Raw genomic sequence first — 57,671 nt, forward strand, 5'->3', positions numbered from 1 at the left:
AGGGTCTACGAACTTCAGCGGGTTATTCTCCACCATCGGTCGAAGCAGAATGCCCCAATCCGCTTCGACATACGTATACGGATTCAAGCTGCTTGGCCGATTCACATAGCCTTCAAACGTATCCTCCTGAATAAACCGTCCGATGCTTGGATCATACCAACGGCTTCTCAGATATTGCAGGCCCGTATCTTCGTCCCAGAACTCGCCGGAATACCCGAACGGATTCTCGACTTGGACGTCCGCGGTCAGCGGATTGCCCCAGATATCATACGTGTAGCTGTTCAGCGCGGTACCGTCGGCTTTGACTAATCCCGTCACGTCACCGTGGCCGTTGTGCTGGTAGTACGCTTTCTGGTTGTCGAAGCGGATTAAAGCGTTCCGCTTCGACCGACGGCTCGCGTCTTCGCGGTAGATCAGCTGCGCGCCGCGCACCTAGCGGGCTTTGAACGTCACGCTGCCGTCTGCGGCTACGGTACCTTCGGCAATGATATTTGCGCCGTCGTAGTAGTAGCGCGTCGTATCGATCTTCCCGTCCTTAGTCAGGCTGCGCTCGGTCATCAGGCCGTCTGTACGTCGTCGTCAAACCGAACGGATCGGTCATGCTGCTCGTCAGTCCGTTTTTATAATATATGTACGAAATCTGTTTGCCGTCCGGATACACCATGCGTTCCAGATTGTTGTCCAGCGTGTAGAAGTACTGCGTCATGCCCGTCTCGTCGGTCAAGGCTTTGCACTTCATTTTACAATTCGTTACAAGAAAAACCTTGAAAGGCATAAAACCCTTCAAGGCAAGAGAACTATATTTTTTTTGAATAGATTCTTTAAGATCTTTAATTTGTAAGTCTGAGTATAGATTTTTAGAAGTTTTTTAGATATTCTTCTTGTTGTTTAGCTATCTTAAAAAAGAAGCAAAACAAATGTGCAATCTTTTGTTGAATATCTACGCTTAAATTCCCTTGAGAATTTTCTTCGATCAGGTCTTTTATAACATAAAAAGGTTCACTACCTATATCCAATCCTTCTTCTGCTTCTTCAGCAGAATTCAAAAGCAATTCTATCACGTTTAATTTATTATCGAGATACATAATATAGTAGTGTCCAATTACTGCTTCACTAAAATTAATTTTTTTGCATTTATGTTTCTCTTCGATCAACATATCGCTTAAACATTCATTGAGATCATTGAATGTTCTAGCCAAAGATACTTCAATAATCCAATTATGAAATTCATCTTTTTCCAAAATTTTTTCATCTGCCCATTCTTGCCACTTTTCTTTATCGTAGTACCCACTGCTTGAAGCAGCTAGAAGAAAATGTGCAACTGCAACGATAACAAATCACCTCGGAGTTTTAGGATGTAATCCTGGAGTTCCTGGTCCGTGTTGGTTAGGATTCTTATAAGGATTAGCATGATAATGTGGATTAGTATGTGAAGGCACATCTGGTCTTCCATGATCCGTATAATCATTATTTCCAATTTTTCTTCCAAATTCATCGTAAATAGTTTCTCTTTTATATAACTCTCCCGTTTTTGTATTGATTTTTTGATCTAGTATACTCCGATTTCCTGGCGTGGTATAAAGTCTTTGTCTTGTATTCGGTTCTCCTTTGTAGGGATCATTATAAGTTTGTTCCCAATATCTTTGATATCGAGCTGCTTCTGAGCATTCATCATTATGAACCCAAATCCCCAACCCGCTCACAAAATACGTATGGAATCCTTCCACCGTCATATTGTAAACCGTCGTCTGACGCTGCTGGACTTCGATGGTTCCGACTTCTAAAGTCTTGCCGTCGCTTTGTTCCACCAGATCGCCGGGCTTCAGGTCTATGACAAACACCCAGCCTTTGCCTACGACCCAGAACGGATGGTTGTACGTCGATTCGATTACCTGATCGCCGACATGGATGCTGTAGATCTCGTCCGTTTCATGGTTGAAGGTCGCCGTAACCTGCTTGTAGGTGACTTCGTCGGTGTTTTCGTCTTTGGACAAGACTTTGTCGCAAAGACAATGAAGGCGAGTTCCTTCGTTGTCTTCTCTTCATTTATTCCACCTCAAAAGGAGTAATAAATAAGAAGCTCCCCTCTAAATCTTCGCATTTCTTAGCCAATTCTTTGATTTTTTTTAAATGCTCTAAAGATTGAATATCTTGTACTTGATTAAGCAGCAACTCCAATTCTCGCATTAAATCAGGTATCCTCGCACTTATGACCAGCAAGTACTCACAATTAGACAACTCACTGAGAAAAGGGAAATTTTCGTCGTCCATATCCTGAATTAAATACTTTTCGTCTCCATCGACCGAAGGTATTTCTTCAATTACTTCGTAGTCCTTGGTTTGCAAAAGAGTCGTAAACATTCTATTCTCCTCCTCTATAATTCAACCCACCCGGAAATGTATTCATCTTAATGACTTAAACATGCTCGCTGTCTTGTCGTAACGAATAGCCCAACTGTCGGTAACTTTTCATAGATGTTTGTTTGTATTTGATTCTGCTATTAGTGTCTCACATCGTTCTAAAAGTTCTTCTAATCCTGAACGTACTGACCTTTTCTCTTCTTCCTTCAGCCAATCTATTGCAAACGCCTTGATTTCTTCAACATTTTCCTGATCCGCTATCTCAAACAATTTACCACTCACCGAACATCTCGAAGTATAGGTCTTCTCATAACGTCCTTTGAATAATTTATTCAAGTATTCTTTTTCCCCTAACTCATACATCACCCGATAATATTGATAACGAACATAATTCGATCTTTCGTTTTCTAAGCCTTTTTCTAAAATAGATAGTATTTCAGTTTTTCTCATTTGTAAGGCGGCGGCTACATCATAAAAAGAAAGAACAGCATAGGCACGTACAACCATCGAACGATCTTTTTGAGTCATTCTTTTAATTTTCTTCAATACTTGCAGCGAAAAACTTTTTTGCCCTAATACATCAACCGCTTCAGCACGTACAAGCCAGTACTTATCATGAGCGAGTTTTAAAAGTATTTTTTCAGCTTGTTCATTGAAGCAGTCTCCTAAAGCAGTAGCTGTCTCCGCACGAACCAGACCAAAAGGATCACTTGCGTATAATTCTAATCTTTCAAAATCAGGAACCTTCCCTGCTTCGACCTCAAATAAATAGTCTAGTTTTTTATTCAATTCCAATTCGAATTCAGTTTCTTCCATAATTATTCCCCCTATTGAATACAGTAGATTCAAAAAACCCTCTTTTCCAAAAAATCGAAAAGAGGGTTTCTCAAGAAAAGATTTTCAATTTAAGTGTCCCGCTCCTAATCATAAAACCTTCCACATCGCTATAAAAGCCTCTTTCTCTATTATAGCCGAGCTGCTTTTGTTCAACAAATGCGCTGTTTTATTACTTTACTCTTCTCTTTTTTTAAGATTCATTTACCGTGATTCCAAGCCCATTTTCTCTCCATCTCTTGCGATTCTACAAGCTCTTTCATCAACAGCGCAACCGGAAAAGAATCTTCAAGATTCTCCAGGTTTTCATCAAGCGTTTCTATCCAATATCTGATTCCTTCTTTATGAATAAAGAAATCTTCAATCAACAACTTGCGTAGCGGTTCCAAATCTCCAGGGTCTACTTCGTACTTCCACAGTAGATCGTTGTAAGACTCCGCAATGATTATCATTAGAGTGAATTTTTCTTCGATATTCAAATTCGATTCCGTGTAAGCTTTCAAAAACTCGTCCAATCGGGATGCATCAGCGACGATAAATTCCCAGTCTTGTCCCAGATCAGCAAACTCTTCAGGGAACCCGATTTTTTCTTCCAACCCTGTCTCCGCTTCTGCGGTTACCCACTTCGGGCTTTTGCTGTTCTGCTCTTCTGAAGCATAGATCTTTGCAATTCGTGCATAGAAATTCAGATATGATTCTTGAACTGGATCTCTATCTGAGTCCCTCTCTTCCTCTTGTATCGAAACAGGCACTTTGTCTAAGCATGCTCTAATAAGTTTGAATAAATGAAAAGCTAAAGCTTTTGGGAGGAACTCTGATTTTTCATGTGCAAGATGGATACTGTCCAAAAGGTTCCGCCATTCGTCAATATGAGCTTGATTCTTCTGTACATCCTCTGTCCAACCTTCAATCTGCTCTATCCATTGTCTGGTTTGATCATCTGGAGCTTCTTTGGTTTCCAAAGTGCTCAGCACCGTACATTGAAAAGTAGCTGACAGCTCTCGAATTCTCACTACTTTTTCAAAAGAAGAAAAACTCAAATCCGCTTCGTAAAAATAGGGAAAACCATAATATAGCGTATTGAGTATTTCTTTCGAGGCATAAGTTGACAGTATGAAAAGTTCTTGAAGCAAGTTTTCTGCCAGCTTTAAATCGGAGGTTCTTACAGGTTCTGAAAAACGCAGCGCTACATCAATTTTAAATAAAGTGATTTCCAACTGCCTCTTCATACGTTCCATTCGGTAATCAATATCCATTATTCAACTCTCCTTTAAGTAATTAAAAGATATGAAAAAATAGGATTGTAAAATAAAGTGTAACATTTCGAACTGAATACAAAGAGACTCTTATACAGAAAAGAACCGGCTCCCGCCGGCTCTCTCCTAATTCTCTTGATTTTAGCAGGTAGTTCTAAGTGGATACAGTAACTATAGAAAGTCAAAATTCTCTTCAATACTTAAGCCTGGTTTGCAATAAAATTGTTAAATAATTATAAAAAAATTAAAAATTTAATCTACTCTTAAAAACCGTTATTCAGGCATTAATGGCAGACTATAATCGTACTTGTTAGTACGATAATCACTATGGTATGGATAAGCTGTTCGCACACTACCATCTGCTCTCACAGCAATTTTCGCACGATCTGCTTTTAGATTTGTATTATTCCCAAAAAAAGTTCTAGAAGGATTATTTGCAGGCAGCGCAACATCATAAACTCCATAACCCCGTTGTGCAATTGGAGCAATAAAAGCTGCAGCTGCTTTATTGTTCCACCATCGTCCTTGCTGAGTTAATTTTGATCTTGCTCTATTATAAAGAGCACTTTCCGTTCGCGCTTGACCATGATCCGACCAAGTATGCCCCCAAGTCGGTCTACTTGCAGGATTATCCCACTTTAAGAAGGGTGGTGGTGTCGGTGGTGTCGGAGGCGTTGGACCTTTGCCTACTCCTATGCTTGGCTCGAACTCATGACCGCTCGGATCCACATATTTCAGCGGATTATTCTCCACATACGTATACGGATTCAAACTGCTCGGCCGGTTCACGTACCCTTCAAACGTATCCTCCTGAATAAACCGCCCGATGCTCGGGTCATACCAACGGCTTCTCAGGTATTGCAGGCCCGTATCTTCGTCCCAGAACTCGCCCGAATACCCGAACGGATTCTCGACTTGGACGTCCGCGGTAAGCGGGTTGCCCCAGATGTCGTAGGTGTAGCTGTTCAGCGCGGTCCCGTCAGCTTTGACCAGTCCGGTTACGTCGCCATGACCATTGTGCTGGTAGTACGCTTTCTGGTTATTCGCGTCTTCGCGATAGATCAGCTGCGCGCCGCGCACGTAGCGGGCTTTGAATGTGACGCTGCCGTCTGCGGCTACGGTGCCTTCGGCAATGATATTCGCGCCGTCGTAGTAGTAGCGGGTCGTGGTGGCCTGGCCGTTTTTCGTGATGCTGCGCTCGGTCATCAGACCGTCGCCGTTGTACTTGTAGCTCATCGAAGTCTGATTGCGCTGCAGTTGGCTCAGTTGCCTTCGGACACCGCATTGCCGTCGAAGTGCTTGAGTACGCGGCCGGTCGCTTAACGCAGGAACAGCAAATCGCTATGTCACATGCTGCTTAACGAGAGAACCCCCATTCGCTGTTCCCAGAGGGATTCGCAATTGGGGGCTCCTTAGTCCATAGGTACATGTAAGAGATTGTCGTATGCCTAACTTTTCTTATTCTCTTTTTTCTTTTTCTCGCAAAACTTTTCCCAATTTTCATACAGCTGTTTTACATTCTCTGGTTTAGAAGAATGGAGAGGATATTGTGGAGGCATATATCTTACAAATCCAGATATTTCTTCCGGGTAATCAAAATCGGCATAAATGATTTCAACCATTTCAAGTGGATCTCCGTACTTCTCACGATTTTCGAAAATCCAATTTAGCAATAAAAATAAAAATTTTTCTTTTAAGTTCTCTTCATCTTTGGGTGAACTTAAATTTGCAAGCTTTATCAAGTATTCATATACAGAATTTTCATCCTTTTCCCAAGCTAAATCTAGAAGTAGTTGTGAAGGATTTGCTTCTGTCTCGATTTGGCTCTCGGCATATCGCAATACAGACTCCTTTTCAACAAATCCATTTTCAACTGCGAATAAAAGGACGTGCCAATCCAAATCGATGTAATCAATAATATAGGAATAAGGGAGTTTAATGTTTAAAGTATTCAAATTCGGTTCACCCCATTATTTTTTAACTTGTTGGTTTATTTTTCCGGTTATCTCTCCCCCGTTGATAAATAATTGGTGAGAAACAGTGCCTCCTGGCTGTAGTAGATACTCATATATACCGCTTTTTCCATTCATTTCACCATTAACTTGAAGTAGCGTTCGTTTAACCCCATCTCCTCCTGTAGAATTAAAAGTTTTACCCTTAGACAACTGTGCTTCTGTTAAAAAGCTAGCTGCACGATGGTTTTTATCAGATTTGTTCAGAGCAGACCCTACACGATCAGCAGAAGCTATTGCATTCGCTGCTGCTACAGGAGTTATACATTCATCATTATGAACCCAAATCCCCAACCCGCTCACAAAATACGTATGGAATCCTTCCACCGTCATATTGTAAACCGTCGTCTGACGCTGCTGGACTTCGATGGTTCCGACTTCTAAAGTCTGCCCATCGCTTTGCTCCAACAGATCGCCGGGCTTCAGGTCTTTGACAAACACCCAGCCTTTACCTACGACCCAGAACGGATGGTTATACGTCGATTCGATTACCTGATCGCCGACATGGATGCTGTAGATCTCGTCCGTTTTGTGGTTAAAGGTCGCCGTGACCTGCTTGTAGGTGACTTCGTCGGTGTTTTCGTCTTTGGACAACACCTTGTCGCCGATCTGGACGTCTTCGATATTTTTCTCGCCTTGATCGGTCTTGACTTTGGTCTCTGCCGTGAAGCAGTTGCAGGCTTTATTGACCGCTTTAACTGCCTTCGCTGCGCCAGCGGCTTTATCTCCTGCCTGGGCCACTTCAACGAACAATTTGCCGCCCTTGATGACTTTACCTACCGGAAGCAGACTGGCTCCGGCAATGACTTTGTCGATCGTCGAAGACTGCGAGCTCGTCAGCGTCTTGATATCGTCAATGACGAGGAAATCAGCGGTTTCTTTCACGCCGGTCTTGACGGCGCTCCACGTGTTTTCTAACCATTGAGGCGCATAACCGTTAGGGTCTACATATTTCAGCGGATTATTCTCCACATACGTATACGGATTCAAACTGCTCGGCCGGTTCACATACCCTTCAAACGTATCTTCCTGAATAAACCGCCCGATGCTCGGGTCGTACCAACGGCTTCTCAGGTATTGCAGGCCCGTATCTTCATCCCAGAACTCGCCCGAATAGCCGAACGGATTCTCGACTTGGACGTCCGCAGTCAGTGGATTGCCCCAGATATCGTACGTATAGCTGTTCAGCGTGGTGCCGTCAGCTTTGACCAGTCCGGTCACGTCGCCGTGGCCGTTGTGCTGGTAGTAGGCTTTCTGGTTGCTCGCATCTTCGCGGTAGATCAGCTGCGCGCCGCGCACGTAGCGGGCTTTGAACGTGACGCTGCCGTCTGCGGCTACGGTGCCTTCGGCGATGATGTTCGCGCCGTCGTAGTAGTAGCGGGTCGTGGTCGCCTGGCCGTTTTTCGTGATGCTGCGCTCGGTCATCAGGCCGTCGCCGTTGTACTTGTAGCTTACCGAAGTCTGGTTGCGCGTAATTCCGCTCAGCTGTTCGGCCTGGTTGTACGTGTAATCGATGTTATCCCGGTGCGGCATCTGGATACTGGATTGCAGCGTCAGGCGGTTGCCTTTGCCGTCGTACGTGTACGTCTCCGTGCCTTCGGAGCTGGTGATGATGCGATCCAGTTCGTCGTACGTGAACGTACCGCTTGTCGTGCCGTCGCTGCGGCTGGTGATGTTATCGCCATTATCGTAGCCGTACGTGAACGCTTTGGTCAAGCCGCCAGCCGACTGCAGCAGCTTCGTCAGGCGTCCGAATCCGTCGTTCGTGTACGTCGTCGTGATCTGTCCGTTGCCCAGCTTGGTCTGGTACAGCTGGGACGACTTGAGATAGTTCTCGTCGGATTGGGTCAGGCCGTCGCGGTACGTGTATTCGGCCTGCTTCGTGTTGTCCGTAAGAACTTGCGACAACTGGTTGTCGGCATTGTAGATGTACGTTGTCGTCATGCCGAACGGGTCGGTCATGGTGTTCGGCAGACCGTTTTTGTAATACGTGTACGAGATCTGCTTGCCGTCCGGGTAGGTCATCCGTTCCAGACGGTTATCCAGCGTATAGAAATACTGGGTCGTGCCGGTCTCGTCGGTCATCGACTTGCGCAGACCGTTCTTGTAGTACGTGAACGAGCCGTTCTTGTCGCCGCTGCTCCACGAAGTCAGGCGATTCTGCTCGTCGTACTGATTGACGACGCTGATGCCGCCGCGCGTCGTGCCGCCGGTGATGTTGCTGTTGTTGTCGTACGTGTAGCTTTCTTTGCCGAGCACGGAGTCCGTTTTGGACAACCGGCGGCCCAGTTCGTCATAGCCGTATGCGATCTTGGTGAGATCCGGGAACACTTTTTCGGTCATTGCACCGAGCTTGTTGTACGAATATTTCGTGTTCATCGACGTGCCGCCGGCACTCTGCGTCACGTTCTGCAGGCGGTGCAGCCCGTCGTTCGTGAAGCCGGTCGTGGCACCTTTGCCGTCGGTGGAACTCATGGCGAACGGATCGCCGCCGACTTCGTACTGGTTGGTCGACTTGATGATGTTGCCTTTATCATCCGTACGCGTCGTGCCGGTCGAGCGGCCTGCCGCGTCGGTCTCTTCGGTCACTTTCGCGCCGTAGTCGGTCGTGGTCGTCGCCTGGTTCAGGACGTTGTTATAGCCATAGCCCGTGACGCGTCCTGCTGCCGAGATCGTTTCTTTGACCTCGCCGTTGGCGTCGTACGTGTAGCTCGTCTTATGGCCTTCGCCGTCGGTCGTGTAATCCAGCTCGCCCAGATCGTTGTAGTGGTTGGACTGAAGCGTGTAGAATGCGACGTTGTTATTGTTGTCTTTGCGCTTCAGTTCAACCGCGGAAGGGCGGCCGAGACCGTCGTAGATCTCTTTGCTTTCTTTGCCTTCTTCGTCCACCGTGTAGAATTGGCCGATCTGGCCGATGGTGCTGTACGAGAACGCAGTGGTCGACGTCGCGCGAGTGCCGTCTGCCGCGGCGGGACGGGTTACTTTTTTGATTCGGCCCACGTTGTCGTATTCGTACGCTTCGTCGGAACCGGCCGGAGCGCCTTTGGCTACCGCGTTACCGTCGAAGTGCTTGACTACGCGGCCCGTAGCCAGATCGTATTCGTAACGTTCTTCGATGGTTTTCGGCGTGCCGTTTTCCGTTACTTTTTGCTTGATGGCAGTCGGATACGCGTTTTTGACGGCTGCGCCGTATTCGATATCTGTCTGCTGGGTTTTGTCATTTTCCAACTGCTGCACCGTCTGCGTCAGGTTGCCGTAGGCATCGTGCTGATACGTCATCTGCAGCAGGCTGGCCTGGCCGCTCTCGTCGGCGTAGTTCTGCACGGTCTGCGTAATATGCGGCAGCGCCGGATCGGCGGTGTGCGAGATATCGTCGGTGATGACGCCGGATACGGTATTGCGCTCGCTCAGCGCAAGTCCCGGGTACGTCGCCGAATACGAATAGCTGCCGATATGGCCCAGCGGATTGGTGTAGGTCAGTACGTTGCCGTATTGATCGTACGTGTACGCATGGACTTTATTGCCGGTCTTCTCCGGCTTCTGCGTGTAGTCCGTATCGGTCTCGGTGATCCGCACGGCCAACTGCTGATCCGGATCGTAGACGGTGTCGATCTGCTTCTTGTATTCGCCCGTTTTCTCGCGCGTTTCCTTAACCGCGAGATGATCGGCGTTCAGGACGGTCGTCTCGGTAATCTTCTCGGTGGACGGCACGTTCGAAGGAGCGTTCGGATTGCTGATCGTCGTGCNGTTCTTTTTCTTCGTGCCGCTCTCGTTCAAGGCATCATATCGCTTGTTCACCCGGTAGTAATCGAGCGTACCGGCTTCGCCGAAGCGCTTGGTCGTTTTGTCGTATTCGTACATCGTGCTGGCGCCGGTCGGGTAAGTGACGGCGTTCAGCCCGGAGTAGATCGTCGAAGCGGCGTTCGCTCCGCCCGGTCCGTCGGCGTCGAAGCCGGCATTCTGCTTGGCGTAGCCGTACGAAGTCGTCTCGCCGTTCTCGTTGACCGCGGAAGTGAGGTTGCGCTTTTTGTTCGTGTCGCTGATCAGTCTTTTGTTAAAAACGAGCGATTTGCCTGCATACCCGACCGTCACGGAATCGGATTTGTAGGAGAACTTGATCTCGCGGTTCAGCGTGTCGATAACCCGGCTGATCATCGGGTAGGCGTTCTGGTCGTTAACGGCTATCTTGGCGTATTCGACCAGAATCACGTTGCCGTAAGCGTCCTTCGTGCCGATCCAGCGGCCTTCCGCATTGAACAGCGACTGCGTGCCGAGCGTGTCGGTCAGCGAGTACGCGGCCGTGGCGGTTACCGTTTTGCCGGCGGCGTCCTGCGTGGAGATCACGGTCGTCGCAGGCGCGAACTTCACGTCCTGCAGCGGATAATCGACCAGTCCCTGACCGTCCGCGGCGATCTGATACACCGTTCCGTCGGCAAAGTGCAGATAGCGCTGGTCGCCCCGCAGTTCGACGGACGGGAAAGCCCAGGTCCAGCCGACGCCGAGATTCGACGTGCGTTCGTTGTATGTATAGTATTCGTTGTCGTTCGTGTACACCGTCTGGCCGGAAGCGTTCGTCGTCTGCGCGATCTTCGGCTCCCAGATGTAGGCGGTATTGCTCTCGTACAGCCGTCCCAGCGTAAAGTCCAGCCCGCCGCGGCCCGGCAGGCTAAAGTCGGTCTCCATGCGGGTCAGCGAGCCGCTGGCATCGGAGATGTTTTCGCCTTCGGCAGCGCCGCTGTAAGGCGTGTTCGCCGCGATCTCGTACATGGACTGCGGGGCGAACCCGTTATTGAAAGCGACGTTCGACAGCGCCGATACGGCGGCACGGGACGCGGCAGGAGCGGCCGGAGCCGCCTGCGCGCGATTGGGAGCGGCGATCGGCGGCAGCAGCAGGGCTGCGACGAGCGCGGCGTTAAGGACTTTGAAAAATGGTTTTTTCACGAACGATTTCCCCTCGATTCTCTAGTTTGGTGTACTCAGAAGCCCTGAACGTATTCTCTTTTGATCAGGTTGCCGTTGGTGTCGTACGTGAAGTTGATCCGTTCGCCGGACGAGAACAGGATGTATTGGAGTCGGCTCTGGTCGTCGTAGAAATACTGGAACTGCATCGGCGTGCCGGCCGCGCTGAGCGTGCTGACCGCGTCGCCTCCGTGGCGGATATGCAGCTGCGGCGCTTCCGCAAACGATGTCGGCTCGCCGGCGCTGTCGATCTGCACGCCGTAGTTCGGCTGCTCGTCGGTCAACCAACGCGTAATCAGGTCGGGATCGAGGTCGATGCGCGGCTGTCCGGATTCGTCGGTGCGAAGCTTGCCGTAGCTGGCTCCGTCGGCGCGCAGCGCCGTTCTCGGCTGCTCGTCGGAAGTCAGCGTCGCTTCGTTCCACGGTTCCACGGCGCGCAGCACGCGCAGCGTGTCGGGATTGCCGGCTTCGCCGCCTGTGGCGCTCGTCAGGTACGCTTCGCGAACGGCCGCGTCTTCCGGCAGGCCGGACAGGTCGAACTGGAGATACGTGCGGCGATCCAACGGCTTAGGCGCGGAGCGGGCGAACGTTCTCATCTCGGCGGAAGCTTCGGCAGACTCCGACGGTTCGGCAGTGACGGTCGCCGTCTGCGCGGTCGTCTGCAGCATGATGCCGGTATGCAGTTCTACCGGGTACGCGAGATCGCGGTGATCCGCTTCCACGTCGAGATAGCGGACTCCGCTGTCTTCGTGCAGCGTCTGCCGCGCTTCGCGGCGCTGTCCGTTCGCGTCGGTCAACCAGGCCGGCGATACGGCCAGGCTGCCGCTCGTCAGATCGGCGCCGAGCGGGCCCTGCACTTCGAAACGGAACGTCGCAGGCGCGTCGGCGGAAGCCAGGTTCAGCGTCTGTTCAACGCCGGAAGCGGCAAGCGCCAGGTTCGCGTCGGTAGAGTTCCAGACGTTGGCGTAGCTCAGTTGGCCGGAAGCGGATTGGGATACGTCCGCCTGCGCATCCTGCGCGCCGACCGGAACAAGGCCGACGGTGCTGCCGTTTGCGCCGAGCGAAAAGCCTTGTGCGTAAGCGTTATGTAGGCTCGGCGTGTAAGGCACGGTCGCCGAGGTGTAACCGGCTTCGGCAGACGGAGCGGCGGGAGCGGACGACGGTTCGGCTGCCGGAGCCTGCGGTTCTTCGGCGGCGGGAGCCGGCTTGTCTTCGGCAGGCTGCGGAGCGGCTGGCGTCTCGGCGGCCGGTTCGTCAGCGGACGGCGCGGGCTGCGCAGGCGTTTCCTTCGCCGGCTCGGCGGACGGTGCTTCGGCAGCCGGTTCCGCGAGCGAAGCGGAAGACAGCGAGCGGAGTGCAGACGCTTCCGGCTTGGCTGCATCGGATTCAGCTTCAGGCGCAGTTTCCGGCGCTGCGGCTGGGCTGTCGGCCTGCGGCGTCGTTTCGGTCGGCGTCGATTCGATTTCCGTCGATTCGGCCGGCTGCGAGTCGGCGGCGGCCGGAACGTCGGCGGTCGGCGCGCTTTCTTTTTCCGGCAAAACCTCTTCCAACGTCAGCGACAGGCGGATGTCCTGATAATCGCCGTTGTCGTCCCGGTAATGCAGCGGAGCGGCGGACAATACCGTCTCCCGGCTGTTGTCGCTCATGAGATACTCTTTGCTGTACAGCGTACGGTCGGCCGTTTCTTCGCTGACCACTTCGGCCGGCGTTTCGATAAAAGCGGCTGCCGCTTTGTCGTTCTTGATCTGCGTCTCGTCCGGCGCCTTGGCCGGTTCGGGATCGGCCAGAGCGGAATGAGGCACGACCTGCGCTCCAAGCGAGGAGACGAGCAGGGTGGACAGAAGCCATTTTTGTTTTGCGCGCATGTGCGATGTTCCTCCAATTCCGATAAACGGTTGATTGCCCGGGATACCCGAGCGACGTACTGACCTTTACGACTAGTGACCCAAGACTAAACTACTTCAAATTTGAAACTAAAGACCCGGCTTTAAACTGTTTATTGTGCCAAGCAAGAGATAAATAAACAATTTGTTACAGGACTAAACAGAATAATATCCTTTTATTTTTATATAAAACTTATTATTTCCATTTCATTTTGGTAAGGGAGTGACCAAAAGTCCCGATATTATTGAACGTAAAAGACCGAGTTAGCATAATTTTTGCAAAAGATTACGCCAAATTTTTACAGTGGAAAAAGAGTGGGAAGTGCGTGGCATTTTGCGGTTTGCGCAGCGGACTCGGTTTGTAGGGGCATAGGGCTGGCTCGGTATTTGTACGAGAGGATGGAGGGATCGAGGCCGGCGGCGGGTGGGAAATTGAAGATTGGAAATGGAAAATTGGAGATTAACGGCGTGAGTACACTTATTTCGGCTAAAAAAGGGGACAGGATGGCAAATAGCTGCGCAGATGCAGTTATTTTGCGGAGAACAGCGGGTTTTGGTGAAGGTATGGGAAAATAACTGCTCTCTCGCAGTTATTGCGTATTAGACGGGCGAATATGGGGAAATAACGGTCGTCACGCAGTTATTTCGTCTTAGACGGACAAATACAGGGAAATAAAAGTCGTTACGCAGCTGTTCGGGAAGATACGGGCGAAACAGCGAAGTTTGCGTGCCGATTTTTTCCGAATTCCGACTTCTTAGGCAAAGGGAACGCATCGGATTTCCATGCAAAAAAAGCCCTCTACGCAAGCAGCGAAACGCTGCTGACGTAGAGGGCTTGATCGGTATTATTGCGCCGCGGCATCCGTGCGGATATCATAGCTTTGCCCGTCGACGGTCACTCCGTCGACCGGAGAACCGAGCGGACTCGCGATCCGGTACACGGCCGTGTACGGATAGTCCGCCGGGTCCGCCGCTTCGTAGGCGGACCCGCTTCCCGCTTCGGCCTCTTCGCCGGCCGAAGCGTCCGTGCCCGAACCGGCGGCATCCGCGCCGGTTCCCGGTTCGGCGCCGGAGTCCGGGTCTCCGGCAGAATCGGTTCCGGACTCCGTACCGGAACCTTCACCGGCGGCGCCCGCCGCTTCGTCCGTGCCCGCCGTCGTACCGGCGTCTCCGGCCGTGCCGGAACTTCCGGCGTTTGCACCGCCGGCCGCATCACCGGCGGTCCCGGCGCTCTCGTCGCCGCCGCCGCTTGTCCCGGCGGCAGCCCCATCGGCGCCGTCTGCACCGGCCGTACCGTCCGTGCCGTCTGCACCGCCCGCCCCATCCGTCCCGTCCGCCGGTTCACCCGCCGCTGGGTCTTCCGTCCCGGTCGCTCCTTCGATCGGATCGGGATCGGGACCCTGCTCCAGCTTCGGAGCCGCGACCGGAACGCTCTCGTTGTTCCGCAGTTTCAGCGTAAATCCGGGCGGAGCCGCCGCAAAAGCATCCCGTTCTTCCGCCGTCCGGAAGCGGAATTCGACCGACTGCCCGTCGGACGGCGCAAAGACCAGCATCGCCGGTCCGCCGTTATCGCCCGCGTCCGGCGTGTCCGTGCCGGTCTCGACCGGCGGCACCGCCGCCGTTTGTTCCGGCGTCTGGGCGGCTTGTTCCGATCCGCCCAATACGCCGGTCGCGTACAGCACGCCGACGGTTCCGCCGCCGACGATCAGCAGGGCGAGCACGCCCATGAGCATGAGCGCGAGGCCGCGGTTTTTGCGCATCCAGCGCACGAGCGGCGAAGCCTGCTGTGCCTGGATTTTGCGGTAGACGGCCGCGAGCGGCGTCGGCGCATTGTCGAAATAATCGCGCCGGTTGTTCTTGTCCTTGAACGCTTCGCGGTCATGCGCGGTAAAATAATGCACGATCGCGGCTTCATACGCAGGATTCAGCTTGCGCCCTTCGGCGTACGGCTCCTGCGAAGCCGACCACTTGAAGAAGCGGTACACCGCTTCGCGGCCGCCGGACGCGGACGAATTGATCCGCACCGCATCGACCAGGCGGCGGTAATCGACGTCTTCCCCGCCTCCGCTCAGGCTGCGCGAGAACGCCGGCATGAGGCGGCCGTAGCGGCCGGCCGCGATCTCGGCGGGCAGCAGGCGCCGGCCGAGCTTCTGCACTTCGTCGGTCTCCCGCATGCTGAGCCCGTCCAGCAGGCCGGCATCCGGGCGCTCCAGCGTGAACCACAGGTAAGCGGCGCGCAGCGCGGCATACCGGTCGGTTCCGCGCGGACCGCGCACTTTCCGGGTGCGTTCTTCTTCGCTTTCCCCTTCGAACAGGAAGCCGAGTCCGGTCACCTGCTGCAGCGTGACTTTTTCCCATTCCCATTCGTCGAGCAGATGTTGGATCGCTTCTTCGGCCAGCGCGATACAGAGCGGATGCTTCATCAGCTCTTCGCCCGTGCCGTCCATCAGGTTGGCGGTAGGATTGCCGTCGCCGCGCAGCGTCTCGATCACGCCGCCGACGGCGGAGACCGGCTCGCCCGAGCGCCGCAGCTTGCTGCCGAGCACCCGCAGCGACGAATCGCAGAAATGCTCGTTGTTCAGCAGGCCCGGATGGTCGTCGGACCATTTCTGCACGATCCGCACGACCATCGCCGCATCGGCCGCCGCTTCCAGCTTGCGGTCCAGATACGGCTCGAACAGCATCGCCGCCAGCTGGCGGTTGCCGATCAGCGTCGAGAAAAACGTGTCCGCAAGTTCCGGATCGCTCTCGATCACGCCGTAATACGCCATGCCGCCGTCTTTGCGCTTCTGGCGCGTCACCATCGGCATCAGCGTCAGCAGATACCGCAGCACGAGCGCGCCCGCGCCTTTGCCGCCGACCCGGAAATACGCCACGATATCGCGCACCAGTTCCGGTTCGGGGATGCGCCCGGCCATCAGGTCGTCCAGCTCGCGGTCGAGCCGGCTGCCCAGCAGGTCGAACATCCGCGCGTGCAGGCGCGATTCGCCGGGGCGGCGAACCCAGCCGAGCAGCAGGTTCAGAATGCCCCGCCGATCCTGCTCGTACGGCGTCTCATCGCCTTCCTCGATCCGGAACAGCCGGGACAATTCCAGATACCGTTCGGGATTCAGCGCATCCGGCGTGCTGCCGAGCGCTTCGTCCGCGAACGAGTAGAACCTCTCCAGCCGCTGCGGATCGCGCAGGCCGTCATGCAGAAATTCCGCCAGTTCCTGCAAGCTTCCGCCTTCGGCCGCGTTGACGATACGCCCGCGCGAAAAGTCGAACAGGAAGTCTTTCTCGATATTCCGGTCGCCCGGACGCATCGAGCCTTGTTCCACGAACGTCAGATGGACGCCTTTGCGGCTGTGCGGCTCGCGCGAATACGTCACGAAGCCGAGCGCCCGGCGGAATTCCGGCGGCAGCGCGGCGTACAGCACTTCGAGCAGCCGCAGCGCGCGGGCGCTCAGTTCGGAGACCGGCGCGTTCAGCGTCACGTACGTTTTGCGCCGTCCGCCGACCGATTCCATCACGGCGAGCAGCAGGCGCTTGAACGACGACGGATCGAGGCCGATCTCGCCCAGCTTGTCCGGTCCGGTCTTCGGCTGCGGCCGGTCGGCCCGCATCGGCAGGGCGTCAAGTTCCGCCAGCTCCGCGCCGCGCTGTCCTTCTTCGGCCGGTTCTTCGGCGGCGGACACGTAATCGGCGTACAGAAAATTCATGTAGTCCGACGCCAGCGCGTCCGCCCGTTCCGACGGAATGACATAGTTATGGGTGAAAAAAGTGCTGCGCAGTCCTGTAAAATCCGCGGATTTGTACAGGCTGCGTCCCAGCACGACATCGCCGTTCTCAAGCTGCACCAGATGCACGGAATCCGGGTAGGCGGACTCTTCCTTGACGCCGGAAGCGTTCAGTTCGGCCGGCGCGTCGTAGGCGCAGAGCGGGTGCAGCGTTTTTTTGACGAACGAATCATCCAGGCCTTCCGTCCGCGCGATCGTGTCGTAGCCTTCCGTATCCCGGAAAATGCCGCTCCGCGCGCGCGTATAGAGCTGCTGGCCGATTTTTTTGGAGGAGAATGGGCTCAACGTTTATTCTCTCCCCTCGATATAATTCAGCTTGTGCAGCAGCCAGATAAACGGTTCGTCGACCCGGATCGGGCTGACGACGCCCTGAATCTTCTGGTCCACCGGATTGCTGCCGAGCGCCGATACCGCGAAATACCCGGTCTCGTTGAAGTAGACGTCCATCGTGCCTTTGAACGGACGGTCCACTTTTTCGATAAAGCGCCGCACTTCGCCGTCGATATTGCCGAATTCGGTCAGATCGAAATAGTCATGGTGCTCCATGTTGTTGAACACATTGCTGTTGGGACGTATGTAGTCGCCGTCTTCGTCCGCCAGCGCGCGCAGCATATCGCTTTTGGTGAGCACGACCGCTGTCGGAATGTCCGTTTTGCCTTTTTCCTGATGCGAGATGAAGTCGCTGAACATCGTCAAGACCACGTCGCGCGGCTCGTCGTAGCGGTTCGTCCACTCGCCCGGCTTGTCGCCCAGCATGATCCGGATCCGCTCGCGGATCGAACGGATCTGCAGCGGATCGACCATGAACAGGATGCCGGCGGAGTTGCGGATATGCCGCCCGTGCAGGTTCATGTATTCTTCGTCCACCATACCCTCGCCCGCCACGTCGAAAAAGACGAGCGTCAGCGGAGGTTTTTTCTCGTCCTTGAACACGAATTGGAAAATGAACGGTTCCTGCATCCGCTCTTTTTGCGTGGACGCCAGCAGGTCGCCGCGTTCGAACAGCGGTTCTTCGTAGTTCATGCGGAACTTGCGGCTGATCTCCGCGTTCAGCGGCATGCAGGCGGCGTCGAACCGGTCGGCCGTCGTCTGCTGGAGCGTATGGATCAGCGACGTCATATAGACGGATTTGCCGACCTGCGACGCGCCGACGATCGAGATGATGTTGCTCGGCACTTTGCCCGCCGTTACCGGCAGTTCGTTGTGGCAGTGCGGACAGAGCCGTCTGCGCGTCGTCTCGCCGTAGCGGTCCGTCAGCGAAGTGAGGACGTTGTCCGTGTACGTGCGATGTTCCGGCAAAATATCTTGCGGATTCAGGATCGCTTCCATATCGTACACCGTATCGAGGCCGAAGCGCTCCCGGTACCGGTTCAGCGGCGCGTCTTCGCGCAGCGCGAAATCTTCGTCGTCTTCGCGATGGTGCGAAGCGCGGAAGACGACTTCCTCCGGCGAAAATTTGCTGAAGCAGTACGGACAGACGATGTCGTAAAAGAGCGGTCTCGGCTGCTCCTGCGGCTTTCTTTTGAATCGGCTAAAAAAGCTCATCCCGTTTCCCCTTTGCTTATGAAATGAATGTCCAATTTCCGGCTGGCGCAGCCCACTTACTCCGGCACCAACTCGTACAGCTGGCCGTACCTTTTTCCATCGGTAAAAAATACGCGGACAAAATCGTTTTTGCCCACTTCGATCTCCGGCAGGCCGGTGCGCCCGGCCGGAAACGGCGCGCTGAACGGATAGACCGTGCCGTCCTGCGGACCGACCGGATAGCCGCCGCTTTTCTTGACGTAGCAGAGCACGTTCTCATCCAGCGGCACTTCGCAGGAGATCTCGATCCGGACCGTTTTGTAAGCGCGGAACAGCGCCTTTCTCTCCCGGACGGAGTATCGAATCTTCGCGCGCCCGGCCGGTGTCTCGACGAGGTTCGAGCCGTCCGGTTGACGGACCAGCACCGGCTCGCCGGAGCCCGGAAGCGCGGCATACACCATATACACAAAACGCCCGATGCCGTCCAGACGATCCCGGTACCCGGCCGCGGCTTTGTATTCTTCGCGCGTGTACAGCTTCAGTCCCGACGCGTCGAAGCCTCCGCCCGGCCCGAAGTCCGCCGGCGAGCCGCCGCCCGCCTGTTCTGCATCGAGCGCCCGGCGCCCGATATAGACCGAATCCGTACCGGACGGCCACTGCCATTGCAGCGTGCAGACGTCGCCGCTGACGCGGCGCGTCAATTCGCGGATGACCGGCGAGTCCGGACCCGCTTCGATAAAGCGCATCCCGGATTCCCCCTTTCTTGACCGAATAAGCCGTTTGAGGCGACCGGAATCCCGGCGCCGTCCCGACTTTTTTCTCATTCTTCACAGCTTCTCCCAGTATAACACAGCCGCCTGCCCGCGGCCCCCGTCCACAGCCGGGGAATACGCGTCATCGGGCGGCGCGATCGAAGCAAACAGGCGGCCCGCACCCCTTTCGGATGACTCGGCCGCCTGCTTGATGACTCTTGGATTGCTGTCTGTCTTGAATCCTTTTCTGCTTGGACCTTGCTTGAATCTTCCTTGAATCTTCCTTGAACCTTCGTCCGTTACTTCGCCTGTCCCTGACGCAGCAGTCCCGGAATCGTCGATTCGAACGAAGGGAACGCGTAGACCAACTGGTCGGCCTGCTCGGCGGACAGCTTCAGCGCGATGACCGGGGTCAGCGCATTGACGATGTCCAGCGCTTCGCGGCTGTAAGCGGCCGCTCCGGCAAGCTTTCCGTCCCGGTCGAACACCAGCGTCAGGTGCGCGTCGGTATCGCCGCGTCCCTGGAAGTCCCACTGCTTGCCGAGTTCGACCGGCTTCACGGTGTACTGCCCGGACTGCTCCGCTTCTTCCGGCGAGACGCCGATCTGCGAAATTCTTGGCAATGTAAAAGCGATCGTGGCGATCGGCGGATACTCGATCGGCGCGTCGATCGTGCCCGACAGCAGAGCGCCCAGATACTTCGCTTCGAATACGGAAGTCGGCGTCAGGCGCGGCTGCTTTTTGTCGAGCACGTCGCCGCTTGCGTAAATGTTCGGCTGCGACGTGCGCAGGTAGCGGTCGACGACGATGCCTTTTTGCGTATAATTGACGCCTGCCGCTTCCAGTCCCAACAGATCCGTGTTCGGAATGCGGCCTGTCGCGTTAATGACGAGATCGGCAGGCAGCGCAAGTCCTTTTTCCGTGGTGAGCACGTACTCTTCGCCCTGACGCGCAAGGCCCGACGCCCGGTCTTCGAAATGGAACACGACGCCGTCGCCCTGCATTTTCTCGATCAGGCGGCTTGCATACGGCTGATGGAATCCGTCAAGCGCGCGGTTCGACGTCTGCACGACTTCGACGTGCGCGCCCGCTTTGGACGCGATCGACGCCAGCTCCATCGCCACGTAGCCCGCCCCGATCAGCACGATGCGCTTCGGCAGCTCCGGCAGGTACAGGAAATCGTCGCTCGTCTTCAGCAGTTCGCTGCCCGGAATGTCCAACTCCGCGGGGCGCTGGCCGGCCGCGATCACGATCGTCTCCGCCGAGTAAGGCACGCCGTCGACTTCGACCGTACGCGAATCGGCAAACTTCGCTTCGCCGTGCAAGATCGTCACGCCCGCACCCGTCAGCATCTCTTCCACCTTGTCCGGCAGCGGATCGAGAATCGAATTTTTGTGCGCCATCAGCTTGGACCAGTCGAGGGTAAACGAACTTTCCAGACCGTTTCCGCCGTACAGCTGCGCATCTTCCATCACTTTGATCGGGCTGTCCAGAATGATCTTCGGGTTGCAGCCGTAGCTCGTGCAGACGCCCGCGATTTTGTGGCGCTCGACCACGGCGATTTTGCGTCCCATCGCGGCGAGCGGCAGCGCCGCGTTCCAGGCCGCCTGGCCGCTGCCGATAAACAAAATGTCGAACGATTGGGTCGGGGATTGAGTCATGATTTTTACTTCCTCTCCGGTTGGGGTATATGATTTCGGTCGTATACTATTGAATCACTCGAAATATATTTACCCGTCCAACCCTACCGTCAACCGCCGGGCGTTCGCGCCTAAGTGTGTTCGTCCCTCTGCCGGCTTTCTTTTTTTTAAAAACCGCTGCTGCGATCGCCCGGACGTTTGCCCAGGCCCGCGGAAGGGTTCGTCGTGCCCAGACCTTTGCGGCCGCGTTCGCGGCGCTGCGGTTCGCTGACCGGCACGACCAGCGTGAACAGCGCGATGATCGTCGCCAAAGCCAGCACCGCCAGCAGCCGCACGGACGAATGGCCGAGCGTATCGCCCTGCAGGCCGAACTCCAGAATCAGACCCGCGACCAGACCTGCCACGGCGCCGCCGATCCCGAAGCTTTTGGCCAGAAAACGGTTGTCGAACAGGATGCCGAGCGCAAGCCCCAGCGCCGCCCCGATCAGCAGAATCAGCGCGATATGCAGCACCTGCAAATACGTGCTGCCCGCCGGAGCCCCCGTGCGTTCGGTCAGCAGCGTATGGTCGTCGAGATTGCGGTAAATGTCCTGAAAAGCCAGCGAGATCTGGTTGGCGTTGGCGACGTCGGTGTAGGTGCCGCCGGTGTCTTCCGCGACATTTTGCAGCAGGCGGAAGCCTTCTTCCAAATCTTTGCGATCTTGTTCGTTGAGCTGTTGATTGTCTTTGTTGCCGAGCCCGATCGCATTGATAGGAATTCTGCGGTCGCGATAGTCCGAGACTACGGCGTTCAGGTCAACGTCGGTCATGCCGTCCGAGAGCAGGATGACCATTGCGCCGCTGTCCGGACTTCCCTGATCGTCGATATGCTCCATCGTACCCGTAAGCGCCTCATCGATGTTCGTTTTGTAAGTCGTCGGTTCGATCGCGTCGATCTTGGCATAAATCTGCTGTTTCTCCGCATCCGTCGCAGTCGGAGTCAAAGGCTGAATGAGCTGCGGTACTTCGTCAAAAGTAAATACGGCTACTCGCTTCTCCGCGTCCATGCGACCGATCAGATCCTTGGCCGCCGCAAATCGCTTATTCTCGGGGTCGTTGCCCTGATTTTCCGCGTCCCCTTCCATGCTGCCCGAATTGTCGATCACCAGCACGATATCGTTGATACGCTTCGCTCCGCCCAGATCCAGTTCGTACACGAACTCGAACAGCGAACCCAGCGCCAGAAAAGCCGCCAGCGTCACCGGAACGAGCATTTTCCACGACAAGCCCGCGTAGCGCTCCCTCCACGAACGTCCGTTCAGCTTCGGCGAGATCATCTCCGCGACCAGACAGCCAAGCCCTATGCAAAAAGCAAGGATCGCAAAATAAATGCCGACCAGCAAAATACTGGACATTTCCCCTTCGTACCGGCTCAGCAGCCATTCCCCGATCGCGAAGCCGACTCCCCCTCCGACCAGTGCCAACAGCAGCAGAAGCCAATTGATTTTTCGCTGCATCTTTTCCACTCCCTTCTTATGCCGCAAACTCTCCCGCAACTTCATCCAATATGCCGCAACTTTATCCAATACCCCTTGGGGCGAATGGATAAGTTCCGGCTGGCGCAGCCACATTCAGGCCGCTTACACAGCGGCTCCCCTCGCAACTTCATCCAATACCCCTTCGGGCGAATGGATAAGTTCCGGCTGGCGCAGCCACATAGGCTTTGCCCTTTGCGCTTTGCCCTTTGCGCTTTGTCGCTTGCCCTTTTTCTCTTTTTCCCTTTTTCTCTTTTTCTCTACTCTTTGCAGCGCCGTGAAACGGCGTCTTGCGTTCGGTCAGGTGGGAAATAGCTGCTCAAATCAAGCTATTCACTTCCTCTACGTCTCACAAGCGCGAATAACTGCGAGAATCCAGCTATTTCGCTCTCATTTGCCGAAAAAAGCTCAAATCCGCCCAATTAGCTGGATTTAAGCAGCTAATCGAGTTTAGTCGGCTAAAAGGAGTAGATTAGCTGGATTTGTGCAGCTATTTGTTTTCTTGCGGCGACCTGCGAAGAAACGGCTGTTAAAACCCGGCAGGTCTATAAGCCAGCTGCTTGCCTTTCTAACCGGACGCCTGTATGAAAATCAACCTGGCGCCTGCATGAAAATAGCTGCGACACGACAACTATTTCCTTCAGATCCGCCGAAAAAGACTTCTATCCGGCAAATTAAATGTCGCAGCGCAGCTATTTGGCTTCAAACAGCCGAAAGGCGCAAAATAACTGCTTTCCTGCACTTATTTTGCGCCTTCCTCTACACATATAGCGACTTCACGGCGTAGAATGTCCCATTATAAAGCAGACCGAACGACGACAATCGATAAGCGGTAATCATTCGGCTCTAGGCACGGCTTTTCCGCCCCAGACCGACCCTAACCGACCCTAACCGACCCTAAACCTCCGCTCAAATCTCCGGCAGGCGTTCGGAATCGATCGCGTGGAACAGGTAGCCTGCTTTTACATAGGCGTCGTAATAGACGCGGCCGTTACGGTAGTACATCAAGTCTTCGATATGGAAGCCGCCCATCAGATTCAGCTTCTCGACGCCGTCGCTGCGGCGTTCGTGGACATAGCCGACGCGGTAGATCCGCGACGTCTCTTCCTCGTTCAGCGCATAGCGCATAAATTCGCCGTTGCCGTCGCCGAAAAAATACTTTTCTTCGTGGCGGTGTTCCTGGGTGTAGTCGAACAGCCGCAGGTTGATCGCCGCGCGTTCTTCCAGCTTCCGGTAGAGGATGCGGAACAAATCTTCCTTGGTCATCGTCTCGCGGTTCTCGTATTCGACGGCGACGTTCGCGCGGCGCAGCAGTTCCTGCTCGTACGTCTGTACGAGCGGTTCCGCGCCCAGCAGCTCGCGGGTGCACAGCTCCGCCAGCCGCTGAAGCAGCCGGTGCTCGCCCGCGCTCATTCCCGCGTCCGGCCCCGCACCCGTTCCGGCCGCCCCGCCCCCGTCCTCCGGACGGTCCGCGATCAGCGCGGCGAGGTCGCCGAGGCGGCGCTCCTCGAAGTAATGGTCGCGGCCGCGGCGGTCTTCCGCGTCGCGCATCAGGCCGTCGACGACGCGCTCGTAATACGGCATCAGGTTCTGGCCGATGTAGTCGTCGGCGCTGCGGGCGCTGTATTCCGCGGCGCGGCGCAGCCGCTCTTCCAGCTGCTCCACGCGGCGAATCATCGCCTTATAGCGCACATGCAGCTCGGACAGCGCGTCTTCGTAGCGCCGGTACAGCTCGATCTCCATCTCCAGGCGCAGGATGCGCAGCTTGAGTCCGTAGACGTGCTCGAAGAAGTAGCGGACGAAGTTGCGCACGTTCTGACTGTCGCGCAGCAGCGCCTTTTTGTGCGGCTGCTCTTCGACGAGACCGCCGTAGAGCCGGTCCAGCTCTTCGCGGGCGCCTTCGCGCTCCAGCATCGCTTCGCGCATCTGCGCAAGCAGCGCCGTCGGCGCGGCGTTCGCGGATTCCGACGAATCGCTCCAGGCGGCGATCCGGTACAGCCCGTGCCGCGCGTCTTCCGCCGCGGCCCGCTCGGCATACTGCCGCAGGCCCCGGCCGATATCGGCTTCGGCCAGGCGCCGCTGCGCTTCCGCCTCGAAATTGCCGCGGAAAAAGCTCTCCGCGGCCGAGCCGAACAGCGTCTCTTCCGCTTCCGCCAGCGTCAGGCGCCGAATCGACGAATACGACGCGGACGAACTCATGATGCCGTTCATGTCCTCAAGCCGGCCTTCGTCCGGCGCGAGGCGTTCCGCCCGCTCGCGCATATGCGGGCGGTCCAGTTCGAGGCGCGACAGCTGCTCGCCCGCCGGCGTCTCGGGAATCTCCCGCATGCGGCGGTTCAGGCCGCGCGCGAAATGGTACAGCACGGCCAGCGCGATCGAGCGGTCCGGCCGGGTCACCCGGGCGAAGCCGCCGGAAGCGAGGCCGCGGCGGCCGGACTCGTCCGACAAGCCGCTTTTGAACGACGAATTGTTGTACTGGCCGGCGCCGGTCTTCAGCCCTTCCAGCGGCTGCTCTTCCAGAGCCGCGGCGCTGCCCGGCGCGCCGTGGTCGCGGCGGCGGTTCTTGAGCAGATGCGCGTGGCAGATAATCTCGTATCCGCCGCGCAGGCCGCCCGGCGCGGCGATGCCGCGCTCGTTTTTGTCCGACAGCAGGTAGACGAGATCGAACAGCGGCGACGGCGCGTGGTTCACGTCGATCGTCAGCCGGTTCTCGGTCACTTGCAGCGGCGCGGAGAACGCGTATTCCGGACGCTGGACGTAATCCAGTTCCCGCAGGAACGACACGCCGACCGAACTGGAATAGCCGAAAGAATCGGACTGCTCCTGATCGCTGACGAGCACGTACAGATCCGTCTGCACGGACTTGAACGACTGCCCGAACACCGCGCCGGCCAGCAGCGAGATCTCCGGCGTCAGCACGTTCATGGCGTCGTCGGCATGCGTCACGACCGACAGATGCAGCCGGTCGAACGAAGCGAACAGCCGGCCGCTCTCGGACAGCATGCGGCTTGAGCGGCGCAGCGCGCGATTCAGTTCGTACAGATGGTCCGCCTTCGAATTGACGAAGGCCCGGTGCGTGTCGCGGCGCAGCGTGTTCTCTTCCGCGCCGCGCCCGCCGAAAGCGTCCCAGCGAAAACGCACCGCCTGGCGGTGGCGGTCCAGTCCGTCTTCCGGCAGCGCGGCCGAAGCGACGTGGAAATAGGCGATGCCCGCCGCGTTGTCGTATTTGCCGCCGTTCAGCTCGGTCAAGACCGACGCCGCTTCGGCCGCCCGGTCCCCGACAAACAGGAAAGCGGCCGGATAATGCAGGCCGCTCCTCCCTTCCGCGAAGCCCGGAAGCCCTTCTTCCCGCGCCGCGTACGCGGCGGCGAATTGCTCCAGCAGCTCGTTCATGTTATCTCAACCTTTTGCGCAGCTCGTTCAGCTTGGCCGCGGTCTCTTGATAGAAGCGGTACGCTTCTTCGCCGTTCACGAGTTCCATTTTCTCGTATTCCAGCTGCTGCCGCGCTTCGATGAACGTCGTATACAGCTCGTCCAGCTTGCCGACCAGCAGCGAGACGTCTTCCGAAGCGGTCAGCTCGTTCGAGCGGCGGGACGCTTTGCGCAGCAGCGTCTGCCGCTGCCGGTCGCCGAGCGAACGGAATCCGTCGTAGATCTCGAAATGCGGATAGCTGCGGCTCTTCATCAGATTCACGAACGGCTCCCAGCTCTCTTCGTCCTCTTCGCGGTCGTAGACGTACAGCGCGCCTTTTTTGACGATCGTCTCGGTGTAGAGCGCTTCGATGTATTGATCCAGCAGTTTCTCTTCGCCGGCATGCTGCGACAGCAGCGATTCCAGTTCGGACAATTTGGCCTGGATCGTCTCGTACTTCGCCAGTTCTTCGCGCACGCGGCGGATCTGCTCCGGCGAACGGATCAGGTTTTCTTTGGCCAGGTCTTCGTTGATGCTGCCGAAAATGTCCTTGACCGACTCCCGGCCGATGCCTTCGCTCAGCAGGCGCTTGAGTTCGGCGTGCGCGCGCTTCACTTCGCCGAGGTTCGGCTTGGCGCTTTGCAGCTGCATATCGAAGCCGGCGAGCGACGCGAACAGATCGAACGACACCGTCGTGACGACGGAATAGCGGCTGCTGGTCGTCTGATCGGCGTCTTTTTCCACGATGACTCCGTACTGGCGCGCCCGGTCGAACTCGCTGCGAACGCGTCCGTTATAATCTTTGACCCGGCCGTTATCGTACACGTCTCCCCACGACTGCTGCGGAATCGGCGACGGCAGATACGTCCAGTTGTCGCGTTCCGTCTGCACCAGATGGCGTCCGACGCCTTCTTTGCCGAGAATGGTCCGTTCGTAGTTTTCTTCATATACCTTGAGCGGCGTATAGACGAACAGCGGCACCCCGTTGCGCGTGTTGAGCCAGAAAATCCGGTTCTTCACCTGGCTTTCCTTGACCGTAAAGTTCGATTTGCCGATCGCGTTCTCCTGGTAGTTGCGAATGCCCTTGAGGATGCCCGGCGCCTGAACCGGCACGGACACGAAGCCCCACGAAGGGAAATGCAGATTGCCGGAGCTGTTGCTCAAATGGAAGACCGGGATCGCTTCCTCGTCCAGCTTGCCCGCGATGTTGCGCTCGACGAACTTCTCGATCGACTCGTCTTCGCCGAACTTCATGCGCAGAAAATCTTCCATCGACTGCGTGATCAGATCGCCGAATTTGCTCGTCAGGAAGTCCGAGATCGAACCGACGATATCGACTTCCTGCTCTTTGATCCAGCGGTCCGAGTGGTCGACCAGTTCCTGCGAGAAATCGCGGATGAGGTCGTCCACGTCGCGTTTTTCCATAATATTGCCCACGACTTTGGAGATGTCCGGCACGCTGACCACGTTCCAGTAATACGTTTTGTTGCCTTTGTGGTCCACCTGCTCGTCGCCGCGCGTCAGAATCTCGCCGTTGCGTTCGAAGATGGAGCTCAGCGCGTTCAGAATCTCGGTAAACACGCCGTAGATGCGGTTGTTTTCCCGGTTCAGCAGCTCGTAGAAATCTTCGTAGAACTCGATCATCTGCTCGGTGCGCTCGATGTCGGCCCGCAGCCAGTATTCGTTCATTTTGGCTTCGATATAGGCATTCTTCTTCTTGTCCCGGGAAATGAGAGCGCTCTTCGCGTCGCCCAGACGCTCGTTCGCCTGCTCTTCGGCCGCTTCGATATCGCGCGGAATACGCAGCAGCGACTCGCGCAGGTTCTCGATATACGCCTGAAGCATTTTGAGCAGGGAGAAGCCTTTTTCCGTATAAATGAGGCGCGACACGTAGAACGGACCCTGTTCCGGGCTCAGGAAAGCACGGCGGATCTGTTCGGAAAAACGTTCCAGCATCTCGCCCGGCAGCTGTTTCTTCATCTTGATGTATTCTTCGCGCGCCCGCGTCAGGAACGTCTGCTCCAGCTCGGCGTCCATGCTCACGCTTTGCATTTTGATCACGTTGGCGTAGCTGAGACGTTCGCTGTTCTGGTAGCCCGGAATCGGTTCCGGCACTCTCGACTCGAATGTTTTGAGCATCGAATCCGGGTCAAGCGCAAGCTTCTGCGCAAACCGCTCGATCTCTTCCTGGTTCGGCGCGTGCTGGAACATTTTCTCCATCTTCTGGAACAGGCGGTACGCCAGGTACGTCGTCATCTCTTCAATCGGAAGCACCGCCGACGAGGCGCCGATGATGTTGTAATCGTAGTTGGCCGGATAGGCTTTGGTCATCTGCGCGATATTCGTCCGGATGTTGCTGATGTAATCGTGGATCGCGAACTCTTCGCCCGACGCTTTTTCCTCGCTGGCCATAAAGTTGGTGATATTCTCGGCCGTCACGTTCATGCAGTAATCGTACGCGTTCTCCAGCAGTTTGCCTTCGGTGTTGGTCGCGGAGATCAGATGGCACAGGTTAAAAGGCGGCAGCGGCGAGTTGACGGTCAGGATGCTGCCGTACTGCTGCTTGAACCGCTCCCCGCGCGCATCGACGTTCATCCAGTAATCCAGTTCTTTGAGCGCGGCGTAGCCGTTTTTGCGGACGTATTCGCGCGTGTGCTCGCTGAGGCTTTTGTTCGACAGGTTGACGTCCGGCGTGAACAGGTAGCCCAGCATGTTGAGGCGGTCGACGCCGGCCGCGCCGTGGTCGCGTTCGACCAGCCCGCGGATGATGTACGAAATGTCGAGGAACGAGCCGCTGCCCGTACCGCCGGACAGTCCGGTCAGCAGGAACACGGTGAGCTTCTTGTTCGTGCCGACGGACAGCGTCTTGATCTTCTTGTCGATCGCCTGCACGACCTGGTTGATCTTCGTGAACAGCAGCAGGCGGCCTGCCTGGCGTACACCAGCCGCGCCGTTCATGCCGTCGGTGATGCTGAGTTCCGGCGACAGCCATTCGGTGATATACGGCTCCAGAATGCTGCGGTTCTGCAGCAGTCCGCCGATCTCGGCGTTGGCGAGCAGCACGAATTCGTTGATCGGGTCGAGCCCGATGCCTTTGTAGCGCTTGCCGCGGTCCTGCTCGTTCGTCTCGAACGCGAGGAATTCGACGTTGGACGGCTTCTCCATCTTCTTCTTGGAGACCGGATCGGCCGGCAGCTTGAAGCGGCGGTTGATCTGGTACTTGAGGCGCAGCAGGGCATCGATGCCCGTGCCGCCGAGTCCGATGATCAGCATCGGATTGTCGATGGTATCGACGCGGATCTTCTCGCTGACGATCCCGCCTCCGAGCGAGACGTCGAGCTGCTGGATATGTTCTCTTACGATCGGTTTCATGAAAAGCTCCTTTCGGGATGCGGCTTTCGCGCTTGTGCTGCTTCGCGGAAAGCCGATTCGGTGCAATGGCGAATAGGATGACGGGAGGCGATGTCGGTATGTGTGTCGTGTGTCGGCGTCGGACGTTCGCCGGAAAGAATGTTGTCATTAGGTCAGCATTTTGAGCGAAAAAAAACGTTTAGACGAATAATGTGATCAAAAAGGCAGCATTTTCGGCATGATTGCGCTCATTTGCTTCGTATTTGGCGAAAATGTTGTCTTAACAGCAACATTTTCGATTTTCGGACCGGTTTGAGGCGAAAATGTTGCCGTAAAGGCAGCATTTTGTGTAGGTGGCTGCCGGGAATCGGGTGAAGTCGGGATTCGGGCGAACCTTTGCGTTTTGGAGCGGGTTTGCGTGAGTCGATTGGGATTTCTTGAGAAATCGGGCAAACCTTTTTGCGTTTTGGAGCAGGTTTGTCCGAGTCAATTGGGATTGCTTGAGAAATCGGACAAACCTTTGCGTTCCGAAGCGGGTTTGCGTGAATTGATTGGGATTGCTTGAGAAATCGGGCAAACCTTTTTGCGTTCCGAAGCGGGTTTGTCCGAGTCGATTGGAATCGCTCACTGGATAAAATTCGAAGCAAGTTGAACCGTTCTTGCTTCGAATTTTTTGATTAAAATCGCTTGATGATTCGGACAAACCTTTTAGACCAGATATTCCAAATTGATCGTCTTCCCGGCTTGGGCCATCGGAACGGTAATGCGGTCGCCGCTTTTCAGTTCCAGGCCTTTCGACGTATCGACGACGCGGCCGGATTTCTCGATCGGGACGCCTTCGGCGCTGCTGCGCAGCAGGATGCGGTCGTTCGAACCCGGAGTGAAGACGATGTTCTCGGCGTCTTTGAGTTCGGGTGCGAGCTGAAGCAGCTGATGCAGGTTAAGACGCCCTTTATACGTATTTAGTTTCTTATACTGCGGATAAGAACGTTCGCCGGTGTTTTCGTCGCGGATCTCGATCACCATTTGGCCGACGAAGCCTTTGTTCGCTTTTTTGAGATAACGCATCAGGAAAAAGACAAGCGCGGCAAGAGCAAGCAGCCCCAAAGCGCCGAGAATGACCGGAACGAGCGGGAACGGCTTGTCCGCTTCGGTTCCCGAACCGCCGGACACGGCGCCGGAAGCGGCATCGATGCTCAGCGGAGCGGATTCGCGGTAGAAGCTGTCGGCTTCGGCCCGGACCAAAAGCGTATATTTATGCGCTTCCGGCAGCGGGTAGCTGCCGTCGAACTGCGTGCCCGCGAGCGACATCGGCACGTTCGTCTCGATGCCGGTGTCCTCGTCCTTGACGACAAGCGTTCCTGTCATCGTCTCGTACAGTTCCGGCGTGTCCAGCTTCTGGCCGGCGCTGGTCAGGTAGGCGGAGACGTCGACCGTATCGCCTTTGCCGTAGGAAGAACCGCTCAGCGGAGCGACCGCCAGTTCAAGGTCGTAGTTGAAGACCAGACTGATGTCGATCTGATCCTGATCCGCGCCCTTGACGCTGAGCGTCCAGTCGCCTTCCTGCGGCTTGATCAGCTTGAGCAGCGAATACGTCTTGGACGTGGACAACGTCACGGCGTCCGACGGAATCGCGACTTCGGCGCCGCTCGGGTCTTTGAGCTTGAGCTCGACTGTTTGGCCGGAGGTAATGGACACGTTCGCTTCCAGCACGTTCGCGTTCGGCACGCTGACGGTGACGTCCTGGAACGCGCCGCTGCCGGTCAGCGGATCGAGCGGCACGACGTTAAGTTCCTGATGGCTGGCAAAAATCTCGCTCAGGATGCCCGGCAGCTCGTCCGCAGAATCCGTGACGAACGATTTGCCGTTCGTGTCCGACGCGATCTTCTCAAGCTCGGCCTGGTTCAGCTTGCCGTCGGCGTTGAGCCCGATCGTATAGACCGGAATGCCGGCGTCCGTCGCTTTTTGCACGGAGGCGGCCAGCTCCTGCTTCGACTGGTCGAGCGTCTTGGCCTTCGTCGTGTTGAGCTGCGTATTGCCGTCGGCCAGCAGCACGATCATCGGTTCGCGGCCGGTCTGCGCGCTGCGCTGCAGCATGTTGACCGCTTCGGTGACGCCGACCGCCGTATCGGTATAGGCGCCGCGGCCGAGCTGGCCGATAAACGTCTTCAGCTCGTCTTTGTCGCTCTGGCCCTGGATCTCCAGCAGCGCTTTCTCGCGCTGGACGACGTCCGTGTACGACACGATGCCGACGCGGTCGCCCTGCACGGGCAGCATGTCGATAAACAGCCGCATCGCTTCGTTGCCGATCTTCTGCGGATCGCTCGTCGCCATCGAGTTGCTGGCATCGAGCACGAGCACCGCGTCGATCGGGGCGGAGCCGGCGGAAGAAGCCACGCTTTGCGGGGTCGCGGTTCCCGTGGCCAGAGCGGAAGACGCGCCGGCCGGGAGCAGCGCCGTGCTCAGCAGCAGCGCCGCCAGCAGCGGGTAGACCCACTTTTTGATTGTGTGCACCATTTCGACAAAACCCCTTTATGTGTAAATGCGTTCTTCATTCAGGCTTGCGCCGTTTCGGCAGGGCCGCCCGGTTCGGGGCGGACGCCAACGAAACTATCATAGGCCTGTTTTCTGTGAAAATCCTTAATATTTCGTTAATAACTTCTGAATAGGTTGTAACTTTCCTGCTAAAAACACATTTTAAGGCCGATATTTCAATAAAATCCGAGGAAAACCATTTTTTACTCTCTTTTGTTCAGGGGCTTACGTCCCGCCTGCCTGCTTCCGCTCCGCAATCGAATTGTTGCACGCGGCGCCTTTTCCGGCTATCGTTAAGCAGGTAAGGTCGTTCGGATCTGCGGGGCCGCGAAGCGCGCCAAGCGGGCGGCCGACAGCAGAACATGCGCCGAAAGACCTGCTTCGAATTATAACGCAAAACGTGCGGCGGTTCACGAGTCCGTATCTTCCGAAGCCGGAGGACGCGGTTTTTCGCTATTCCGCCCCGAAATCGAGCCCGGAAAGGAACGTGCAGACATTGTCCGCTTTTTTGATCTATCTCACATACGGGATACTCGGGATTTTGTTTCTTTTTACGGTCATTAAATCCTTTATTTATATGCGCAGCCCGAGAAGGGCGCCCGAACGGGCGGAACTCGACGAGCGGCTGCTCAATACGCTGAACGATCGGCGTGAACCGGAATGAGCAAAAAACTGGCCGTAACGTTCAAGCCGTACGAACGCACCCCGTATGCCTACGACAAACTTCGAGTCTGCCGCAGATGCGGCAGTTATACCGTGCTGTCCCCGGACGTATGTCCGTCCTGCGGACGCCGGGCGCTGTCGGACGTGCCGGCCGCGGCCCGGCGCGAGACCCGGCGTTCCATGCAGTCGGAGCTGCTGTTCGCCGCGCTGCTGACGCTGCTGGCGATGTTCTTCGCCGGGTCGATGCCGTGGATCGGCATCTCGGCCGCGGCCGGCGTGCTGCTGATCGCCCTGCTCGGCTTCGCCCAGTACCGGGCGTTCGAGCCGCAGCTGCGCATCCGGACCGACCGCCTGTTCGCCCGCGACCGGGACCGGATCCGCCACGGGCTGATCCAGGACATCCGCGCCGCCGAGGCGAGGCTCGACACGGAGCCGGCGCGCGCCTACGAGATGCTGCGCGAAGTGAACACACTGCTGCGCAACGATCCGATCCGCGGCCTGCAGGCGGAACTGCTGCAGACGTTCGTGCTGCGTCGCGACATGGACCTGCTCGTGGAGCCGCTGCTCATGGACGGCTTCTCTCCGCATCTGGCCGGCTATATCGGCGAGGTGGCGCGGCTGAACCGCGAACTGATCAAGGAAAGTTCGATCCGCTACTGCCTGCGGTACGAGCCGCAGATCCGCAGCCTGCCCCGCGGCGAAGAGATTCTCGCTTCGGTCGCGGGCGCGGCCGTGCGGATGAAGCGGTATATCGAACTGTACCCGGAATTTATCCGGCGCTATGCGCACAAACTGCCCGAAGACCGGCTGGAGCGGCTGCGCGAAGCGCTGTCGCAGCATCCCGGCAGTCTGGAGCCGCTCAAGCTTGAAGCGGACGAAGTGTACCGGGTCCGCTTCGGCGGACGAAGCCCGCGAGGCGGGAACCGGGCATGACGAAAAAGCTCCGCAATATCTTTATGACGATCCGCGGCGCGCTGACCCTGCGCAATTTGCTGGCTTTTCTGTGCGCGCTCGCGCTGCTGGCGGTCATCGTCAAAGGATTCCGCATCGAAGCGAAGATCGGCCAGGTGCGGCAGGCGGACGCTTTGTATGCGCAAAACCTGCGCATTCCGGCCGAGGAAGCGTATGCGGCGGCGCTTGCGAACGGCGCGATCCGCTACCGCGAAGCCCATATTCGCGAGCGGCTCGCCGGGCTCGCTCCGGTCACCCGCCTGCGCGAAGAGATCCTGAAGTCCAAAAGCGAACTGCTCAGCGCCGCGGGCCGCGGCGACTTCGACGCTTTTCTGACCGCGTACGAGACGTACGGCCTGTTCGGACGGCTGTCGCTCGAAGGCGAGTGGGCGGCCGAATATACGGAACTGAATGAGCGGTACGAGCTGGCTTCGACGGTCGGCGCCGCTTTTTCGGCGTTCCGCGCAGATTATGCCGCGGAACTTGCGGCCAATCTGGAGGCCGGCGATTACGGCGACGAATCCGCCAAGTGGGCGCTGCTGCGGATTCCGGCGCCTTTTTTTGCCGATCATGCCTCGGCGTCGCCCCCTGCTTCTCCCGCTTCGGCCGACGTCCCTTCCGCCGAAGCGGAAACGTCCAAGTCGGAGTCGCTTAACGCCCTGCTCGGCGATTACGATAGGCGCAAGCTCAAGAAACTGGCGGCGGCCGGACAATACGACCGCATGCTGGACGAAGCCGCAGCTACGCTCGGCAGCTATGCGCAGCACGGCTTCGACGCCCCGTGGGTGCAGGAGCAGGCGGAAGAGACCGCCGGAAGAGTGCTGCGCAAAGAGCTGGACGGTTCGTCGTTCGCCGCGTTCGCCGGTCATGGCCGCAGCTTTGCGGACTTTGCTTCGGCGGCCGGCCTGCGCAGCGACCTGAGCGTCTGGATCGAGGCCCGGGTCGGCGAATTGGCGGCTCGCGCCGACGCCCAGGTCGCGGATCGGCGGTTCCGCGAAGCGATTGCCCTGTACGAAGCGCTGGGTGGCTATGCCGACACGGGCGACGCCGTTGCGCGGGCCGAAAGCGCGTGGACCCGGGCCGAACCGCTGCGCATCCTTGAGCGGTGGGATTCGTCGCATACGTATTCGTTTGCCGTAACGGGGCAGGACCGATTCGGCGCGGACGTGTACGCGGCGGCGCTGGACGAGAGCGGCGTCCTGCACTACGGCACCGAGAGCGGCGGCCGCGCGACGGTGCGCAGCGCTCCGCAGGAGCTTGCTGTCGCCGGCGCGCGCGGATTGGCGCTGGAGGAGAGCCTGTCCGGCGGCGAAGCCCCGGTGTTCGTGGCGGAATCGGAATCAACGTCGCGCCGGGCGGTCTACACGGCCCTGCTCGCGCGAAGCGATTCGCTCGACCTGATGTTTCGGATCGAAGCGGACGGCTATACGATCGAAAACGGCGAGCAGACGCTGCGCGCGAACCATCCGATCGATGCCGACGAAGACGGCCAGACGGCGGTGTACGAACGTTCGGGCGACGTTTTCTCCTTCGTCGAACTGGAAGGCGGCACGCTCGACATCGGCGGCGGCAATCCGGCGTCCTATCCGGGGCAGAAAGTCAGCGCCCGTCTGACGGTGTTGGAATCCGGCTACGGACAGGCCCGGGCGCAGGCCGAAGACGGCTCCCGCCTGCTGCTGCGCGGCAGCGTAAATTTCGAACCCGGCACGTACGAGGTGACCGGCGTCTTCGAAGGGAACTATGAAATTATCGCGTGGCCGGAAGCGGCTGAGGCGGCGGAGCCGACAGGGAGCGATGCTCCGTCGGGCAACGGCATGGCCGACGAAGCAGCTTCCCCGGAGACCGATCCCGGCGGTTCCGGTTCTCTTCCCGCGCCGCTGGCTGTTTCCGTTCCTGTATTCGAAGTCGACGCCGCGCGCGGTTTTTGACCCTCTTCCGAAAAAAAAGAACCCGACAACACACCTCGGCGCGCGGCCGTAACACCCGGCGCTCAACCGCAGGTAGAAAGCGCGCCAAACTCGAATGTCTCTCTATTGTCGGTCGCCGTCTTCCTCTGTAAGCTTGAGCCATAGACCTATTTCCGGAGGAGCGACGACCGATGAAAGAACAAGTGGCAAGAAATATCCATAACTACCGCAAAGCCCAAAAAATGACCCAGGAAGAGCTGGCGCAGGCCGTGGGCATCTCCTACCAGGCCGTATCCAAATGGGAAAACGCCCAAAGCCTGCCGGATATCGCCCTGCTGCCGCAGTTGGCCCGGGCGCTGAATACCGGTATCGACCGGCTGCTCGGTTATGCGGCGTTCGACGCCCCTGTCACCCTCTACGAAAAAGAATATCTGGACAGCGCCTACTATTGGGGCACCGAACCCAATTCGGCCTGTTACGAGATTCTGAAGCGCATGCCGCCGGTTCGTCGGCTGTCCGTGCTGGACATCGGCTGCGGCGAAGGCAAGGATGCCGTGTTTCTGGCCCGCAACGGGTATGACGTGACGGCTTTCGATATTGCGGACGCGGGTCTGGAAAAAGCGAAGCGGCTCGCCGACAAGGTTGGCGTCGAGATCGAACTGTTCAAGGCGGACGTGCAGGATTACCGGCTCGACCGGCCGTTCGATATCCTGTTCTCCAGCGGAGTCCTGCATTACGTCCGGGCGGATCTGCGCGAAGAGCTGTTCGGCAATTACAGACGCTTCACCTCTCCCGGCGGCCTGCACGTGTTGAACGTGTTCGTGGACAAACCGTTTATCGCGCCGCCGCCGGAAAACGAAGCGAACGCCCACGCCTGGCACTCCGGCGAACTGCTCGCGCTTTACCGCGATTGGCGCATCGAGGACAGTTCGGAAGTGATCTTTGACTGTATGTCTTCCTGCGTTCCGCATCAACATGCCATGAGCAAGCTGATCGCCCGCAAACCCGCTCCCGCCGCACAATCTTCCTCCACGTAAACAGGAGCAAACGTCGCCTCTCCTTAACAGACCCGGCCCGAGCTTTCCGCAGCCCGGGTCTTTTTGGTGCGCGTGCATTTTTTCCCATTCCCGGAATCGGCAGCGCGGCTCTTAAACATTTTCCAATTCTACGACGACCTGTAGGACAAGGGTGTCCAAAATGGTTTATAATAGTTGAGCACAACTTATTCGACGCATTCGACGACCCACATCCAATCTGGAGGACACCCCACTTGAACTACAAGAAACGACAGGTTTTAGGTTTTGGCGGCATGCTGGCCATTTTGCTCTCGGTGCTGGCGGCCGCTGCCGGTTTCCTCTACTTCAACAACGAATCGGTCAACGTCGATATGGAATCCCGTTATGGAAAAATGAAAGCCGCGTCCGATCTGCGCAGCGCTTTCTACGCGCTGGACAGCGAGCTCGGACGCCTCGTCAACGAGGACGACGACGCCCGCATAGCGGCGCGGCTCGAACGAATCGAAGAATACCGCCGGCAGTCGCTGGAACGGCTGATGTTCGCGGAAAGCCTCAACGTCAGCGCCCAGGGCAAAGCCCGGCTTGCGGCCATAAGGCTGGATTACGAAGACTATTTGAACGCGGCCCGGTCACTGACCGAAGAGATCGCGGGCGGCGCGGCCCCCGCTGCGACCGAAGCGCTGGCCCAGACCGCGGAAGAAGGCCGGGCTCAGCTGATCGAGAACCTCGACGCTTTCCAGGCAGCCCAGGAAAAAGCGCTGGAGCAGTCCCGCAACCGCACGAGCGAAATGACGCAGTTCATGCTGTGGGCGATCGCCATCGCGGTTCCGCTGCTGATCCTGCTCTCGGCGCTGCTCATGCTGTGGACGATCCGCGGCACGACGCGCAGCCTTCGGGACGTGACCGACGTCATGCGCGGCGTCGACTTCAACCGTTCCGAATCGCTGCCGCGGCTGCGCACCGATACGAACGACGAGATCGGCAATATCGCGCTGTCGTTCAACGAGATGGCCGAGTCGCTGGAGACGCATAACCGCAATACGCGCGAATTGAACGAAGAACTGGAAGAACATAACTGGATTCAGACGGCGCTGGCCGAATCTTCGGCGCTGTATCAGAACATCAACTCGCTGGAACAGCTCGCAAGCACGTTCCTGCGCAAGATCGTGCCGCTGACCGGCTCGGCTTACGGCGTGTTCTACATCCGCCGGGAAGACGAAGAACTGAAGCGGATCGCTTCCTACGCCGGTTATCCGGCCGGCGAGCCCGCGGAGACGTTCCGTATGGGCGAAGGGCTTGTCGGCCGCGCCGCCGAGAGCGGCGAGACGCTGTCGGTCGACGATCTGCCGAACCATTATCTGCGCATCGCTTCCGGGATCGGCGAGATGCCTCCGGCCAGCCTGCTGATCGTGCCGGTCCGGTTCGAGCAGCGCGTCGAGGCCGTGGTCGAATTCGCTTCGCTCGCCGCGTTCACGCCGGCCCAGAAGCACCTCGTCGAGCAGCTCATGAATACGCTCGGCATCGCGCTCAACAGCGTGTCGGGCCGTATGGAAGTGGACCGGCTGCTGCGGGAATCGCAGATGCTGTCCGAAGAGCTTCAGACCCAGACCGAAGAACTGCAGGCGCAGTCCGAAGAGCTTCAGGCCCAATCGGAAGAGCTGCGAAGCCAGCAGGACACGCTGCGCGGCGCCAACTCGCTGCTGGAGCGGACGAATCTTCAAGTGGAAGAGAAGAACCGGCTGCTCGAAGTCGTGCAGCGCGAACTGGTGCGCAATTCCGAATTCCAGTCCGAGTTCCTCGCGAACATGTCGCACGAACTGCGGACGCCGCTCAACAGCATCCTGATCCTGTCGCAGATCCTGTCCGAAAAAGACGAGAAGCCATTGACGGGGCAGGAAAAAGACTACGCGTCCACGATCTATCGCTCGGGCAAAGACCTGCTCGCCCTGATCGACGACATTCTCGATCTGGCCAAAGCGGAAGCCGGCCAGATGGAAGTGACGATCGAACCGTACAACGTCACGGAACTTCCGCATTCGATGGAAGGGCTGTTCGGCGAAGTCGCCAAGCGCAAAGGCGTCGGGCTCGACATGATCGTCGAACCGGAAGCGCCGGAACTGATCTGGACCGACGGCCGGCGCCTTGAGCAGATCGTCAAAAATCTGCTGTCCAACGCGATCAAGTTCACGCCGCAAGGATCGGTATCGCTGAGAATCGGCACGGCCGATTCCGAAGGCGAGACCGGAGAGCGGACGCTGCGGCTGCAGGTGTCGGACACGGGCATCGGCATCGCGGAAGACAAGCGCAGCCTGATCTTCGAAGCGTTCCGCCAGGCGGACAGCACAACGGAGCGCGTGTACGGCGGCACGGGGCTCGGCTTGTCCATCTGCCGCGAATTCTCGCGGCTGCTGAACGGACGCATCGAAGTGGACAGCGTCGCCGGGGAAGGCAGCACGTTCACCGTGATCCTGCCGCTCGACCTGCGCGACGAGCAGCAAACGGAGACCGAAGACCTGTTCAAGTCCGGGTATGCCCGGCCGGTCATCGCGCCCGGCATCTCGAAGCTGCCGATGCCTTCCGATCAGGAAGGCGACCTGGAGCTGTTCCGGGACCGGAAGCTGCTGCTGGTCGACGACGACGCGCGCAACATCTACGCGATCTCCGTCGCGCTGGAGAACAAGGGCGCCGACGTCGGCATCGCCGAGAACGGCCGCGAAGCGCTGGACATCCTCGAGTCGGACCCTACGTACGACCTGGTGCTCATGGACATCATGATGCCGGTCATGGACGGCTACGAGACGATGAAAGCAATCCGGGCCAAGCCGCAGTTCGGCGATCTGCCGATCATCGTCCTGTCGGCCAAAGCGATGAAGGACGAACGCGAAATGTGCCTCGCCGCCGGCGCTTCGGACTATATCAGCAAGCCGCTCGATATCGAGAAGCTGTTCTCGATGATGCGCGTCTGGCTGTCGAGCTGACGGCCGCTTAACCGACGGGAAACGGGAATTGAGAACGGAACGGGAATTTAACTAGTCAGAGCCAAAAAAACCGCTGAACCGGTGCAATCCGGGTCAGCGGTTTTTCGCATAAAATCGTCGTTGAATCTTTTCAATCGGCCGCGTTCAGCCCCATGACTTCAAGCCCGTAGATCCGCGCCGCCGTATCGCCGCCCTGCGTCGGCTTGTCCACGACGAGCTGCACGCAGCGGGCCGTCGTCAGCGGAATCGCGCGCTGGTACGGGTATGGGTACATAAGCCCCGACGCGAAAGCGAACAGCACGACGGCCGCCATCGAATAGAGCAGCACGATCCGGTTGAACATTTTTCGCTTCAGATGGTTGAGGTAGAAGCTTCGAAGCGTTCGCATGCTTTGCCCCTTTCCGCCGACTCCGGGCCGCCCCGGCCGGGTCGCGCTTTGCTGCGCACAGTGTACCACCGGCTTTTGCGTACGGCAGCGCCGAAGCGGGCGCGGATCGTTCCAAGTGCTTGCTTCAGGATGCGGATGTCGTCATATTGCACTTTTTTTGTCGCGAATCACCCTTTGAAAAAACGCCCCCTCTGCTTATAATGGCCTTATTGATCCCCCAGGATCGCCACACCTTCCGTACGACCCGGCAGCTCTTCCACGCAAGCGGCGAGTCTCCCCGGCTTTTTGTGCATCCCGGCTCGCCGCCGGATGGCACTTCAAGCTCGTGTTCACCGCCGCCCGATCCGCCGACGAGTCCGGTCCAGACATCCCGAGGAGGTATTTATCCCATGTTTCTAACCGAAGCCAAACTGCGTTCCCGCCTGCATGAACTGGCCGATTACCGCTACCGCGACCGGATGCCGATCCCGGCCTTCCACTGCATGGAAGACACGCGCAAAGAGATCAATCCCGACATTCCCGCTCTCTCCGACTACGACGGCACGCTCAAGACCGGCGAGACGTGGAGCGGACGCGATCTGTACCTGTGGCTCCACGCCGAAGTGGACGTACCGGGCGACTGGGCCGGACGCCGCGTGCTCGGACGCTTCGATCTGGGCGAGACCGGCGGGGGCAACAACTCCGGGTTCGAATCGCTTTTCTACCTGCACGGCAAGCCGTATCAGGGAGTCGATTCCAACCATTTGGAAGTCTTCTTCAACGAAGAGACGGCCGGCACCGCGCTGCCCCTGACGCTGCGCCTGTGGTCCGGCCTCGAAGGCGGCGGCGTCCGGCGCGACCAGACGCACGGCATCCGCATCGCGGAAGTGTGCTGGCTCGACGAAGCGGCGGACGACTACTATTACACGCTGCTGGCCGTCTCCGAGACGGTGGCGGTGCTCGACGAGAACCTGCCGGAACGTGCGCAGCTGCTCAAGGCGGCGGACCGTTCGCTGCTGCGGATCGACTGGAACGCGCCGGGCTCCGACGCTTTCTACGAGTCGCTGCGCGAAGCGCGCGACGAACTGTCCGGTGCGATCGACGGCATGGACAAACATTCGGCGGTGGAGGTCACGGCGGTCGGCCATACCCATATCGACGTGGCGTGGCTGTGGCGGCTCAAGCATACGCGGGAAAAAACGGCCCGTTCGTTCTCGACGGTCATGCGCCTGATGGAGCTGTTCCCCGAGTATACGTTTCTTCAGACGCAGCCCCAGCTCTATGATTATGTCAAAACCGATTATCCCGAGCTGTACGCGGACATCAAAGCGCGCGCGGCGGAAGGACGTTGGGAAGCCGGCGGCGCCATGTGGCTGGAAGCGGACTGCAACCTGACTTCGGGCGAGTCTTTGGTGCGGCAGATTCTGGTCGGGACGAAATTTTACCGGGAAGAATTCGGCGTCGAGTCGGATTATTTGTGGCTGCCCGACGTGTTCGGCTACAGCTGGGCGCTCCCGCAAATCCTCAAAAAATCCGGTATCCATACGTTCATGACGACGAAGATCAGCTGGAACCAATACAACCGCATGCCGCACGACACGTTCATGTGGCGCGGGATGGACGGCACGGAGATCCTCACGCACTTTATCACGACGACGGAACCGTGGTCCGGTCCGGGCTCGTGGTTCTATACGTACAACGGCAACATCATGCCCAAGACGGTCAAAGGCAGCTGGGACGCCTACCGCGACAAAGAGATGAACCAGAAGCTGCTGTTCTCCTACGGATACGGCGACGGAGGCGGCGGGGTGAACCGGAACATGCTGGAGATGCGCCGCCGCATCGACCGGATGCCGGGCCTGCCGAAGATGAAGACCGGCTCCGCCGGCGACTATTTCCGGGAGCTGCGCGAGACGGTCGAGCAGACCGACAGCTATGTGCATACGTGGGACGGCGAACTGTATCTGGAATACCACCGCGGCACGTACACGAGCCAGGCGTACAACAAGCGCATGAACCGCAAGCTTGAGCTGCTGTACCGGGACAGCGAATGGTTGAGCGCGCTGCACGCCGTGACGAACGAAGACTGGAATCTGTATGCCAAAAAAGAGCTGGACGAAGGCTGGAAAATTATCCTGCGCAACCAGTTCCACGATATCATTCCGGGCTCGTCGATCCGCGAAGTGTACGAAGACAGCACGGTCGAATACGCGGAAGCGCAGCGGCTCGGGCTGCAGGCGCGCAGCGCCGCCGAACGCGGCCTGCTTGCGGACGCAGCCGGCCCCGGCGGCGCAGACAGCGAAGACGCGCAGGCTCGCCGCTACACGGTCTGGAACTCTTCGCCGTGGACGGAGAACGGGCTGATCGAGATTGCGGCGGCGGACGGAGACGGCGCCCAGCCGGGCAGCCTTGAGAAGCTGACGTCCGGCACTTGGAAAAACCATCTCGGCGAGACGCTGAACGCGCAGCAGGCGGGCGGAAGCTGGCTCGTCGAAGCTTCGGCGGTGCCCGCGCTCGGCTACGCGGAGCTGACGTTCGAGCCGGGCGGACCGGCGAATCCGGCATCGGCGGAACCGGCCGGGCCGTTCGCGCCGCGCGGCGGCGGCGTCTCGACGCCGTTCTACGAACTGGACTGGAACGAACGCGGCCAACTGACGCGCCTCTACGACCGCGACGAAGACCGCGAAGTGCTGGCCGCCGGGCAGCGCGGCAACGTCCTGCAGCTGTTCGAAGACAAGCCGCTGGCGCACGAAGCGTGGGACGTCGACCTCTTTTACCAGCAGAAGTCATGGGAACTGGATAAACTGACGGACGGCTCGGTGGTCGAGAACGGTCCGCTGCGCTGCGTGATCCGCTTCGTCTGGGAGACCGCAGCTTCGCGCGTCGAGCAGCATCTGACGCTCTACGCGCATGACCGCCGTATCGACTTCAAGACGACGGCGGACTGGCACGAGCGCCGCGTCCTGCTCAAAGCGGCGTTCCCCGTGCAGGTCCGCGCGACCGAAGCGACGTACGACGTGCAGTACGGCAACGTCACGCGGCCGACGCACTGGAACACGAGCTGGGATATGGCCCGCTTCGAGACGGTCGGCCACCAATGGGCCGACCTGTCGGACAAAGGCTACGGCGTCAGCCTGCTCAACGACTGCAAATACGGCTACGACATCAAGGACAACGTCATGCGGCTGTCGCTGATCAAATGCGCGCAGCACCCGGACACCGAAGCCGACCAGGGCGCGCACGCATTCACGTATTCGCTGCTGCCGCACCGCGGCGACTGGCTGGCCGGCGGCACGGTTCCGAGCGCCTGGGCGCTCAACAATCCGCTGCGCGTCTCCGCGGGCGCGCCGGATCGGGCGGCCCTGTCGATGTTCCGCCTGGCGGACGCGGCGGAGCGCGCAGACGGCGCCGAGGCAGGCGCCGCTTCGCCGGCGCACGGCGGCTTCGCTTCGCGGCCGACGGCGATGGTCTCGGCCGTCAAGCGCTCCGAGGACGGCGGTTCCGTCGTCGTGCGCGTGCACGACTTCTCCGGCAGCCGCCGGCGCCTGACGCTTCGCAGCGATCTGACGATCGCGGCCTGGCAGGCGTGCGACCTGATGGAGCGGCCGGAAGGCGACCGGCAGGAGAGCACGACGATCGGCTTCACGCTGGAGCCGTACGAGATCCGCACGTTCGCGATCGAGCTGCGCGCCTGACGATAGCGGCGCGAACGCGGGACGGGAAACGGCATCGCAAGTTCCCGCGCGCGGCACGCGAAAAAGCCCCGAACGAGTCCGGATGGACAAGTTCGGGGCTTTTTTTGCGTTTTCGCAGTTTCGAACTTTCGCGCTCTCGCGCCGCCGGTCTTTGCGCTTTCTTTTCCCGCCTAAAGCCCGGTCACGCCCGGACGTCCAGCCGACGCTGCGGATCGATTCCGTTCAAATCGCGGCCGGCCCGGAGCAGGCCCAACGCGAGGAGCAGTTGGCCAATCAGGCTGCCTCCCCCGAAGATCACGATGAGGGTGAACAGGCCCGGAACGTCGAAATTCAGCAGAAACGGAGACAGCAGCAGCATCGGAGCCGTCGAGACGAAATACAACCACCAGCCTCCGCGCATATGCTCGGCCAGAGCCGCTTCGCCGTGCCTTTTCGCCAGACGGCATGTTCCTTCGCTCAGCGTATAGAAAAGAAGGAGCAGACCGAAGTCTTCGAGAATGCCCGGAATTCCGATCTTTGACCAGGAGACTTCCATAGGGAGACGGCCCTGTTCGAGCAGCACCCGGATACCCAGACCGTTCGCCGCCGGATCAAGCACGGCGGGAATCGCCAGCAGCGCCAGCAGCAGAGCCACCCATTTACCGAAGCCAAACAGCGGCATCGCCTTGTCCAGTCTGGACAACCCGTAAGCGATGAACAGATAGCCGACCGGGTCCAGCAGCAGATCGAAGCCGATCTCGATATCCATCAGCACGATCAAAAGGCCGACAAAAATATTGCGAAAAGCCGGTTTCACGGGCGATCCCTCCTTGCGAGCACGAACTGGCGTACCTGACGTTCGTCGGGCCGCGGCATGATTTCCGTGAACAGCGGCAGGGAGCCGGACGTTCCGGGTCCGACGCCGGAAGCCGTTTCGGTCGCGGATTCGGTTCCGGCCGATTCCGAAGTCCCGGGCCCGATTCGGGTCCCGGCTTGGGCTTCCATTTCGATTTCGACGCGCGGCATGATCGAGTACACCGTCGCCCAATCTTCGTCGCCGCGTTCAAGCCGGGCATAACTCAGCACGGCCTGCTCCCCTGTCCGCAGCACCGCCGGAAATTTCGCCTGTTCGAGAGGAACGCCGTTTGCCGACGCGCCTTCGGACGCTGCCGGCTGACGCGCCGCGCTTCCCGTGCTCCAATACAGCTGCAGCTGTCCGTCGCCTGCCGCCTGGGCGGCGCGATCGACGCCTGTGACGCGCAGGTCGGTCTCGGCCCGGATCGTCGTCTGCCCGGAACGTTCGCCCGATCCGCGCGTCTCCGGCACCGACAAAGCCTCGGTCGCCTCCGTGTACGGATACACATATAGCTCTCCGATCGGTTCGGTCGAGCGGCTTCCGTCCAGATGCCTCACCTCGACCGTGTCGAACTTGATCGGCTTATCGTCTTCGGCCCATGCCCCGAACCGAATATCGCCGGCCGATTCCCGTTCCAACCGGACCGCGTACTGGACCAGTTCCTGATTCCGGTACGTGTCGCTCCACGAGACGCTGACCTCCGCCTGCTCCAGCCCCGGCAGGCTCACCTCGACGATACGGCCCGGATCGTCCTCCTGCCGGTTTTGCAGCGCGTACAGATGGAGAATCGCTCCTTCCCGGTTCTCCGCTTCGATATGGTGCGTGAGAAACACCGGCTTCTCCAGCTGTCCTGCCCGGTAATACGCGAGGTTGAATACCCAACAGGCCGTCAAAGCCACAGCAAGCCCGGCAAATATCCAATAAAACGTTGTGCGATTGCGCAGCAAGAAATTCTCCTCTCCGGAAGCTCCGCTTCCCTCTGTTCTCCCTGTAAACGCGCCGGGGCGGCGGTTCGTTACGCGTTCCGGGTCGTCGGGCAGCGAGTCGGGCAGCGGCAGCGTCGCTTTGGTTCGCTGCGACTCTTTTCGGCTGACTCCGGTCCTTCGCTTCGATCTGCGCCAGTCCGTCACGCTCCGCCTTACTCCGACGCATTTTCGTCAAATTTGAACGATCTCTGTCGTTTTTCTCTTTTTTTTGCTAGATCGCTCGTTGCATTTTGTTAAAAAGTATGGATAATAGGGAGTAGAAGACGTGATAATGATTATCATTCCTGCACGGCGACTTGACTTCAAAGGAGCACACAATCGGATGCAACCATCGACTTCCAGAATGAATCTTACCCTAGACGATTACCTCGTTCTGCTCAATGTGGCCGTTCAGGTGGGCGACAAGAAATGGCAGAAAGAAATCACGCGCAAACTTGAACGCATCATGCGTTTTGAAGCGGCGAAAGCCTAATAAGCAGCACCCCAAGAAGCGGACCCATGCCCCGCATCGCGAAGAACCGGAACCTCCCGCGGGAGATTCCGGTTCTTTTTTTGCGCGGCCTTGGCCGGTGCTTGCAGCGCAGGACGTCGGCTTGGGGAGCAAGACATCGGCTCTCGCGGCGTTTGGCGGGCGCTTTGGCGGAAGCGGCAGCCGCTGTCCGCCGCGCACCCGCCGGATCAACCGGCCGCCGAGACGGACGACGACGCCTGCGACGGCTCTATGCCAAGCTCCGCGAAGCCGTCGAGGACGTCCGCGCGCAGGCGGGCTTTCTCTTCGGGCGGCAGGAACGCCGCATCGACCCCGTTCAGGATAAGCGCGGCGATCTCCGGCAGCGTGAAGCCGAACTTCTCGATCAGCACCGTATATTCCTTGACGAGCGACGTATCAGAGACGGTCAGGTTGTCCGTGTTGATCGTCAGCTTCAGCCCGGCGTCGAAATAGTCGCGGATCGGGTAAGTCTCCCAGCTCTCCATCGCTTTGGTCTGATAATTGCTGACCGGGCACATCTCCAGCACGATCCCGAGCTCGCGTACGCGCTCCAGCAGCGCGGCGTCTTCCCGCAGCCGCACGCCGTGCCCGATCCGCTTGGCGCCGAGCCGCAGGATCGCTTCGCGGATATTGTCCGCGCCGCCCGCTTCGCCCGCATGGATCGTCACCGGCACGTCCAGCAGCTGCGCGTATTCGAATACGGCCCGGTGCAGATGGGCGGGGAACGCCGCTTCCGGCCCGGCCAGATCGACGGCCACCAGTCCCTCGTCCTTAAAAGCGGCCGCCGCTTCGATCACTTCCAGGTTGACGTGCGGCGAATGATGGCGCAGGCAGGCCGCGATCCCGCGCGAGACGACGCCGAATTCGGCTTCGCCGCGCCGGAGCCCGCGCAGCACCGCCGCGATCACGTCCCCGCAGCTCAACCCTTCCGAACGGTGCAGCTGGGGGCCGAACCGCACTTCGATATAACGGCAGTTCTGCCCGGCGGCCTGTTCGACCACTTCGTAGGCAATCCGTTCCAACACGTCCGCTTTATGGAGAAAACCTGCCACAAAATCGAATTTTTCCAAATATTCAAGCAAACTTCCGCATTCTCCCGTCACTTTCATGAAAGGAGTCAGTTGTTCAAAACCGGCGACAGGCAGCGGGATGCCTTGTTCCGAAGCGATTTCCCATAACGTGGATTCTTTGATGCTTCCGTCCAAATGCAGGTGCAGATCGACTTTCGGCAGCTGACGGAGTTGTTCCGGCAATCGGTTGTGCAGCATGACAATTCCTCCTTTTCGGTTCGGCGCTTTGGATGGTTATGCAGGGTCGGCGGTAGAATGAAGTCAAAGATATTGTCATGTTTTATATCATAACGAAGCTGACATCGGCAACTCCCTTTTTTTCGCAAAAGAAAACCGCCCGTCTGTTCGCCCCAACGGACCTGTGACGAATTTTTGACTGTTTAACAAAAAGGCGCACCCGCGAGAAGCGGATACGCCTTGCTGCGGTCCCGGCGGACCTTGTGCGTCAATAATACGGAGCCATGAACAGATACACGATCACGCCCGTCGAGCTGACGTACAGCCAGATCGGCATCGTCCAGCGGGCGATTTTGCGGTGTTTCTCCACCTGCATCGTCCAGCCGAACACGAGCGTGAACAGCGCCAGAGGTACGATCAGCGCCGCCAGAATACTGTGCGAGATGAGAATGAAGAAGTAAATCGGACGCAGGATGCCTTCTCCGCCGTATTTCGCCGTCTCCGGGGAAATATAGTGGAACGTGAGATAAGTCACGAGGAACAGCAGCGTCGAGGCAAAAGCGGCGAGAATAAAAGCTTTGTGAATCGGCACGTTCTTGCGGATGATGGCGATCAGCGCCGACACCAGGAAGATAAACGTAAAGCTGTTGAAGATGGCATTCAGGCGCGGGAAAATGGAGATGTCGAAGTGTACGCTTCCCTGGTAGCCGATCGGTGAAAAGAACAGCAGCAGGATGATGATGTTCGCAACGACGGAAACGGTAATGATCAGTCCGGCAAAGCTGCGATTCGTGGTCGGACGGTATTTCTCGTTTTCCTTGGGTGAGCTCATAAGGTTGCATTCTCCTTCGGATTTGTCGTTAACCATTATATCGCGTCAAAGCTTTAATGTTAAGTGACAACAATTTGAAATGTTTGCGACAAAAAAGTCATCCACTTTTTACTTCACGAGGCTAAAATGGTAAGGTAAGAAGTAACGCACAAGTCGAAAGGGGATCATCATGTACTCGGCAAAACCTAACCGCAATCGGCACTACCTGGTCAACACGCTGAAAATGAGCGCTTTGTCGCTGCTTCTGTTCTCGGCAGCCTGCACGGCGGACAGCGAAGCGACCGATCCGGGAAAAGAAAGCAAACCGTCCGGCGAGACGACGCAGACGGCCGCCTCGGTCTACGACCTGGCGTTGAAGCAAGCGCAGGAGCTCGAGAGCTACACCGTCGATTCCAAGACGAACTACAAGGTCGAACAGACCGCGGCGGAAGGCGCCAAAGCGCCCGATCCGATCGAGACGGCTATCGAAATCGCCGGCGACGTGATCGCCAAGCCGGAGACCCAATACGGGCTGAAGATCAACACCCTGTCGCAGGGCCAGCAGGGCACGACCGAGATCTACGCGGCCGGCAGCGAACTGCACGCCAAAGACTCGGCCGGAACGTGGAGCACCCAGAAGCTCGAAGGTTCGGAAGAAGAACTGTCGGTAACGACGGAAATGCTTGATCCGGCTCCGCTGATCGAAGAACTGGGCGAGTACAAAGACAGCCTCAAGCTGACGGAAGACGACGCCTCGTACACGCTCGCTCTCGAAGCGAGCGGCGAACAAGCCGGCGCGCTGATGCAAACGGCGCTCGGACGCCAGCTCGGCGACTCCGAACAGTCCGCCCCGACCGCGGACCTGTTCAAGAGCGGAGCGGAAGGCACGGTCAGCTACAGCCTGGTCGTCGACAAAAAGTCGAACCAGCTGACTTCGTCCAGCGTCAAAGTCGATACGACGCTGCTCGTGAACAAGCAGGACCTGCATATCGTGGCCAATTCGGACGGCGCGTACTCCGCGCAGAACGAAGTCGGCGAAATCGCCGTTCCGGCCGAAGCGACCGCGGATGCCGCGGCTTCGGGCACGGATGCCGCGACGGACTCCGCTGCCGAAGAGACGGATACATCGGGTAAATAACCGATGCGGTGCCCGCTTCTCCCGCGGGAGAACGCGGAGCCTTCGCAGCCGAATCACACATAAGGCACCAACCATCAGGCACCATGGAAAAGGGACTGTCCCCGCCGGGTTTACGGCTTCGGGGACAGTCCCTTTTTGCTGCGGGCTTACCGCTGCGCCTCTTCCCCGCCTTCGATCGCCAGCGCGACCATCGTCAGCACTTTGCGATGCGCGGCATAAGGAACCTGCCGTTCGCGGCTGTCGGCGTATGTGCCGTTCGAGTAGCGGGTGCCCGCATCGTGCACGATAAGATGCTCCGTCCCGTCGTCTTCGACGCGGTAGCCGCAGCCGACCGTCCAATGGTAATCGAACAGCGGCCGGTCCCGCCAGCGCAGCGCAAACCACTTGTCGAACTTGACCGCGACAGGGCGGCCCGCGTCGATCTCCGCCCGGTAAGCGGCAAAGCCGCTCAGACGCCGCGTCACGGCGCGCCCGGGGCGGCCGCTCTCCCGCAGCCTGGCGTTCAACTGCCGGCGCAGGCCGAGCGCGAGCACCGACGCGCCCATGCCGAGCGGCGTGCCGAAGCACGCGGCATACATGCCATTGACCGCCTCGGCCGGGTCGGCAGGCAGGCGCCGGAGAGCCGCGCCGCCCGCGAGCAGGCGGCTTTCCCAGAAGCGGACCAGACCCGCGATTGCCGCCGGACCGCACGCCGAAGCGGGAGACCGGATTCCGGTCTCCCACTGGGTATAAGGCTGGATGATGACTTTGTTCTGCCGCATGCCTCGTCCTCCCGCGGGACCGCAAGACTGCCGGGTCCCCCGCTTCCGCTTCGATGAGCGCCGGCGCTCCGCTGCATGCCCGGAGCGCCGGCGGTTCGGCCCGAAGCTTGAGCCGTGTCTGACCGATGCCTATAGATTAAACGATATTCAGAGTCACATCAATGTTGCCGCGAGTCGCTTTGGAGTACGGGCACACTTGGTGAGCCGCTTCCACGAGCTTGTGAGCCGTTTCGGAATCGACGCCCTGGATGCTGACATTCAGCGTAACTTCGAGCTTGAAGCCGTTGTCCGCCGCGTCTTTGAGGATCGATACGTCGCCGGTTACGCTCGTACCCGTCACTTCTTTCATGCGCTGCATGCGAATGACCATGTTCAGGGCGCTGTCGAAGCAGGCCGTGTAGCCGGCAGCGAACAGCTGCTCGGGGTTGGTTCCGTCGCCGCCCGGGCCGCCAAGACCTTTGGGCGTCTTCAAGCTGATGTCGATGATGCCGTCCGAAGAAGTGACTTTGCCGTCGCGGCCCCCTACTGCTGTTGCTGTTGCGGTATACAATGCGCTCATGTGAATGATCTCCTTTTTCGTTTCGAATTTTGGTGTAATGCCGAGTTCCGATTTAAATTGTTTACAATCTAATTGTATTCTATTTATATAGGGATGTCAACGTGTTTTGTCTTTTTGTTTCCTTCTTTTTTCGCATAAAAAAAGCCCCGGCATCCGCCTGCGCGAATGTCGAAGCCGAAAATGCTGCGGTCCGAACCGGGTTAACGGCTCAATCCCGCTGCCAGACGTCGTTGTACTCTTCCTTGCGTTCGAACAGGGCGGCCGCGAACGGGCAGACCGGATCGATCTTGACCCCGTTCTCCCGCGCCGCTTCCACGACTTTCCCGACCAGCTTTTCTCCCGCATGCTGTCCGCGCATCGATTCCGCCACAAACGTATGATCGATCATCCAGACCCCGTTTTCCCGCGGCATGTACGTCACTTTGCCCACTTCCTTGCCGTCTTCGATCATGACAAAAGATTGTTCCTGCTGTTCGATGCTTGCCATTTCGCATTCTCCTTCGTTGGGCGGTTCCCGTTACTGGGACTCTCCGCTAATGATTTGCAGTTCGTCCGCCGCGTCGCCTTGTCCGTAGCCGACCTGATACACCAGATCGTACGCCACCGAAGTCGCGCCGTCTCCTTCGCGCTCGTCCGCCGTGATCGACACGTACACGGTGACCGTCTCGTCCGTGTTCTCCACGCCGACGCAGTAGTCGAGGTAGACGCCGAGCGTATCGGCGTAGCCGGCTTCGAAATCTTCGAACGACTGTTTCTTCTGCCAGGTCGGCCCGAGCAGATCGTACGCGGTCCGGTAATCTTCCAGCGAGACCGCGTCGTAGAACGCGTACAGCACGTCTTCCGCCGCGTATTCCAGATCCGTGCTGTCATACACAGGATCGTCGCCTTCGAGGCCGTAATCTTCGCCGATTCCGGCATCCTCGCCGCTGCCGCCGCTCTCGCTTTCGGGCGTCGGCAGCGTATCCATCGGATCGTCGGACCAGCCGCGCGCCGACTCGACGATGCTGACGACGGGAATGCTGAAGCCGATGCCGCCTTCGTCCGTCACGGCCGAATTGATGCCCAGCACCTGCCCGGTCGTCCGGTCGACGAGGGGGCCTCCGCTGTTGCCCGGCGCGATCGGGGCGGAGATCTGGTACAGTCCTTCATAATAGTACGGCGCGATATCGAATGTGCGATCGACGCCGCTGACGATCCCCGTCGTGACGGTGTTCTGCAAGCCCAGCGGGCTGCCTAGCGCCAGCACTTCGTCGCCGATCTCCGCTTCGGCTTCGAGCTTGAGTTCCAGCGGCTCCACGCCGGCCAGGTCGGCTACGCGCACGACCGCCACGTCCGTCTCTTCGCCGATGCCGATCACCGTGCCCGACATTTCTTCGGAGCCGGACGTCGTGACCGTCACGTCCGTGAAGCCGGACACGACATGGGCATTCGTCAGGATGTCGCCCCGGTCATTGTACAAAAAGCCGGAGCCGATCGAGCCGTCGGACGTTTCGATCATGACGACCTTTTCGCCGACGGAAGAGATGATTTCCTTGAGCGTCGGTTCGCCGGGTTCGTCGGGTTCGTCGGGCTCGCCGCCCTGCCCGGCAAGATCGCTGCCCTGCCCGCTGCCGGAAGACGCCTCGCCACCTTGCGACCCGCTGCCGGCCTCTCCGGGCACGGCAGGTTCGGTGCCGGCCTCGCTGCCCGCGTCCTTGCCCGTATCTTGGCCCTTGCCTTGACCCGCGTCTTGGCCGGAGTCTTTGTCTCCTTCGGACTCCGGCTGCTCTTTCGCGGGCGTATTCGACGCCGCGGCGCCTCCGCTGCCGGGCGAAGAAGCCGCCGCCGAAGTCGCGGCCAGCAGCGCGCCTTCCCCGCCGTGCGCCGAATAGTTTCGGTGAATGGCATAAGAACCGGCGGAACCGGCCAGCACGATAGACGCGCTGACGATCAAGCTGATTAACGTTTGCTTTTTCAACGCCGCTTCCCCCTCTACTCTCTATACCAGCTCACGGAATCGATGACGATGATCGCGCCTTCGCCCGCGGATTTCACTTCGTCCGCAAAAGACGCCGCTTCGCCCGGCTTCAGCCCGCCCGGGCGCACTTCCGTCCAGTCCTCGCCGAGAAACGTCCCCTGCGCGTCGTAAGCCCGGAACTCGACCAGCAGGTCGGACATCGAAGTGTTCGACACGTTGGTCAGCGTGCCCGAGAAAGCCACCCTGCCGCCTTGCGCCCGCTGCCCGAAATCGCTCAGCTTCAGTTCGCCCGTCCCGGCCTGCAGCTGGGAACCGAGCAGCTCGATCAGCTCCCCGGCCGAGCCGCCGCCGCTGTCGGACGCAAGCGACGAGATCTCTTTGTCCAGTTCGATCAGCCGCTCGGCTTCCGGCACGTAACTGCGGGCTTCGTCGACGACCGCGGCCGCCTCGTAATAGCTGCCGCTCGCGATAGCCTGCTCGGCCTCGTCGCCGCCGATCTCCACGATCCGGTCGGTGATCACTTCAAGCACGGGCGCCTTGTCCCGCGCCGGATAATCGGCCGCCGTGCGCATCAGCCCGCCCAGTTCGGCCAGACTGTCCGCGCGCTCCGCGTCGCTGCGGATGCCGACCAGCTCCATCTTCTCGCGCAGCTTGTCGAGCTGCACCCGCAGCCGGTCGTAGGCGCTGCCGTTTAAGCCGGCAAGCTCTCGCTGCACTTCGTCCAGCACGGCCGAAGCGCCGGCCGCGTCCTTCGTGCCGATCAGCCGCTGGGCGTCGGTCAGCCGGTCGTCGAGCCGGCGGATCGTCCGGACCGTATCCAGGTCGGAACGGATGCCCGAATCGTTCGGCCGCTTCGCAAGCGCCAGACTCAGCTTCGATTCGGCGATCTCGTAATTGCCGCCAAGCGCGGCATCGGCCGCCGAACGCTGGATTTGCGTCGTATCGGCGCTCACGTCGCGCTCGTAGCCCGTCTGCCACACCAGCGCGCCGGCCGCGCAGACGGCCAGCAGCGTCGGCGCGACCCAGGCCGCGGCTTTGCGCCCGCCGCCTGGGCGGGCAGGGCCGCTCCGCCCGGCCGAACCCGACCGGTCCCGGTCGGCCGGAGCCGCGTACGCACTTCGGGCCGACCGGGAGTCCGGCGAGACCGGACGCATCTGCGGCGGTTCTTCTTCGCCCGCGCCTGCGCCGTAGCGGCCCGGCGCCGGGGCGTCCGGCTTCGCCCCGCTTTGGGTCAGCCGGACGGCGATCGGCTCTTCCGCCACGGGCGGCGGAACGGCCGGAGCCGCCGCGCCGAAGTTCCTGCCTCGTCGGTCGAACGGGTCCCGGGCGGACTCCGTTCCTGCCGCTGCGGGCCGTGCTTCCGGCCGGTCGGCTATGCTGTCCGCTCTGGCTGCGTCTTCGGCTTCCCGCCAGTCCGCCCGGCTTCCTGCTTGCGGCGGTTCGCCCGCGCCTGCCGCTTCCGGCCATTCGGCCTCATGCTCCACTTCGCGCCTCTCGGCCGGGGCTGCCGTCCGCCCAGCCGCACCTACCGCTTCAGCTCCCGGCGAACCCGCCGGCCGCTCCTCCACGCCCGGCTGCTTCGCGCCGCAGCTGCTGCAAAACCGGCTGCCCGCCGGCAGCTCCGCCCCGCATTGTATGCATCGCATCCCGCTTACCCCCTCGCTTCGCCGGTTACCGGCGCGTGATTCCGCCGCCCTGGAGCGGCAGTTCGTCGTCTTTCAATTCGCCGTACAGCCGCTCCGCTTCTTCGCGCAGCGCTTCCGCGTCGTCCTGCGGCTCATAACCGATCAATTCTTTGAGATAACCGATGTCGTAATAATTGTGCGCATTGGCCGACGTGCCGTACAGGCTCAAAAAATCGAGGGAAGGGTCCGCGTCGACGCAGCAGGCGAACAGGGAAGCCAGATCCCGTTCGGAAATCCAAATCTTCAAAGCGCGCTTCGACGCCGGCGGCCGGTTGCCCGGGTAATTGCCGATCCGGACGTTGATCGAGGAGATGCCGTGCTTGTCGGCGTACAGCCGCCCCAGCAGCTCGATGTAGCATTTGCTCAATCCGTAGAAGCTGTCCGGCCGGTACGGGTCTTCCGGCTCTACCCGCTCTTCCGCCGAATAGAAGCCGGTCGCGTGGTTGGAGCTTGCGAACACGACCCGGCTCACGCCGCATTCCCGCGCCGCTTCGTAAATATGGTAAGCGCCCGTCACGTTGACGGGCAGCACTTTGCCCAGAAAATCTTCATCGTCTTCGGCCCAGCCGATATGCAGAATCGCGTCCATGCCGCGCGCCGCTGCCCGGACCGCGTCGGGGTCCGTCATGTCGAGCGCCGCGATGCCGCGCCCGGCGTCCGCTTCCAGGTCGGTCGCGGCAATCTCGTACCGGCCGGTCTCGCGCAGCTTGGACGTGAGGCTCCATCCGACCTTGCCGGATGCTCCGGTAATCAGCAGTTTTTTGTTCAACGGACCTTCCTCCCTTGCACGTTGCAGATTAAGCATCATTACCCACAAACCGGGCGCTTGGCGACGCTCCCGGCAAACTTTATGCGCATCTTGCATGCCGCCTTGCGGGCGGCGGAGGCGGCAGTCGGTCCCCGAACGCAAAAAACCGCTCCGAACAGACCCGGGACGGGCGTTCGGAGCGGCTTGGCCGCCACATTCAGACGCCCGTGCGGGCGATCCGTATTTTCCATTTTTCGACGAGCGATTCCACTTCGGCCGCGAACAGCGGCTTGCCGACGAAGTCCTGCATGCCCGCGTCCTGGCATCGCTTGCGGTTCTCACGATCCGTAAAAGCGGTGACCGCCACGATCGGCGGCTGCTGGCTCCCGCGCATCTCCCGGATTCGCCGGGTCGCGGCGACGCCGTCCATCTCCGGCATCTGCACGTCCATGAATATCAGGTCGTACACGCGGCTGGATACCGCTTCGACAGCTTCGCGGCCGTTCACCGCCAGATCGCAGACGCAGCCGAACTTGATCAGCATCTCTTCGAGCAGGCGCCGGTTGACCGGATGGTCTTCGGCGATCAGCACGCGCAGCGTCTCTTCGGCAGCCGCGAACGCCGCCGACGGTTCCGCCGTTTCCTTGTCCGAGATCCGCAGCGGCAGGGCCAGTTCTTCCTTGCCGCCGATCGCGTCGGGCAGTTCTTCTTCCGGTACGTTGAGCGGAAGCGTGAAATGGAAGTTCGAGCCTTCCCCTTCCCGGCTCTGCACGCCGATAAATCCGTTCATCAGCTCGACCAGCTTTTTGCAGATGGCCAGCCCGAGACCCGTGCCGCCGTATCTCCGGTTGATCGAAGGATCGATCTGGGAGAACGACTGGAACAGCAGGCCCTGCTTCTCCGGCGCGATGCCGATGCCCGTGTCGCGCACCGACACTTCCAGCGTCAACCCGTTCGGATGATGGAAAAATCCGGGCTCGATCGTGATCGACACGCCGCCCGCTTCGGTGAACTTGATCGCGTTGCTGACGAGGTTCACCAACACCTGGCGGAACTTGGCCGGATCGCCGATCAGCACTTCCGGCACGGAAGGCGCGACTTCCGCGTTCAGGATCAGCCCTTTCTCCAACGCGCGCGGCGAGAACAGGTCGATCGCCTGCTCCAGCAGATGGCGGACCTGCATCGGCTCTTCTTCGAGCGTCATTTTGCCGGCCTCGATTTTGCTGAAATCCAGAATCTCGTTCAGGATATGCATCAGGCTCTCGCTGCTCTGGGCGATAATCTCGACGTACGAGCGCTGCGAATCGTCGAGTTCCGTCTCGCCGAGCAGCGTCGTCATGCCGATCACGCCGTTCATCGGCGTGCGCAGCTCGTGGCTCATGATCGCGAGGAATTCCGATTTGGCCCGGTCCGCGCGCTCCGCCGATTCCTTGGCGCGAATGATCTCTTTCTCGCCGGTAATGTCGGTGAACACGACAACCGCGCCTTTGCGTTCGCCCTGATCGTACAGCGGGGTCACGCGGTACGACGCGAGGAAGCTCGACCCGTCGCTGCGCCAGAACACCGAATCGATGTCCTGATGCGATTCTCCCGTTCGCAGCGCGCGCATAAGCGGCGAATCGTACGGATCGTATTCGATGCCGTCCGGGCTCGTCTGCTGGATCGTCGCCAGATTCAGCCCCTTGATCGCTTCGTTCGGCCGCGAACCGAGCATCTCCGCGCCCGCCGGATTGATAAACACGAGCCGCCCGTCCAGATCCGTCCCGAAGATGCCTTCGGAGACGGAATTGAGAATCAGCGTATGCTCGTAGCTCAGCTTCTCGATCTGCGCCAGATGCCGCTTGCGTTCGGTAATATCGCTTGCGATGCCGTAAGCGCCGACGATACGGCCGTCGACGATGATCGGCGTGTTCGTGATGCTGACGTCGATCAGGCTCTCGTCTTTGCGTGTAAGGCGCGCTTCGTACGTCTGCGCTTCGCCGCGCTTGACGCTGTCGAAGCCCGCTTCGACGCGGCCGCGATGCTCGGGCACGGCCAGATCGGCGATCGGCACGCCGATCAGTTCGCCTTCCGCGTAGCCGGTCAGCTTCTCCTGGCTGGCGTTCACGGTCACGTACCGCCCTTCCAGATCGTAGGCGTATACGCCGGACGGGTTGTAGTCGAACAGCGACTTGTAGCGCTGCTCGCTCTCGCGAATCAGGTTCTCGATCGTCGCCTGCTGCGTGATGTCCTGGGTCATGCCGACCAGGCGCAGCGCTTCTCCGCCCGGCCCGCGCCACAGCTCGTACTGGCTGCGAATCGTTTTGACCGTGCGGTCGGACAGGATAACCCGGTACGTCACGAAAGGTTCGGCTTCTCCGCGCAGCATCCGCTCCGTATAATCGAGCAGCTTCGCCTGATCGGACGGATGCAAGATCCGCAGCAGCGACTTCGGATAGCTCTCGTCCTGTTCCAGTTCCCCTTCGAAAATACGCATCGTTTCTTCCGAATAATGGATGCGTTCTTCCGCCAGGTTCCATTCCCACGAGCCGATATGCGCGATCCGCTGCACTTCGTCGAGCATGTCCTCGAACATTTTGCGCGTGGTCACGTCGCGGCCGATGCCCATGATCGTGTCGGGTTCGCCGGCGCGTCCCTTCAGGATGCGGAACATCGTCTCGAACCACAGGTACCTGCCGTCTTTGTGCTTGATGCGGCGCATGAAGATCTGCCCCTGCGCATCCCGGGTCTTCAGGTTGGAGACGGGATTGACATCGTCGGCATGGTAAAATTCCGATCGGTGCCGGCCGACCATTTCTTCCGGGTCGTAGCCGATCAGCGTCTTCACCGAAGGCGACGCGTACAGCAGGAAGCCTTCCATCGACGTCTGGGTGACCAATTCCCGCGTGCCCTGCATCAGCACCTGGTAAGCTTCACTGTTCTCCATCAGTTTCTGCCGGTCCTGATGCTCGGTCGTCACGTCGAGCGCATGCACGACGAGGCAGCGTGTGCCCGGCTCGCGGGCGATATCCAACTCGGACACGTGAAAAGAGATCCAGACGAAGCTGCCGTCGCTTCGGCGGCAT

At 58.8% G+C, this 57,671-nt stretch carries 39 protein-coding genes (2 of these 39 running past the window's edge); 7 read left to right on the forward strand and 32 right to left on the reverse strand.

Going from position 1 to position 57,671, the window contains the following annotated elements; translation table 11 throughout:
• The 20 genes from FTE24_RS23275 to FTE24_RS12350 form a co-directional block, all read right to left on the reverse strand.
• Nucleotides 1-432 carry the 5' portion of a polymorphic toxin-type HINT domain-containing protein gene (locus FTE24_RS23275; RefSeq protein ID WP_337190046.1) on the reverse strand. It extends 594 nt beyond the left edge of the window, so only the first 432 of its 1,026 coding nucleotides appear in the window; it begins with the start codon at nucleotides 430-432; its stop codon lies beyond the left edge, outside the window.
• The gene (locus FTE24_RS23500) at nucleotides 433-558 is read right to left on the reverse strand and encodes a hypothetical protein (protein WP_272915074.1); all 126 of its coding nucleotides are present in this window, start codon (nucleotides 556-558) and stop codon (nucleotides 433-435) included.
• Nucleotides 536-739: a hypothetical protein gene (locus FTE24_RS12265; protein WP_150235705.1), complete on the reverse strand. Its 204-nt coding sequence runs from the start codon at nucleotides 737-739 to the stop codon at nucleotides 536-538. Before FTE24_RS12265 ends, FTE24_RS23500 begins: the two co-directional genes overlap by 23 nt.
• Nucleotides 740-857: 118 nt before the next feature.
• The gene (locus tag FTE24_RS12270) at nucleotides 858-1,241 is read right to left on the reverse strand and encodes a hypothetical protein (RefSeq protein WP_150235703.1); all 384 of its coding nucleotides are present in this window, start codon (nucleotides 1,239-1,241) and stop codon (nucleotides 858-860) included.
• Between the two features lie 96 nt (nucleotides 1,242-1,337).
• Nucleotides 1,338-1,994: a polymorphic toxin-type HINT domain-containing protein gene (locus FTE24_RS12275; protein ID WP_150235701.1), complete on the reverse strand. Its 657-nt coding sequence runs from the start codon at nucleotides 1,992-1,994 to the stop codon at nucleotides 1,338-1,340.
• Between the two features lie 52 nt (nucleotides 1,995-2,046).
• Nucleotides 2,047-2,361 (reverse strand): hypothetical protein, encoded by a 315-nt coding sequence (locus tag FTE24_RS12280; RefSeq protein WP_150235699.1) that lies wholly within the window; start codon nucleotides 2,359-2,361, stop codon nucleotides 2,047-2,049.
• Between the two features lie 108 nt (nucleotides 2,362-2,469).
• Complete coding sequence (locus FTE24_RS12285) at nucleotides 2,470-3,177, reverse strand: HEAT repeat domain-containing protein (protein WP_150235697.1); 708 nt, start codon at nucleotides 3,175-3,177, stop codon at nucleotides 2,470-2,472.
• Nucleotides 3,178-3,395: 218 nt separating this feature from the next.
• Nucleotides 3,396-4,451 carry a hypothetical protein gene (locus FTE24_RS12290; RefSeq protein WP_150235695.1) on the reverse strand — a complete coding sequence of 352 codons (1,056 nt, stop codon included), beginning with the start codon at nucleotides 4,449-4,451 and terminating at the stop codon, nucleotides 3,396-3,398.
• 273 nt (nucleotides 4,452-4,724) lie between these two features.
• Nucleotides 4,725-5,687 (reverse strand): RHS repeat-associated core domain-containing protein, encoded by a 963-nt coding sequence (locus FTE24_RS12295; RefSeq protein WP_150235694.1) that lies wholly within the window; start codon nucleotides 5,685-5,687, stop codon nucleotides 4,725-4,727.
• 212 nt (nucleotides 5,688-5,899) lie between these two features.
• Nucleotides 5,900-6,406, reverse strand: coding sequence for a DUF2247 family protein (locus FTE24_RS12300; protein WP_150235692.1), 507 nt, complete (start codon nucleotides 6,404-6,406; stop codon nucleotides 5,900-5,902).
• A gap of 15 nt (nucleotides 6,407-6,421) precedes the next feature.
• Complete coding sequence (locus tag FTE24_RS12305) at nucleotides 6,422-11,230, reverse strand: polymorphic toxin-type HINT domain-containing protein (RefSeq protein WP_442978169.1); 4,809 nt, start codon at nucleotides 11,228-11,230, stop codon at nucleotides 6,422-6,424.
• Between the two features lie 209 nt (nucleotides 11,231-11,439).
• A complete protein-coding gene (locus tag FTE24_RS12310; protein WP_150233590.1) occupies nucleotides 11,440-13,287 on the reverse strand; it encodes a DNRLRE domain-containing protein in 1,848 nt (615 codons plus the stop codon).
• An 863-nt stretch (nucleotides 13,288-14,150) separates the two neighbouring features.
• Entirely contained in the window at nucleotides 14,151-17,369 is a 3,219-nt protein-coding gene (locus FTE24_RS12315) for a GAP1-N2 domain-containing protein (RefSeq protein ID WP_150233592.1), read from the reverse strand.
• Nucleotides 17,370-17,372: 3 nt separating this feature from the next.
• Nucleotides 17,373-18,629, reverse strand: a complete 1,257-nt coding sequence (locus FTE24_RS12320; protein WP_141448145.1) for a TRAFAC clade GTPase domain-containing protein — start codon at nucleotides 18,627-18,629, stop codon at nucleotides 17,373-17,375.
• A gap of 56 nt (nucleotides 18,630-18,685) precedes the next feature.
• Nucleotides 18,686-19,354 carry a beta-mannanase gene (locus FTE24_RS12325; RefSeq protein WP_141448144.1) on the reverse strand — a complete coding sequence of 223 codons (669 nt, stop codon included), beginning with the start codon at nucleotides 19,352-19,354 and terminating at the stop codon, nucleotides 18,686-18,688.
• Nucleotides 19,355-19,659: 305 nt separating this feature from the next.
• Nucleotides 19,660-21,021, reverse strand: coding sequence for a dihydrolipoyl dehydrogenase family protein (locus FTE24_RS12330; RefSeq protein WP_150233593.1), 1,362 nt, complete (start codon nucleotides 21,019-21,021; stop codon nucleotides 19,660-19,662).
• A gap of 146 nt (nucleotides 21,022-21,167) precedes the next feature.
• Nucleotides 21,168-22,496: a VWA domain-containing protein gene (locus FTE24_RS12335; RefSeq protein ID WP_150233595.1), complete on the reverse strand. Its 1,329-nt coding sequence runs from the start codon at nucleotides 22,494-22,496 to the stop codon at nucleotides 21,168-21,170.
• 927 nt (nucleotides 22,497-23,423) lie between these two features.
• Nucleotides 23,424-25,907, reverse strand: a complete 2,484-nt coding sequence (locus FTE24_RS12340; protein WP_150233597.1) for a transcription initiation factor TFIID — start codon at nucleotides 25,905-25,907, stop codon at nucleotides 23,424-23,426.
• Nucleotide 25,908: 1 nt separating this feature from the next.
• Nucleotides 25,909-29,298, reverse strand: a complete 3,390-nt coding sequence (locus FTE24_RS12345; protein WP_141448140.1) for a tubulin-like doman-containing protein — start codon at nucleotides 29,296-29,298, stop codon at nucleotides 25,909-25,911.
• A gap of 687 nt (nucleotides 29,299-29,985) precedes the next feature.
• The gene (locus FTE24_RS12350) at nucleotides 29,986-31,794 is read right to left on the reverse strand and encodes a vWA domain-containing protein (protein WP_150233599.1); all 1,809 of its coding nucleotides are present in this window, start codon (nucleotides 31,792-31,794) and stop codon (nucleotides 29,986-29,988) included.
• A gap of 678 nt (nucleotides 31,795-32,472) precedes the next feature.
• On the opposite strand from FTE24_RS12350, the gene FTE24_RS12355 reads away from it, so the two are divergent.
• The 4 genes from FTE24_RS12355 to FTE24_RS12370 all read left to right on the forward strand — a co-directional run bounded on the left by FTE24_RS12355 (nucleotide 32,473) and on the right by FTE24_RS12370 (nucleotide 39,327).
• Nucleotides 32,473-33,408 carry a hypothetical protein gene (locus tag FTE24_RS12355; RefSeq protein ID WP_141448138.1) on the forward strand — a complete coding sequence of 312 codons (936 nt, stop codon included), beginning with the start codon at nucleotides 32,473-32,475 and terminating at the stop codon, nucleotides 33,406-33,408.
• Nucleotides 33,405-35,354 carry a hypothetical protein gene (locus FTE24_RS12360; RefSeq protein ID WP_150233601.1) on the forward strand — a complete coding sequence of 650 codons (1,950 nt, stop codon included), beginning with the start codon at nucleotides 33,405-33,407 and terminating at the stop codon, nucleotides 35,352-35,354. The genes FTE24_RS12355 and FTE24_RS12360 overlap by 4 nt, the downstream gene beginning before the upstream one ends.
• 170 nt (nucleotides 35,355-35,524) lie before the next feature.
• Nucleotides 35,525-36,370, forward strand: coding sequence for a methyltransferase domain-containing protein (locus FTE24_RS12365; RefSeq protein WP_141448136.1), 846 nt, complete (start codon nucleotides 35,525-35,527; stop codon nucleotides 36,368-36,370).
• A 233-nt stretch (nucleotides 36,371-36,603) separates the two neighbouring features.
• Nucleotides 36,604-39,327, forward strand: coding sequence for a hybrid sensor histidine kinase/response regulator (locus FTE24_RS12370; RefSeq protein ID WP_150233603.1), 2,724 nt, complete (start codon nucleotides 36,604-36,606; stop codon nucleotides 39,325-39,327).
• A gap of 130 nt (nucleotides 39,328-39,457) precedes the next feature.
• Here FTE24_RS12370 and FTE24_RS12375 read toward each other — a convergent pair whose 3' ends face one another.
• Nucleotides 39,458-39,715 (reverse strand): hypothetical protein, encoded by a 258-nt coding sequence (locus FTE24_RS12375; RefSeq protein ID WP_150233605.1) that lies wholly within the window; start codon nucleotides 39,713-39,715, stop codon nucleotides 39,458-39,460.
• Between the two features lie 389 nt (nucleotides 39,716-40,104).
• On the opposite strand from FTE24_RS12375, the gene FTE24_RS12380 reads away from it, so the two are divergent.
• Nucleotides 40,105-43,389: an alpha-mannosidase gene (locus FTE24_RS12380; protein WP_150233607.1), complete on the forward strand. Its 3,285-nt coding sequence runs from the start codon at nucleotides 40,105-40,107 to the stop codon at nucleotides 43,387-43,389.
• Nucleotides 43,390-43,570: 181 nt separating this feature from the next.
• Here the strand turns inward: FTE24_RS12380 and FTE24_RS12385 are convergent, their stop codons facing one another.
• Together FTE24_RS12385 and FTE24_RS12390 are read right to left on the reverse strand one after the other, a co-directional pair.
• Nucleotides 43,571-44,185, reverse strand: a complete 615-nt coding sequence (locus tag FTE24_RS12385) for a hypothetical protein (RefSeq protein WP_150233609.1) — start codon at nucleotides 44,183-44,185, stop codon at nucleotides 43,571-43,573.
• Nucleotides 44,182-45,171 (reverse strand): hypothetical protein, encoded by a 990-nt coding sequence (locus tag FTE24_RS12390; protein ID WP_150233611.1) that lies wholly within the window; start codon nucleotides 45,169-45,171, stop codon nucleotides 44,182-44,184. Before FTE24_RS12390 ends, FTE24_RS12385 begins: the two co-directional genes overlap by 4 nt.
• A 361-nt stretch (nucleotides 45,172-45,532) precedes the next feature.
• On the opposite strand from FTE24_RS12390, the gene FTE24_RS23045 reads away from it, so the two are divergent.
• Nucleotides 45,533-45,682: a hypothetical protein gene (locus FTE24_RS23045; RefSeq protein ID WP_170315013.1), complete on the forward strand. Its 150-nt coding sequence runs from the start codon at nucleotides 45,533-45,535 to the stop codon at nucleotides 45,680-45,682.
• Nucleotides 45,683-45,888: 206 nt separating this feature from the next.
• On the opposite strand, the gene add is transcribed toward FTE24_RS23045, so the two are convergent.
• Both add and FTE24_RS12400 read right to left on the reverse strand, forming a co-directional pair.
• On the reverse strand, nucleotides 45,889-46,968 hold the full coding sequence (gene add / locus FTE24_RS12395; protein WP_150233614.1) for an adenosine deaminase: 1,080 nt from the start codon (nucleotides 46,966-46,968) through the stop codon (nucleotides 45,889-45,891).
• A gap of 247 nt (nucleotides 46,969-47,215) precedes the next feature.
• Entirely contained in the window at nucleotides 47,216-47,779 is a 564-nt protein-coding gene (locus tag FTE24_RS12400; protein ID WP_150233616.1) for a DUF420 domain-containing protein, read from the reverse strand.
• Nucleotides 47,780-47,948: 169 nt separating this feature from the next.
• Here FTE24_RS12400 and FTE24_RS12405 point away from each other — a divergent pair, with 169 nt between their 5' ends.
• Nucleotides 47,949-48,896 (forward strand): DUF6612 family protein, encoded by a 948-nt coding sequence (locus FTE24_RS12405; protein ID WP_150233618.1) that lies wholly within the window; start codon nucleotides 47,949-47,951, stop codon nucleotides 48,894-48,896.
• A gap of 146 nt (nucleotides 48,897-49,042) precedes the next feature.
• Here the strand turns inward: FTE24_RS12405 and FTE24_RS12410 are convergent, their stop codons facing one another.
• The 7 genes from FTE24_RS12410 to FTE24_RS12440 form a co-directional block, all read right to left on the reverse strand.
• The gene (locus FTE24_RS12410; protein WP_150233620.1) at nucleotides 49,043-49,657 is read right to left on the reverse strand and encodes a hypothetical protein; all 615 of its coding nucleotides are present in this window, start codon (nucleotides 49,655-49,657) and stop codon (nucleotides 49,043-49,045) included.
• A gap of 136 nt (nucleotides 49,658-49,793) precedes the next feature.
• Nucleotides 49,794-50,216: an organic hydroperoxide resistance protein gene (locus FTE24_RS12415; RefSeq protein ID WP_141448126.1), complete on the reverse strand. Its 423-nt coding sequence runs from the start codon at nucleotides 50,214-50,216 to the stop codon at nucleotides 49,794-49,796.
• Between the two features lie 208 nt (nucleotides 50,217-50,424).
• The gene (locus tag FTE24_RS12420) at nucleotides 50,425-50,703 is read right to left on the reverse strand and encodes a GNAT family N-acetyltransferase (protein ID WP_150233621.1); all 279 of its coding nucleotides are present in this window, start codon (nucleotides 50,701-50,703) and stop codon (nucleotides 50,425-50,427) included.
• Nucleotides 50,704-50,733: 30 nt separating this feature from the next.
• Nucleotides 50,734-52,173: a S1C family serine protease gene (locus FTE24_RS12425; protein WP_150233623.1), complete on the reverse strand. Its 1,440-nt coding sequence runs from the start codon at nucleotides 52,171-52,173 to the stop codon at nucleotides 50,734-50,736.
• 14 nt (nucleotides 52,174-52,187) lie between these two features.
• Nucleotides 52,188-53,819 carry an FxLYD domain-containing protein gene (locus FTE24_RS12430; RefSeq protein ID WP_150233625.1) on the reverse strand — a complete coding sequence of 544 codons (1,632 nt, stop codon included), beginning with the start codon at nucleotides 53,817-53,819 and terminating at the stop codon, nucleotides 52,188-52,190.
• A gap of 25 nt (nucleotides 53,820-53,844) precedes the next feature.
• A complete protein-coding gene (locus FTE24_RS12435) occupies nucleotides 53,845-54,627 on the reverse strand; it encodes an NAD-dependent epimerase/dehydratase family protein (RefSeq protein ID WP_150233627.1) in 783 nt (260 codons plus the stop codon).
• 196 nt (nucleotides 54,628-54,823) lie between these two features.
• Nucleotides 54,824-57,671, reverse strand: partial view of a PAS domain S-box protein gene (locus tag FTE24_RS12440; protein WP_150233629.1) — the 3' portion only. The gene runs 272 nt beyond the window's last position; 2,848 of the gene's 3,120 nt are visible here — the last part of the coding sequence; the start codon falls outside the window, past its right edge; the stop codon is at nucleotides 54,824-54,826.

Source organism: Saccharibacillus sp. WB 17 (assembly GCF_008634075.2).
Taxonomy (GTDB): domain Bacteria; phylum Bacillota; class Bacilli; order Paenibacillales; family Paenibacillaceae; genus Saccharibacillus; species Saccharibacillus brassicae.

Bases quoted from the DNA above. Each gene is read 5' to 3' on its own strand.
- FTE24_RS12355 (WP_141448138.1), top strand. From the start codon at position 32,473: ATGAGCAAAAAACTGGCCGTAACGTTCAAGCCGTACGAACGCACCCCG.
- FTE24_RS12280 (WP_150235699.1), bottom strand. From the start codon at position 2,361: ATGTTTACGACTCTTTTGCAAACCAAGGACTACGAAGTAATTGAAGAA.
- FTE24_RS12335 (WP_150233595.1), bottom strand. From the start codon at position 22,496: ATGCAGCGAAAAATCAATTGGCTTCTGCTGCTGTTGGCACTGGTCGGA.
- FTE24_RS12325 (WP_141448144.1), bottom strand. From the start codon at position 19,354: ATGCGCTTTATCGAAGCGGGTCCGGACTCGCCGGTCATCCGCGAATTG.
- FTE24_RS12415 (WP_141448126.1), bottom strand. From the start codon at position 50,216: ATGAGCGCATTGTATACCGCAACAGCAACAGCAGTAGGGGGCCGCGAC.
- FTE24_RS12310 (WP_150233590.1), bottom strand. From the start codon at position 13,287: ATGCGCGCAAAACAAAAATGGCTTCTGTCCACCCTGCTCGTCTCCTCG.
- FTE24_RS12410 (WP_150233620.1), bottom strand. From the start codon at position 49,657: ATGCGGCAGAACAAAGTCATCATCCAGCCTTATACCCAGTGGGAGACC.
- add (WP_150233614.1), bottom strand. From the start codon at position 46,968: ATGCTGCACAACCGATTGCCGGAACAACTCCGTCAGCTGCCGAAAGTC.
- FTE24_RS12350 (WP_150233599.1), bottom strand. From the start codon at position 31,794: ATGGTGCACACAATCAAAAAGTGGGTCTACCCGCTGCTGGCGGCGCTG.
- FTE24_RS12380 (WP_150233607.1), top strand. From the start codon at position 40,105: ATGTTTCTAACCGAAGCCAAACTGCGTTCCCGCCTGCATGAACTGGCC.
- FTE24_RS12375 (WP_150233605.1), bottom strand. From the start codon at position 39,715: ATGCGAACGCTTCGAAGCTTCTACCTCAACCATCTGAAGCGAAAAATG.
- FTE24_RS12285 (WP_150235697.1), bottom strand. From the start codon at position 3,177: ATGGAAGAAACTGAATTCGAATTGGAATTGAATAAAAAACTAGACTAT.
- FTE24_RS12430 (WP_150233625.1), bottom strand. From the start codon at position 53,819: ATGCGATGCATACAATGCGGGGCGGAGCTGCCGGCGGGCAGCCGGTTT.
- FTE24_RS12290 (WP_150235695.1), bottom strand. From the start codon at position 4,451: ATGGATATTGATTACCGAATGGAACGTATGAAGAGGCAGTTGGAAATC.
- FTE24_RS12400 (WP_150233616.1), bottom strand. From the start codon at position 47,779: ATGAGCTCACCCAAGGAAAACGAGAAATACCGTCCGACCACGAATCGC.
- FTE24_RS12345 (WP_141448140.1), bottom strand. From the start codon at position 29,298: ATGAAACCGATCGTAAGAGAACATATCCAGCAGCTCGACGTCTCGCTC.
- FTE24_RS12340 (WP_150233597.1), bottom strand. From the start codon at position 25,907: ATGAACGAGCTGCTGGAGCAATTCGCCGCCGCGTACGCGGCGCGGGAA.
- FTE24_RS12295 (WP_150235694.1), bottom strand. From the start codon at position 5,687: ATGAGCTACAAGTACAACGGCGACGGTCTGATGACCGAGCGCAGCATC.
- FTE24_RS12330 (WP_150233593.1), bottom strand. From the start codon at position 21,021: ATGACTCAATCCCCGACCCAATCGTTCGACATTTTGTTTATCGGCAGC.
- FTE24_RS12320 (WP_141448145.1), bottom strand. From the start codon at position 18,629: ATGAGCTTTTTTAGCCGATTCAAAAGAAAGCCGCAGGAGCAGCCGAGA.
- FTE24_RS12265 (WP_150235705.1), bottom strand. From the start codon at position 739: ATGAAGTGCAAAGCCTTGACCGACGAGACGGGCATGACGCAGTACTTC.
- FTE24_RS12405 (WP_150233618.1), top strand. From the start codon at position 47,949: ATGTACTCGGCAAAACCTAACCGCAATCGGCACTACCTGGTCAACACG.
- FTE24_RS12365 (WP_141448136.1), top strand. From the start codon at position 35,525: ATGAAAGAACAAGTGGCAAGAAATATCCATAACTACCGCAAAGCCCAA.
- FTE24_RS12360 (WP_150233601.1), top strand. From the start codon at position 33,405: ATGACGAAAAAGCTCCGCAATATCTTTATGACGATCCGCGGCGCGCTG.
- FTE24_RS23045 (WP_170315013.1), top strand. From the start codon at position 45,533: ATGCAACCATCGACTTCCAGAATGAATCTTACCCTAGACGATTACCTC.
- FTE24_RS23500 (WP_272915074.1), bottom strand. From the start codon at position 558: ATGACCGAGCGCAGCCTGACTAAGGACGGGAAGATCGATACGACGCGC.
- FTE24_RS12420 (WP_150233621.1), bottom strand. From the start codon at position 50,703: ATGGCAAGCATCGAACAGCAGGAACAATCTTTTGTCATGATCGAAGAC.